At 64.8% G+C, this 57,464-nt stretch carries 51 protein-coding genes (1 of these 51 running past the window's edge); 30 read left to right on the top strand and 21 right to left on the bottom strand.

All coding sequences use genetic code 11. From position 1 onward, the window contains the following. A protein-coding gene (locus tag A3A9_RS0104775; RefSeq protein ID WP_027057751.1) for an AI-2E family transporter crosses the window boundary here: on the bottom strand, positions 1-1,206 show its 5' portion. It extends 756 nt beyond the left edge of the window; 1,206 of the gene's 1,962 nt are visible here — the first part of the coding sequence; the start codon lies at positions 1,204-1,206; the stop codon falls past the left edge of the window. 164 nt (positions 1,207-1,370) lie between these two features. On the opposite strand from A3A9_RS0104775, the gene A3A9_RS0104770 reads away from it, so the two are divergent. From A3A9_RS0104770 to A3A9_RS0104760, 3 genes are all read left to right on the top strand, one after another. After that, the gene (locus tag A3A9_RS0104770) at positions 1,371-1,940 is read left to right on the top strand and encodes a TetR/AcrR family transcriptional regulator (protein ID WP_027057750.1); all 570 of its coding nucleotides are present in this window, start codon (positions 1,371-1,373) and stop codon (positions 1,938-1,940) included. 122 nt (positions 1,941-2,062) lie between these two features. Further along, a complete protein-coding gene (locus A3A9_RS0104765; RefSeq protein WP_027057749.1) occupies positions 2,063-2,932 on the top strand; it encodes an SDR family NAD(P)-dependent oxidoreductase in 870 nt (289 codons plus the stop codon). Beyond that, positions 2,929-3,876 (top strand): oxidoreductase, encoded by a 948-nt coding sequence (locus A3A9_RS0104760; protein WP_027057748.1) that lies wholly within the window; start codon positions 2,929-2,931, stop codon positions 3,874-3,876. The genes A3A9_RS0104765 and A3A9_RS0104760 overlap by 4 nt, the downstream gene beginning before the upstream one ends. Positions 3,877-3,915: 39 nt before the next feature. On the opposite strand, the gene A3A9_RS38285 is transcribed toward A3A9_RS0104760, so the two are convergent. The 5 genes from A3A9_RS38285 to A3A9_RS0104735 form a co-directional block, all read right to left on the bottom strand. Continuing rightward, a complete protein-coding gene (locus tag A3A9_RS38285) occupies positions 3,916-5,268 on the bottom strand; it encodes a HipA domain-containing protein (protein ID WP_051370755.1) in 1,353 nt (450 codons plus the stop codon). Continuing rightward, positions 5,268-5,762 carry a helix-turn-helix transcriptional regulator gene (locus tag A3A9_RS42350; protein WP_082221879.1) on the bottom strand — a complete coding sequence of 165 codons (495 nt, stop codon included), beginning with the start codon at positions 5,760-5,762 and terminating at the stop codon, positions 5,268-5,270. Before A3A9_RS42350 ends, A3A9_RS38285 begins: the two co-directional genes overlap by 1 nt. A 189-nt stretch (positions 5,763-5,951) precedes the next feature. Next, entirely contained in the window at positions 5,952-7,025 is a 1,074-nt protein-coding gene (locus A3A9_RS0104745) for a D-alanine--D-alanine ligase family protein (protein WP_027057746.1), read from the bottom strand. Between the two features lie 35 nt (positions 7,026-7,060). Continuing rightward, positions 7,061-7,678, bottom strand: a complete 618-nt coding sequence (locus tag A3A9_RS0104740) for a C39 family peptidase (protein ID WP_027057745.1) — start codon at positions 7,676-7,678, stop codon at positions 7,061-7,063. A gap of 99 nt (positions 7,679-7,777) precedes the next feature. Next, complete coding sequence (locus A3A9_RS0104735) at positions 7,778-8,293, bottom strand: hypothetical protein (RefSeq protein WP_027057744.1); 516 nt, start codon at positions 8,291-8,293, stop codon at positions 7,778-7,780. A gap of 249 nt (positions 8,294-8,542) precedes the next feature. Here A3A9_RS0104735 and A3A9_RS0104730 point away from each other — a divergent pair, with 249 nt between their 5' ends. Together A3A9_RS0104730 and A3A9_RS0104725 are read left to right on the top strand one after the other, a co-directional pair. Continuing rightward, entirely contained in the window at positions 8,543-8,959 is a 417-nt protein-coding gene (locus tag A3A9_RS0104730) for a hypothetical protein (RefSeq protein ID WP_245278978.1), read from the top strand. A gap of 195 nt (positions 8,960-9,154) precedes the next feature. Next, positions 9,155-10,063 (top strand): protein-L-isoaspartate O-methyltransferase family protein, encoded by a 909-nt coding sequence (locus tag A3A9_RS0104725; protein ID WP_245278977.1) that lies wholly within the window; start codon positions 9,155-9,157, stop codon positions 10,061-10,063. Between the two features lie 15 nt (positions 10,064-10,078). Here the strand turns inward: A3A9_RS0104725 and A3A9_RS0104720 are convergent, their stop codons facing one another. After that, positions 10,079-11,248, bottom strand: a complete 1,170-nt coding sequence (locus tag A3A9_RS0104720; protein ID WP_202596353.1) for a PLP-dependent aminotransferase family protein — start codon at positions 11,246-11,248, stop codon at positions 10,079-10,081. Positions 11,249-11,410: 162 nt separating this feature from the next. Continuing rightward, positions 11,411-11,863 carry a GNAT family N-acetyltransferase gene (locus A3A9_RS0104715; protein WP_027057740.1) on the bottom strand — a complete coding sequence of 151 codons (453 nt, stop codon included), beginning with the start codon at positions 11,861-11,863 and terminating at the stop codon, positions 11,411-11,413. 339 nt (positions 11,864-12,202) lie between these two features. On the opposite strand from A3A9_RS0104715, the gene A3A9_RS0104710 reads away from it, so the two are divergent. Then, on the top strand, positions 12,203-13,147 hold the full coding sequence (locus A3A9_RS0104710; RefSeq protein ID WP_027057739.1) for an IS110 family transposase: 945 nt from the start codon (positions 12,203-12,205) through the stop codon (positions 13,145-13,147). A gap of 73 nt (positions 13,148-13,220) precedes the next feature. Here the strand turns inward: A3A9_RS0104710 and A3A9_RS0104705 are convergent, their stop codons facing one another. Continuing rightward, complete coding sequence (locus tag A3A9_RS0104705) at positions 13,221-13,967, bottom strand: pyridoxamine 5'-phosphate oxidase family protein (RefSeq protein ID WP_027057738.1); 747 nt, start codon at positions 13,965-13,967, stop codon at positions 13,221-13,223. Between the two features lie 35 nt (positions 13,968-14,002). Here A3A9_RS0104705 and A3A9_RS0104700 point away from each other — a divergent pair, with 35 nt between their 5' ends. The 4 genes from A3A9_RS0104700 (at position 14,003) to A3A9_RS0104685 (ending at position 19,586) form a co-directional block, all read left to right on the top strand. After that, positions 14,003-15,415 carry a PLP-dependent aminotransferase family protein gene (locus A3A9_RS0104700; protein ID WP_082221877.1) on the top strand — a complete coding sequence of 471 codons (1,413 nt, stop codon included), beginning with the start codon at positions 14,003-14,005 and terminating at the stop codon, positions 15,413-15,415. A 102-nt stretch (positions 15,416-15,517) separates the two neighbouring features. Further along, positions 15,518-15,970 carry a (2Fe-2S)-binding protein gene (locus A3A9_RS0104695; protein ID WP_027057736.1) on the top strand — a complete coding sequence of 151 codons (453 nt, stop codon included), beginning with the start codon at positions 15,518-15,520 and terminating at the stop codon, positions 15,968-15,970. A gap of 14 nt (positions 15,971-15,984) precedes the next feature. Then, entirely contained in the window at positions 15,985-18,279 is a 2,295-nt protein-coding gene (locus A3A9_RS38280; protein WP_063827764.1) for a xanthine dehydrogenase family protein molybdopterin-binding subunit, read from the top strand. A gap of 2 nt (positions 18,280-18,281) precedes the next feature. Continuing rightward, the gene (locus tag A3A9_RS0104685; protein WP_027057735.1) at positions 18,282-19,586 is read left to right on the top strand and encodes a c-type cytochrome; all 1,305 of its coding nucleotides are present in this window, start codon (positions 18,282-18,284) and stop codon (positions 19,584-19,586) included. A 44-nt stretch (positions 19,587-19,630) separates the two neighbouring features. Here A3A9_RS0104685 and A3A9_RS0104680 read toward each other — a convergent pair whose 3' ends face one another. Beyond that, the gene (locus A3A9_RS0104680) at positions 19,631-20,128 is read right to left on the bottom strand and encodes a hypothetical protein (protein ID WP_027057734.1); all 498 of its coding nucleotides are present in this window, start codon (positions 20,126-20,128) and stop codon (positions 19,631-19,633) included. A gap of 134 nt (positions 20,129-20,262) precedes the next feature. Here A3A9_RS0104680 and A3A9_RS0104675 point away from each other — a divergent pair, with 134 nt between their 5' ends. Together A3A9_RS0104675 and A3A9_RS43845 are read left to right on the top strand one after the other, a co-directional pair. Continuing rightward, a complete protein-coding gene (locus tag A3A9_RS0104675) occupies positions 20,263-20,859 on the top strand; it encodes a DUF922 domain-containing protein (RefSeq protein WP_027057733.1) in 597 nt (198 codons plus the stop codon). A gap of 141 nt (positions 20,860-21,000) precedes the next feature. Continuing rightward, complete coding sequence (locus tag A3A9_RS43845) at positions 21,001-21,834, top strand: hypothetical protein (RefSeq protein ID WP_152536065.1); 834 nt, start codon at positions 21,001-21,003, stop codon at positions 21,832-21,834. Between the two features lie 230 nt (positions 21,835-22,064). On the opposite strand, the gene A3A9_RS0104660 is transcribed toward A3A9_RS43845, so the two are convergent. Then, positions 22,065-23,597 (bottom strand): acid phosphatase, encoded by a 1,533-nt coding sequence (locus A3A9_RS0104660; RefSeq protein ID WP_027057731.1) that lies wholly within the window; start codon positions 23,595-23,597, stop codon positions 22,065-22,067. Between the two features lie 243 nt (positions 23,598-23,840). Between A3A9_RS0104660 and A3A9_RS0104655 the strand changes: the two genes are divergently transcribed. Continuing rightward, positions 23,841-25,064 carry a cytochrome-c peroxidase gene (locus tag A3A9_RS0104655; protein ID WP_245278986.1) on the top strand — a complete coding sequence of 408 codons (1,224 nt, stop codon included), beginning with the start codon at positions 23,841-23,843 and terminating at the stop codon, positions 25,062-25,064. A gap of 215 nt (positions 25,065-25,279) precedes the next feature. Then, positions 25,280-27,682 carry a putative bifunctional diguanylate cyclase/phosphodiesterase gene (locus tag A3A9_RS38270; protein ID WP_245278976.1) on the top strand — a complete coding sequence of 801 codons (2,403 nt, stop codon included), beginning with the start codon at positions 25,280-25,282 and terminating at the stop codon, positions 27,680-27,682. 108 nt (positions 27,683-27,790) lie between these two features. Here A3A9_RS38270 and A3A9_RS38265 read toward each other — a convergent pair whose 3' ends face one another. The 3 genes from A3A9_RS38265 to A3A9_RS0104635 form a co-directional block, all read right to left on the bottom strand. Next, entirely contained in the window at positions 27,791-28,450 is a 660-nt protein-coding gene (locus A3A9_RS38265; protein ID WP_152536064.1) for a hypothetical protein, read from the bottom strand. Between the two features lie 33 nt (positions 28,451-28,483). Beyond that, positions 28,484-28,933 carry a hypothetical protein gene (locus A3A9_RS0104640; RefSeq protein WP_027057729.1) on the bottom strand — a complete coding sequence of 150 codons (450 nt, stop codon included), beginning with the start codon at positions 28,931-28,933 and terminating at the stop codon, positions 28,484-28,486. Positions 28,934-29,056: 123 nt separating this feature from the next. Then, entirely contained in the window at positions 29,057-29,761 is a 705-nt protein-coding gene (locus tag A3A9_RS0104635) for an SDR family oxidoreductase (RefSeq protein ID WP_027057728.1), read from the bottom strand. A gap of 127 nt (positions 29,762-29,888) precedes the next feature. Here A3A9_RS0104635 and gcvA point away from each other — a divergent pair, with 127 nt between their 5' ends. The 3 genes from gcvA to A3A9_RS0104620 all read left to right on the top strand — a co-directional run bounded on the left by gcvA (position 29,889) and on the right by A3A9_RS0104620 (position 32,691). After that, positions 29,889-30,788, top strand: a complete 900-nt coding sequence (gene gcvA / locus A3A9_RS0104630; protein WP_027057727.1) for a transcriptional regulator GcvA — start codon at positions 29,889-29,891, stop codon at positions 30,786-30,788. A gap of 92 nt (positions 30,789-30,880) precedes the next feature. Beyond that, positions 30,881-32,011 carry an NAD(P)/FAD-dependent oxidoreductase gene (locus tag A3A9_RS0104625; RefSeq protein WP_027057726.1) on the top strand — a complete coding sequence of 377 codons (1,131 nt, stop codon included), beginning with the start codon at positions 30,881-30,883 and terminating at the stop codon, positions 32,009-32,011. Beyond that, positions 32,008-32,691, top strand: coding sequence for a YoaK family protein (locus A3A9_RS0104620; RefSeq protein WP_027057725.1), 684 nt, complete (start codon positions 32,008-32,010; stop codon positions 32,689-32,691). Before A3A9_RS0104625 ends, A3A9_RS0104620 begins: the two co-directional genes overlap by 4 nt. 10 nt (positions 32,692-32,701) lie before the next feature. Here the strand turns inward: A3A9_RS0104620 and A3A9_RS0104615 are convergent, their stop codons facing one another. After that, a complete protein-coding gene (locus A3A9_RS0104615; protein ID WP_027057724.1) occupies positions 32,702-33,175 on the bottom strand; it encodes a MarR family winged helix-turn-helix transcriptional regulator in 474 nt (157 codons plus the stop codon). Between the two features lie 126 nt (positions 33,176-33,301). On the opposite strand from A3A9_RS0104615, the gene A3A9_RS0104610 reads away from it, so the two are divergent. Next, positions 33,302-34,117 carry a p-hydroxycinnamoyl CoA hydratase/lyase gene (locus A3A9_RS0104610; RefSeq protein WP_027057723.1) on the top strand — a complete coding sequence of 272 codons (816 nt, stop codon included), beginning with the start codon at positions 33,302-33,304 and terminating at the stop codon, positions 34,115-34,117. Between the two features lie 29 nt (positions 34,118-34,146). Then, positions 34,147-35,667 carry an AMP-binding protein gene (locus A3A9_RS0104605; protein WP_082221875.1) on the top strand — a complete coding sequence of 507 codons (1,521 nt, stop codon included), beginning with the start codon at positions 34,147-34,149 and terminating at the stop codon, positions 35,665-35,667. Positions 35,668-35,671: 4 nt separating this feature from the next. Here the strand turns inward: A3A9_RS0104605 and A3A9_RS0104600 are convergent, their stop codons facing one another. Continuing rightward, entirely contained in the window at positions 35,672-36,391 is a 720-nt protein-coding gene (locus A3A9_RS0104600; RefSeq protein WP_027057721.1) for a 3-keto-5-aminohexanoate cleavage protein, read from the bottom strand. Positions 36,392-37,155: 764 nt separating this feature from the next. Here A3A9_RS0104600 and A3A9_RS0104595 point away from each other — a divergent pair. Together A3A9_RS0104595 and A3A9_RS0104590 are read left to right on the top strand one after the other, a co-directional pair. Next, positions 37,156-45,696, top strand: coding sequence for an autotransporter-associated beta strand repeat-containing protein (locus tag A3A9_RS0104595; RefSeq protein ID WP_161634477.1), 8,541 nt, complete (start codon positions 37,156-37,158; stop codon positions 45,694-45,696). A 252-nt stretch (positions 45,697-45,948) separates the two neighbouring features. Next, positions 45,949-46,137, top strand: coding sequence for a hypothetical protein (locus A3A9_RS0104590; RefSeq protein ID WP_027057719.1), 189 nt, complete (start codon positions 45,949-45,951; stop codon positions 46,135-46,137). 14 nt (positions 46,138-46,151) lie between these two features. Here the strand turns inward: A3A9_RS0104590 and A3A9_RS0104585 are convergent, their stop codons facing one another. Continuing rightward, entirely contained in the window at positions 46,152-48,245 is a 2,094-nt protein-coding gene (locus tag A3A9_RS0104585; RefSeq protein WP_027057718.1) for an EAL domain-containing protein, read from the bottom strand. A 273-nt stretch (positions 48,246-48,518) separates the two neighbouring features. On the opposite strand from A3A9_RS0104585, the gene A3A9_RS0104580 reads away from it, so the two are divergent. Continuing rightward, complete coding sequence (locus A3A9_RS0104580; protein WP_027057717.1) at positions 48,519-48,968, top strand: ester cyclase; 450 nt, start codon at positions 48,519-48,521, stop codon at positions 48,966-48,968. Positions 48,969-49,028: 60 nt separating this feature from the next. Here the strand turns inward: A3A9_RS0104580 and A3A9_RS0104575 are convergent, their stop codons facing one another. Then, positions 49,029-49,565: a hypothetical protein gene (locus A3A9_RS0104575; RefSeq protein WP_202596350.1), complete on the bottom strand. Its 537-nt coding sequence runs from the start codon at positions 49,563-49,565 to the stop codon at positions 49,029-49,031. Between the two features lie 115 nt (positions 49,566-49,680). Beyond that, a complete protein-coding gene (locus tag A3A9_RS0104570; RefSeq protein ID WP_027057715.1) occupies positions 49,681-50,007 on the bottom strand; it encodes a DUF1330 domain-containing protein in 327 nt (108 codons plus the stop codon). A gap of 177 nt (positions 50,008-50,184) precedes the next feature. Between A3A9_RS0104570 and A3A9_RS0104565 the strand changes: the two genes are divergently transcribed. The 5 genes from A3A9_RS0104565 to A3A9_RS0104545 all read left to right on the top strand — a co-directional run bounded on the left by A3A9_RS0104565 (position 50,185) and on the right by A3A9_RS0104545 (position 53,682). Beyond that, the gene (locus A3A9_RS0104565; protein ID WP_027057714.1) at positions 50,185-50,877 is read left to right on the top strand and encodes a winged helix-turn-helix transcriptional regulator; all 693 of its coding nucleotides are present in this window, start codon (positions 50,185-50,187) and stop codon (positions 50,875-50,877) included. 65 nt (positions 50,878-50,942) lie between these two features. Next, positions 50,943-52,049, top strand: coding sequence for a bifunctional DNA-binding transcriptional regulator/O6-methylguanine-DNA methyltransferase Ada (gene ada / locus A3A9_RS0104560; protein ID WP_033838367.1), 1,107 nt, complete (start codon positions 50,943-50,945; stop codon positions 52,047-52,049). 21 nt (positions 52,050-52,070) lie between these two features. Continuing rightward, the gene (locus tag A3A9_RS0104555) at positions 52,071-52,277 is read left to right on the top strand and encodes a hypothetical protein (RefSeq protein WP_245278975.1); all 207 of its coding nucleotides are present in this window, start codon (positions 52,071-52,073) and stop codon (positions 52,275-52,277) included. A gap of 119 nt (positions 52,278-52,396) precedes the next feature. Beyond that, positions 52,397-52,942, top strand: a complete 546-nt coding sequence (locus A3A9_RS0104550) for a methylated-DNA--[protein]-cysteine S-methyltransferase (protein ID WP_027057711.1) — start codon at positions 52,397-52,399, stop codon at positions 52,940-52,942. Then, complete coding sequence (locus tag A3A9_RS0104545) at positions 52,939-53,682, top strand: 2OG-Fe(II) oxygenase (protein WP_027057710.1); 744 nt, start codon at positions 52,939-52,941, stop codon at positions 53,680-53,682. Before A3A9_RS0104550 ends, A3A9_RS0104545 begins: the two co-directional genes overlap by 4 nt. A 9-nt stretch (positions 53,683-53,691) precedes the next feature. Here A3A9_RS0104545 and A3A9_RS0104540 read toward each other — a convergent pair whose 3' ends face one another. Next, positions 53,692-54,594 (bottom strand): LysR family transcriptional regulator, encoded by a 903-nt coding sequence (locus A3A9_RS0104540; RefSeq protein WP_027057709.1) that lies wholly within the window; start codon positions 54,592-54,594, stop codon positions 53,692-53,694. A 119-nt stretch (positions 54,595-54,713) separates the two neighbouring features. On the opposite strand from A3A9_RS0104540, the gene A3A9_RS0104535 reads away from it, so the two are divergent. Beyond that, on the top strand, positions 54,714-55,628 hold the full coding sequence (locus tag A3A9_RS0104535) for an alpha/beta fold hydrolase (protein WP_027057708.1): 915 nt from the start codon (positions 54,714-54,716) through the stop codon (positions 55,626-55,628). 202 nt (positions 55,629-55,830) lie between these two features. Next, entirely contained in the window at positions 55,831-56,163 is a 333-nt protein-coding gene (locus A3A9_RS0104530; protein ID WP_161634476.1) for an ankyrin repeat domain-containing protein, read from the top strand. Positions 56,164-56,174: 11 nt separating this feature from the next. On the opposite strand, the gene A3A9_RS0104525 is transcribed toward A3A9_RS0104530, so the two are convergent. Further along, complete coding sequence (locus A3A9_RS0104525) at positions 56,175-57,107, bottom strand: sigma-70 family RNA polymerase sigma factor (RefSeq protein ID WP_027057706.1); 933 nt, start codon at positions 57,105-57,107, stop codon at positions 56,175-56,177. A 164-nt stretch (positions 57,108-57,271) separates the two neighbouring features. Here A3A9_RS0104525 and A3A9_RS0104520 point away from each other — a divergent pair. Further along, positions 57,272-57,464 (top strand): helix-turn-helix domain-containing protein (locus A3A9_RS0104520; protein ID WP_027057705.1); only part of this gene is annotated, 193 nt, incomplete at its 3' end.

Genomic DNA, 57,464 nt, shown 5'->3' with positions numbered 1-57,464 from the left:
GGCCAGCAGCCGCTGATAGAGCCGCGCATGCGGTTCGAGCACCGGCTCGTTGCCGAACAGCACGTCGAGGAATTCAAACTGCGGCACGTGCCTGCCCAGCACCACGAGGCAAACGGTGAGCGGCGTCGACAGCACCAGTCCGAGCGGGCCCCACAGCCAGGTCCAAAAGATCGCCGCGACGATGATCGCCAGCGGCGACAGCCCGGTTCGCGAACCGTAAAGCCAGGGTTCGATGACGTTGCCGGTGACCAGTTCCATCACCACGAACAAGGCGGCTGTCCACAGCACAAGCGACCAGCCGGGCGCCACGGCGAGCGCCAGGAACAGCGGCAAGAGCATGCCGATGGCCGGCCCGATATAGGGAACGAAACGCAGCGCCAGCGCCAGCAGCCCCCACAGCAAGGCATTGGGAATGCCGAGGATCCACAGCCCGATCGCAATCGGTATGGCGTAGACGATGTTGACCACCAATTGCATGAGGAGATAGCGGCCTACCCTTTTTCCCGCATCGCGAAGCGCCTCGGTGGTGCGGTGAAGGTCGCCATAGCCGACAAGCCTGATGAAGCGGTCGCGCAAATCCTCTCGCTCGAGCAGCATGAAGATGACGACGATGATGATCAGACCGGCCGATCCGAGCGGGCTGATCAGCGGTCCGACGATGTTTTGCAGGACTTCGAGCGGCTTCTCGCGCGACACGATCTCGACCGGCACCGGCTCGCGCGGCGGCTTGTCCGGCGTGGCGGCCGGCAGCGTAGCGTCCTGCTTGTCGATCTCCTGGCCGACACGCTCGACCACGCTGCTCAATCTGGCAATGAACCCGCCCCCGACCCCGGTTTCCTTGAGCGAACGGATCTTCTCCAGGATGTTGGTCTGGTAGACCGGGATGTTCTGCGCCAGTTCGCTGACCTGCGAGGCGACGATGAAGGAGAACAGGGCAAGGGCCGCGAAAGCGGCCAGCACACTGGCGATGACGGCGGCAATCCGGGGAATGCCGATCCGTTTGAGCGCCGAAACAAGCGGCGCGAGCGCGAAAGTCAAAAGCAGCGCGATGGCGATCGGTAGAAACACCTCGCGCCCGAAATACAGCGCCGCCACCGTGGTGACGATGGTTGCCACATTCGGCAATGACGTGCGCGGATGGGAGGAGGCGGAAAGAATGGCCTCCAGCCCGGAAGACGCCGTGCCGCTTCGACGATTGACCGCCACTTGATATCTCCCCCTGCCAACGGCCATGGTCTGATATATTGAGCCGGCGCGCAACCTTCGCCGAAGACGAGACGCTGATCGCCCAAGGGGAAAAATCCGGTTCACCCTTGACATCTTGAGTGCGCATCAATAAATGAGTGATCACTCACTCAAATGGTTTTGAAATGGCCCGCCCCCTCAGCGAAGAAAAGCGCGACGCAATCCTGGCATCGGCCACCGCCCTGGTGGCGACGCTCGGCACGGGTGCTGCCACGGCGAAGATCGCCAGGGATGCCGGCCTCTCCGAAGGCACGCTGTTCAACTATTTCGCCAGCAAGGATGAGCTGCTCAACCAGCTCTATCTCGAGATCAAGACCGATCTCGGCAAGGCCCTGCTGACGTCATATCCGTCGCAAGCCAGCGTGCGCGAGCGCAACCGCCATGTCTGGGACAATTTCATCGACTGGGGCGCGAAATTCCCGATGAAGCACAAGGCCATGCGCCAGCTTAGCGTCTCCGAGCGGATTACCGAGCAAAGCAAGCAGCAGGGCAACGCCGCGTTCGCCGACATCAGCGGGATGATCGAGGAAAGCCTTGCCGACGGCGCGCTGAAGGGTTGCTCGATGACTTTCGCCGGCGGCATTTTCGAGGCGCTGGCGGAGACGACGCTCGAATTCATCGCCCGCGATCCGCAACGACGCGAGCACTACAAGCAGGCCGGCTTCGGCTTCTTCTGGAACGGTATCTCGAAGTAGCATCCGGCCCTCCCGATAACGGCAAGGCAAACCATCACCACCGCAATTCAAGGCCAAACCAAAGCTCATAAATGAGTGCCTAATCACTCTTTTATCTATCAACCCTCTGAAAGGAAAACACAATGTCGAAAGTCTGGTTGATCACCGGCAGCGCCCGCGGGCTCGGGCGCGATATCACCGAGGCGGCCCTTGCCGCCGGCAACAGCGTCGTGGCGACGGCTCGCGATATCGGTCGCCTGGCCGATCTCGAAAGCCGCTACCCCGGGCAGCTGCGCGGCTTTGCGCTCGATGTCACCGACCCCGCCGCCGCGCAGGCCTCCGTCGACTTCGCGATCAAGACGTTCGGCCGCCTCGACGTGCTCGTCAACAATGCCGGCTTCGGCCATATCAGCCCCTTCGAACAGACTGAGGAAGCGGATTTCCGGGCGCAGGTCGACACCAACCTTTACGGCGTCGTCAACCTCACCCGCGCCGCGGTTCCTGCCATGCGCGCCCAGCGCTCGGGCCATATCATCAACATCTCCTCGGTCGGCGGGCGCGTCGGCACGGCGGGACTGAGCGCCTATCAGGCGGCCAAATGGGCGGTGGGCGGTCTCACCGAAGTCCTGGCGCTGGAACTCGCCCCCTTCGGCGTCAAGATCATCTCGGTCGAACCCGGCGGCATGCGCACCGACTGGGGCGCCACCGCCTTGGCCAACGCGCCGGCCTTGCTGCCCGATTATGAGCCGAGCGTCGGCGCGGTGCTCGGCATGCTCAAGGCCTATGTCGGCAATGCCATCGGCGACCCCCGCAAGGTTGCCGAAATCATCGTCGATCTCACCAAGCATGACACCTTGCCCGTTCACCTGATCCTCGGCAGCGACGCCTTGCATGTGTTTGGCCAGGCGGAAGCCGCACGCCAGCAAGCGGCGAAGGAATGGGCGCTGGTCAGCACCTCCATTGATATCGACGGCGTCGACCTGTCATTCCTGTCGCGGGAGAGCCAGTCATGAGCACCTGGACCACACATGACATTCCGCCCCAGCAGGGACACAAAACGCTCATCACTGGCGCGACCGGCGGTCTGGGCTACGAGACCGCGCTGGCGCTGGCAAAGTCCGGCGCCGACGTGCTGATGACCGGACGCAACGAAGCCAAGGGCAAGGATGCGCTGGCCCGCGTCAAGGCAGCCGTCCCCGGTGCAACCGTTCGCTACGCCCATCTCGACCTTGCCGATCTCGCCTCGGTCGAAGCCTTCGCCGGCCAGCTCGCCGGCGAATGGGACGCCATCGACCTGCTGGTCAACAATGCCGGCGTGATGACCCCGCCGGCCCGCCATGAAACCGCCGACGGTTTCGAGTTGCAGTTCGGCACCAACTATCTCGGCCACTTCGCCCTGACCGGACGCCTGCTGCCGATGCTGCGCAAGGGGCGGCAGACACGCGTCGTCAATCTCAGCAGCGGCGCCCACCGCATCCAGGCGGCGATCCATTTCGACGATCTGCAATGGCATAAGCGCTACAGGCCCTGGGCGGCCTATGCGCAGTCCAAGCTCGCCATGATCCTGTTCGCCTTCGAACTGCAGCGCCGCAGCGATGCCAAGGACTGGGGCCTGCTGAGCAACGCCGCCCATCCCGGCTACGCCCTCACCGACCTGCAGACCATCGGCCCCCGCATGGGCCGCGACGGCGGGTCCTCACCGTTCGACTGGCTCGGCGTGCTGCTGGCGCCGGTTCTGTCGCAATCGGCATCGGAAGGCGCTTTGCCGACGCTGTTCGCCGCGACGGCACCCGAGGCGAAACCGGGCGGCTATTACGGACCGCAAGGCCTGTTCGAAATGAAGGGCAAGGTCGGCGAGGCCAAGATCGGCAGGCACGCGCAAGACACCGCTGTTGCTGCAAGACTGTGGGATGTGTCGCAGGAGTTGACGGGGGTCGCCTGGCCGGGCGCGGCTTGACGCAGGCACCCGCTTGAGGCGCGCGGCACCAAGCGCGGCTCAGCTCATCAGCCAGCCCCCGGCCCGGTCGAGAAACGCGTCGCGCTGCTCGACCGCCGCCGGTGTGCCAAGCCCAAACGCCGTCGTCAGCGTCGCGATGTTCGATGCGATGAGATCGGCGAAGCGCTTCATGTTTCGCTTGTCGAGGCCGGCGAGTTGCCGCGCCAACGACCCTGCTATATCGGCCGTATAGCCCGCCCGCATACGCTTGCGCGCAGCGGCACTATCAATGCCGAGCGCCTGCAGGAAGGCTGAGAAATCGTCGACGGAAATTGCTTTCAGCCGATCCGCCGACCCTATCCTGAAGGCAAGCTCATCGGTCAGGTTGGCGTCGAGCCGCGTCGGCAGAAGGTCGTAGCGTGGCGCCATGCGGATGCGCCCTCGTGCCTCGTGAAGCAGCGCGAAATTCTTGGCGTGGCCATCGGTATTGCCGATCATCAGGTCAAACAGGGTGGCTCTGACGAAGATCTCCTTGGCGTCCGATGGGTCCGCCGTCGCCTCCAGCACACGGAGGATGGCCGGCGCGTCGAAGCGCCGACCAGGCGTTCCACGCCGTTCGTATTTCAGTGCCGCCGGCAAGCCGAGTGCCTGGGCGAAGTCCTCCTGATGGATACGCACGATCAGGCCGTCGCGTGTACGCGCGCGGTCGAAGCGAGTGATCAGTAGAGCTGCGACCGCGTCGAACGGCACGACCACGGCGTCAGTCGTCTCGAAGCCAAGCGTTCGCGACAGCGAGAGCGCCTCGGCCTCGTCGCGCGCATCGTGGACATGGCCCTGATCGGGAACCTTCAATATGTGCGTGGTCGGCGCGCCCGAACGCGGCCGCGGCTCGCCAAAGGAGCCGTCGGGCAGCATGGTCAGCGCGATCTTGCTCTGAACTCCGGCCAGCGGCGACGGGTCGGCGGTACCGTCCGGCAGACGACGGCGACGATGCAGCGCATCGACGATCTGCTCCATCCGTTCCGCGCCGACCGGTATGTAGTCCCGGCTATAGTCACCGGGCAGCTTGACCGGAGGTGCCCCCGCCGGCAGCACCGACAGGGCGCCGGCGCAGTCCTTGCCGAGATGGAACAACAGGCCGGCAATGTCGTCACGGGCGAGCCCCTCGCGGGCCATGATGTCGGCCAGTGCCGTGTCACGCTCCTGCAGCAGATTGTCGAAGAACGGCCGGGCCGCAACATCGCCATAAGGCTCGTCGGTCAACGGTAGCGACAGCGACAAGGCAACGGCATCGGGATTGGCGACATAGTCCGGCCGGTAAGCATAGGCGACCGCGCCATTGCCGTCGCACGCCAGAATGCCGATCGGCTCGGCGAACCCGTCGAGCCGGACATCGAGTGTCAGCGCGTCCATCATCGCTCCCTGGCGAGGAGCGCGATGCCGGCAGCATTGACAACCTTCAGCACCTTGCCCAGTTCCAGCGTCAGCTTGCCGTTTTCAAGCTCGGACAGGAAACGCCGGCCGACGCCGGCGAGATCGGCGAATTCCTGCTGCGAAAGCCCTCGCCCCTCACGCACCTTGCGCACCAGCCTGCCGAGATCCGCCGAGGATGCGATGGTGGTGAGTTCGGCCGCTTTGGCTGTGCTTTGCGTCGCTGCCTGCTCCTTTACATCGGATTCGAGGATGCGCGGCAACGTTACCCGGACGTTCGGCGAAAAGGCCCTGATCTCCACCCCAGCCACAAGGACGTCATTTCGCCCGCCCGGAGTCGGCGCCAGCGGCACGCCACCTTCGGCAAAGCCACCGGGCATGCCGATATCGGCGTTTTCGGACCGAGCGGCGCGGCGCGCGATTTCTATCGCACTCAGTGGCGCGGTCGTCGGTACGGGTGTGGTGGTTTTCGGCATATTTTTTGATCCCGAACGGGAACATAGCAAGTAAGAGAGTGAAATTCAAGCAGGATTGCTCCCGATCGGGATCAGACACAAATCAGATACCGTACGGTAGCATTCCGTAAAAAAACGCACTGCACAGAGCGCTTTGTTCCCGGACGGGAGCAGACTTCTGTTGCGCGCGATTGAGACTGGCTTGTCGGATCACCGCGCCCCATACCTCGCCAGTGCATGTTCGATCAGCACGTCGATCACCTGGCTGTAGCCGATACCGATCGCCGCCAGCGCCTTGGCGTACATGGAAATGTCGGTGAAGCCGGGCAGTGTGTTGACCTCGTTGACCAGCAGCGAACCGTCGGCGCGCAGGAAGAAGTCGACGCGCGCCATGGCCTCGCAGCCGAGCGCCCGGAAGGCCTGTTCGGCCATCTCCTTCGTCTTGGCAACGATTTCAGCCGGGACATCGGCGGGCACCTTGACCACAGCACCTTCGGCATCGAGATATTTGGCCTCATAGGTGTAGAAGCCATGCTTGCCGGCCGGGATGATCTCGCCGGGCGGCGAAACCGCCAATGAGCCATCGGCCCGCTCCAGCACCGAGCACTCGATCTCGCGGCCGGCGACGAACTCCTCCACCAGGAGCTTGCTGTCGTGCCGGAACGCCGCCTCGATGGCCGCAGTGAAACCGGCGCTGTCGGCCGCCTTGCTCACCCCGAACGATGAGCCCTGGCGCGCCGGCTTGACGAACACCGGCAGGCCGAGCCGTGCCGCGATATCCTCGAACGCTGCGGGCTCGCCGCGCCGCACGGTGACCGAGCTGGCAACGGCAAGGCCGGCCTCGCGCATCAGCCGCTTGGCGGCATCCTTGTCCATGGCGGCGGCCGAGGCCAGGATGCCGCAGCCGACATAGGCGACATCGGCGACTTCGGCATAACCCTGCACCGAACCATCCTCGCCGAACGGCCCGTGCAGCACGGGAAAGACGACATCGACGGGGTCAGGCTGTTGGCCACCCCTGGTGACAACCACCAGCCGGCCCTTGCCGCCGGGCAGCAGGGCGACCTCGATGCCATCCTCGGACACCAAAGCCCCTGCCCCCTCAACACCAGCCTCGGACGACTGCTGCAGCAGCCATTTGCCATCCCTGGAAATGGCGATCGGCACCACTTCATAGCGCGTCCGGTCGATCGCCTTCAGCACATTGGCGGCCGACAGTCTCGACACGTCATGCTCGGCCGAGCGCCCGCCATAGAGGATGGCTACCCTAATCCTTTTCTTCATTGAAAAGCCTTCTCAGTCATTGAAATCCCTCGAAATCAAATGGTGACGGCAATACCGCGATTGGCAAAGAAACGGTCGAAATCGGCTGGCGCCAACACTGCGTTTTCTTGTGTGGCCCTGTTGTGGCCGGACGGGTTGTGAAAGCGAAAACCGTCATCCGACGCCGCCGTCACCAGCACCAGATGACCGCCCTTCGACGGCGGCTCGCGCTCGGGCCAGCGGATCGAACTGCTGACCGAAGCGATGAAGAACCGCGATCGGTCAAGAATCGCCGGAATATCCGCTGTCGCGACATTGGTCATCACCTGCGCCTCCAGGCCGAATTCCGCCGTCACGAAGGTGACGAAGGGCGCGTAGATCAGGCCCTTGATCGAGCCTTCATGGACGACATAGCCGCCATGGCCAGTGCAGCGCCTGGCCAGCTCGATCGTCGGCACGATCTCGCCACGGCTCGCCAGGATCATTTTCAGGCACGCCATGCCGCAGATGTTGGCGGCCCAGACCGCGTATTCGTCGAGCGTTTCCGCGCCCGACCCTCGCCACAACGGATCGCGCCGCAGCGCGACTTCGGCGCCATCGGCCAGCACGGCCAGCGTCATGTCAGGCGTTTCCCACTGGCTGAAAAACGGCACGGTTTCAGGCAACGGGTTCATGTATCTCTCGGGCTGCTCGCATCAATCTCGTATACGAGAATACCAGATTGATGAAAAACCGTTTAAGCCTGTCGGAATTTGATGGTGCCGTCGCCCCGCCTACTCGGCCTTCGTCCAGCCGAAGACCTGCCAGGCGTATTTCGATTTTTCGTCGGGTTCGACCGTGTAGGTCATCTGCATATCGCCGTCCTTGGCGTAGATGTCGAGCCTCGGTGCCGTATCGAGCTCCAGCCATAGTGAGCTCTTTTTGAAGGACCAGGTTCCGCACCAGACGCAAGGCCCCGATGTCGGGTCGCCCGGCTGATGGAAATTGTAGCGGCCGTCCGCGGTGATCTCAAGATAGTCGAACGCGCCGTAAAACGCCGTCAGCGTCTGCTGGAACTCGGTGGCCGCCGCCTCCTGTTCCGGCGTCGGCGCATCCGTCATGTCGCGCGGCGGCCGGATGGCTGAGCCGCTGAGTGTCCATTTGCCGACGAAATCCTTCTCGGTCGGGAGGTATTCCTCTTGAGCTTGCACTGGGCGGACATAAGAAACTGATAATATATTAGCCAGATCAATGGTCCCGATCGCAAGGAACAGCGTGGTGGCGCAGATCGCCCTGGTAGATCTCTGCATAAAGTGTATTTCTCCGCGATGGGGTAAAGATATTCTGTTTGGGAGTTACATTGAAAAACCGTGGCACGCTTTGCCTCAATGCCGATTCCCGCCCGCCACATGCACGGTTAACATTGAGGCGACCAATCTGGCAACGCAGGGCAACAGGCATTGAGACAAACGAAAGCCCGCCAGGAGGGGGATCCGACGGGCTTTGGGAAAGCTTGGAGCTTTCAGATGTCTGAGGGGGGATCAGACGTGGGAAAACCCTTGCGGCCCGAGAAGGTTCCGGCGCAACGAAAAAAATCTAGCGGCAGAGCCGCGAAGTTGCGCGATTCGACAGTGGAGCGATTTGTTTGCGTTGGCGACTGGCTTGAAGTGGAACCTTCCGCGCCCAACGAGGTTTTGTGGCGCGGCCGGGAGGAATGGCGATTGGACCTTTTTCAAAAGCTCGAGGCGCTCATCGACAGCGCCGGTATCGACGATGTCGAGCAAGCAACTGCGTTGCTGCGCCGCTTCAAGGGCAAGTCGCAGCCTCTCACTACGGCCATTGACGAATTCATGCTCGACTTCATGACATTGGTCTTCGTCGTTGAAACCGGCGAGGACGAGTTCGAGAAGCCAATGCGCAAGCTGGCGTGCACCAGGCTTTCGAACATCAGGCAATTGGTCAACGTGCCGGCGTAGCAGGTTTTAAGCCCGGTCACCCATCCGCGAACGCGGTTCCCAGGAGCCTCCATATCGCTGCAATCGCGGCCTTCTGCTCCAAGCGGCGCTGGATAGACGGAGGCCGCATTACCAAATTGTATGGACCGCCCGATTGTCAAACCGTCGGATCGGGACGAAGCTTGGCGGAGCCTGTCAGCCGCAGGATACGCTGCCATGAAGGATCGACCCATACGCATCGAAGTCAGGCGCAAACGCTTGCGCATGGACCGCCGGCATGTCCTGCTCGGCATCGCCGGCACGCTGCTGACCAGGCCCGCCACGGCCAATGTGCCGACAGCCTATGATCCCAACGCGATGCCGGCGATGGACAGTCGAGCCGGCTTCATCGACTGGATGAAGAAGAACCGGGGCGAGGATGCCGGCTTCCTTGGCCAGCGCTGGGACCGCTTCCAGGACCTGCTCGCCCACAAGGATGTCTGGGACCAGCGTGACAAGCGCGCCTATCTGATGACGCCGCGCGAGGAGTTCGTCACCAAGGCCAATCTCGACCGCGCCTATGAATGGCACTATCTCGATATCGGCTATGGCGTGACGATCACCGGTCCCCACAGCGTCGCGCGCATGACCAATTCACTGGAGATAAAGCCCGGCGACAAGGTGCTCGAGATCGGCACCGGCTCGGGCTACCAGTCGGCCTATCTGTCGAACCTCACCGACAAGGTGTTCTCGATCGAGATCATCAAGCCGCTGGCGGCAAGGACGCGCGCGCTTTACGACGCGCTGATCGCCAAGGGCTATTCCGAATACAAGGCGATCCACACCCGCAACGCCGACGGCTATTATGGCTGGCAAGAAGAAGCGCCGTTCGACAAGATCATCGTCACCTGCGGCATCGACCACATCCCACCGCCGCTGCTGCAGCAGTTGAAGCCGAACGGCATGATGGTCATCCCGGTCGGCCCGCCTGGCGCCCAGCATGTGCTGAAAGTCACCAAGCATCAGGAAGCGGATGGGACGTTCCAGGTTACGCGCGCCGACATCTACAATGGCGGCACGCTGTCCTTCGTGCCGTTCACCAAGCTTGAAGGCGACGCCATCAAGGGCACGCATAACGGCCCTTGAGCTCATGGACGGGATTTATCCCTTCAGCAGCGCCGCCAACCTTGGAATGCCTTCGGTCACCGCGCGACGGTCGGCCAGCGTGAAGGACAGCCGCAGCGTGTTGCGCCCGGTGCCGTCGGCGTAAAAGGCGTTGCCGGGCACGAAGGCGACGCGCGCCTCCTTCACCGAACGCGCCAGGAGCGCGCTGGCATCAACACCTTCCGGCAGCGTCGCCCAGACGAACATGCCGCCTTCCGGTCGGCTCCAGGTCACACCATCAGGCATGTTGGCTTCCAGCGCACCAAGCAGGCCGTCGCGGCGTTGGCGATAGGCGCCGATGAGTTTTTCGACCTGGCCGTCGAACACGGCTTCGGCGACGCGGTGCATGACCAACTGGTTGATCGACGGGCTGTGCAGGTCGGAAGCCTGCTTCATCAGCACCAGCTTTTCCACCACGTGGCGCGGCGCGCAGACCCAGCCGACACGCATGCCCGGTGACACGATTTTCGAGAACGAGCCGCAATAAAGCGTGCGTGCGTTGTCGATGCCGCCGGACCGCGCACAATCGAGCGCCAGGATCGGCGGCACGCCCTCGCCGTCATAGCGCAGCGCGCGATAGGCGGCATCCTCGATAACGGCGATGTCGAGTTCGCCGGCGAGGTCGAGCACGGCTTCGCGCTGTTTTTTGTCCAGCGTGTTGCCGGTCGGGTTGGCGAAGTCAGGCACCAGGTAGGCGAACTTGACCTTGCCGCCATTTGCGGCGGCGGCCGCGTGATAGGCCGCAGGCGTCATGTTGCCGCCTTCGGGCCGCAGCCGGTCGTAACGCGGCTCGTAGGCATTGAAGGCCTGCAGCGCGCCGAGATAGGTCGGCCATGTGACCAGCGCGGTATCGCCCGGCGACAGGAACAGCTTTCCCAGATAATCCAGCGCCTGCTGCGAGCCGGAGGTGATGAAGATATTGCCCTCGTCGCAAGCGACGCCAAGCTTGCCCATCTGCGCGGCGAGCCAGCGCCGCAGGGGCAGATAGCCTTCCGAGACCTGGTATTGCAGTGCTGCTCCCGCCTCGGCGCCGCCCAGCACCTCGGCATAGGCATCGCGGATCGCCTCGGCCGGAAACAGCGCCGGATCGGGAATACCACCGGCAAACGAGATGATGTCGGGCTGGTCGAGCAGCTTCAGCAGTTCGCGGATTTCGGAGGCTTTCATGCGCGACGAGCGCGAAGCCAAGAGGTTCAAAAGGGTCAAGTCACGCCTCCCCAGACGATTTCATATAGGTCAACCTGGCTGACCTATATCCGCTTTGTCAGGCGATTTGAATAGTGCCTGAACGCCTTCCGCTATACGCCAGTAGCCGCCGGGGCGGAACGCCTACAAGGTTTTCTTGTAGCCAAGATGGCTGCCGGTGAAGCCAAGGTTCTCATAGAAACGGTGCGCATCCGCCCGTCCCTTGTCGGTGGTGAGCTGGACGAGACGACACCCGCGCGTCCGGCATTGATCGATCGCCCATTCGAACATCAGCCGGCCAACGCCGCCCGAGCGCCGATGGCCGGCGACCCGAACCGCCTCGATCTGCCCGCGCCAGGCGCCCTTGCGCGACAGCCCGGCAAGGAAGCTGATCTGCAAGGTGCCGATCACCTCGCCGCTATCGACCGCCACCGCCAGCAACTGGTTGGGATCAGCGTCGATGGCGTTGAAGGCATCGAGATAGCCCCGCGCCAGCGGCAACGAGGCGTCCTCGCGGCCAGCGCCAAGCGGATCGTCGGCCAGCATGGCGACGATGGCAGGCAGGTCGGAGGCCACAGCTTTGCGGAAGATGATCATGGCGCCGGGATAGCGCGAGGCTTGGGGGGCGGCAAGTGTGCGCTCTTCCCTTCTCCCCTTGTGGGAGAAGGTGGATCGGCGCGCAGCGCCGAGACGGTTGAGGGGTGTTCCAGCGGAGTGAGACGATGGCGTCCCCTGGAACACCCCTTGTGTATTTGGAATCGTGCATTGTTGAGGGTGCCACGGACCAGGTGCTTGCCTGATCCGTGGCGGCGGCCGAGAGCCCGTCACCCCTCAGGTGGCTTAAACCGTGGATGAGCTGGGGCCCGACCGCCTTCTTTTGTGAACCCGAACAGTTGCAAGGGGCAAGCCCCCGCACACAAGGAAGGGACCGAGGAAATGGTTGCGCAAACGGTTCAGGACATCGGCATCGATGTTGCCAAGCGCTGGCTCGACGTGGCCGTGTTTCAAACGCAGGAACAAGCGCATTTCGATAACGACAAGGACGGATGGGCCAAGCTGATAAGATGGTTGCGGGGCCGCACCGTACGCGCCATCGGCATGGAGCCGAGCGGCGGCTATGAGCGGGGCGTGGCCAAGGCGCTGCGCAGCGCCGACCTGCCGGCCAGGAACGTCAATCCGCACAAGCTGCGCCACTATGCCCGCGCCCTTGGCCGATTGGCCAAGAACGATCGCATCGATGCCCTGCTGATTGCGCGCTACACCGCCGAGCTGCCGACCCGGCCGGTACGTTGCGACCCAATCGCCGAGCAACTCGCCGATCTCGTCGTTGCCCGCAGGCAGCTCAGCGACGACAAGGTCAGCCTCGCCAATCAGCTCCAGCAGCTACGCGAGCCGACAGTCAAGCGCATCTTCACCCAGCGGCTGCGCCGCATCGAGCTCGACATCGCACTGCTCGCCAAGCGTATGGCCGAACTCGTCGCCAGCCAGCCGCCACTCGCAGCCAAGGATCGACTGATCCAATCCTTCCACGGTGCGGGTCCGGTCCTCAGCCATACCCTACTGGCGTTGGCGCCGGAGATCGGGCAGGCCTCGCGACGAGAGATCGCCGCACTTGCCGGTCTGGCGCCCTATGACTTCGACACCGGCACATTCAAAGGCCGCCGCATCATCTGGGGCGGCCGACACGCCCTGCGCAGGGTGGTCTATATGGCTGCGCTCACCGCCAGCCGCTCCAATCCCCCACTCAGGGACTTCCACCAGCGTCTCATTGCCAACGGCAAGCAACCAAAGGTCGCTCTCATCGCCGTTGCGCGAAAGATCCTCACCATCCTCAGTGCAATGATCCGAAACAACGAACCTTGGAACCCAAACAGGTCCTGAAAACACAGTTGCTCATCCGACCTCGCTTCGCGAGGCCACCTTCTCCCACAGGGGGAGAAGGAAGAGGCGCTACTTACCCCTCATATACCGCCTGCGCCTCCATCAGCGCCCGGTCCAGCCTTTCACCCTCGGCATATCCAGCCAGGTTCTGCGGCCGCTCGATGCCGGGCAGCAGCCTCGGGCACGGTTCGGCGGCGCCGATCACCATCCGCACCGGGATGACACCGGCCCACACCGGATGCCCATAATCCTCCTCATCGTCGCCGACGCCCTTGGCGCGCACCTTGGCCGATGCCTCCTCGATGCGCATGCCGATCACCGTCGTCGCCTTGGCCTCCTGCGCCGAGATCGGCCGCAAGGTCTCGGATCGGCCGGGATAGAAGCGGTCGACCACGCCGGCCAGCGCCTTCATTTTCTCTTCCGGCTCGTCGACGATCCGCGCCGTCCCAAAACACATCGCCGAGCGGTAGTTGGCGGAATGGTTGAAGCCGGTGCGCGCCAGCACCAGCCCGTCGAGATGCGACACGGTCAGACAGGCCGGCGTGCCACCGCGCAACTGGCGCAGCATGCGACTGGCGGACGAGCCGTGCCAGTAAAGCATGTCGCCCTCGCGCCAGTGGATGGTCGGCGTGCAATAGGGCTGGCCGTCGAACGTATAGGCGACATGGCAGAGCAGCCCGGCATCCAGCACCGCGAAGACGGCCGCGTGGTCGTAGCTGCCGCGCTCATGCAGGCGCTTGACCCGGTTGCGGCTGGTGGTCGGAAAGCTGGCGGCGACGTCGTTCACGGCTTGCATCCTCGGTTGTTGTCCGCCAACCATGCGCTGTGATATTGGTCGATAAAAGAACCAATCCCATGGATAAAATTCAGACCAATTCTCCGGACTGGTCGGCGCTGATCCCGGTCCTGCCAGGTGATGGCCCGCGCAGCCGCGAACTTTATGCGGCCCTGCGGCGGCTGATCGAGACCGGCACGCTGGCCGCCGGCGCCAAACTGCCGACCACCCGCGACCTGGCAGGGCGCTTCGGCCTGTCACGCTCGGCCGCGGTCGCCTGTTTCGAAATGCTGATCGCGGAAGGCTTTGCCATCGCCAGGGTCGGCGCCGGCACCTTCGTCGCGCCCGATGTGCCCTATCTGCCGGCGACACTCGTCAAGCCGCGACCGCCGGAGATCGATGCCGCTGCCTCGCTGCCTTGCGGCCTTGGCGTGGCGGTGTCGGACCCGCGCACGCTTGATATGTTCCGCATCCTGTTGTCGCGCCACCTCGCTCGTCCCGGGCCGGAGCATTTCCGCTATGGCGATCCACGCGGCGGCATCGGCTTGCGCACCGCGATTGCCACGTATCTGCGAACCGCACGCGGCGTGCGCTGCGACGCCGGCCAGATCGTGCTGACCTCGGGCACGCAACAAGGGCTGGACTTGCTTGCGCGCGCCGCCCTTCGCCCCGGCGATGCCGTATGGATCGAGAATCCCTGCTATCTAATGGCGCATGCGGCACTTGCCGGCAGCGGCGCCAGGATTATCGCCGTACCGGTCGACGCCGAAGGGCTCGATCCCGAGATCGGCGAGCGTCTCTGTCCAAGGGCACGCGCCGCCTATGTCACGCCCTCCCATCAATATCCACTCGGCGTGACCATGACCATGCGCCGGCGGCTCGCTCTGCTCGACTGGGCGCGGCGCAATGATGCCTGGATCATCGAGGACGATTATGACAGCGAGTTCCGCTATGCCGGCCCGCCGCTGACCGCGCTGCAAGGCATTGATGGCGCGAACCGCGTCGCCTATCTCGGCACCTTCTCCAAAGTGCTCTTCCCCGGCCTGCGCATCGGCTATGTCGTGGTGCCCGAAGCGCTGCTCGACGCCGTCATGGCGGTCAGGGCACGCGCCGACCGCTACCCCTCGACGCTGGCCGAAGGCGCGCTGACCGACCTTCTCAACGAAGGCCATTTCGCCGCGCATCTGAGACGCGTGCGCCGCCACGTGCAAGCCGCGCGCGATGTGCTGGTGGCGGGTCTCGAGGCGCATTGTGGCGATGCGCTTGATGTGACGGTGCCCAAACAAGGGCTGCATCTGATGGCGATGCTGAGGGGTGGCGGGCCGGATACGGCGATTGTCGAAGCGGCGAAGGCTGCGGGCGTCGGCGCTCGGGCCCTGTCCTCGATGTTCATCGACGGCCCGCCTCGCCATGGTTTGGTGCTGGGTTTCTCCGGGTTCTCGGATGAGGAGTTGATGGCCGCAACGGTGCGGCTGGGTGGGGTGATGCGATAGCCTCCCTTGCCGCCGCTGAAACACATTCCATTTGATTGGACACGTCGCGCGAACCGGTGCCTATTGTACACGCGGGGGATGCGAACGACCGAGGAGCAGGCCATGATTGCGCTGAACGTGAATGGACAGGATCGCAGCGTCGATGTTCCCGATGACATGCCCCTGCTCTGGGTGTTGCGCGATGTCATCGGCCTGACCGGCACCAAGTTCGGCTGCGGCATCGCCCAGTGCGGCGCCTGCACGGTGCAGCTCGACGGCCAGCCGGTGCGGTCGTGCGTCCTGCCTGTCGCTTCTGTCGGCACGCGGCATGTCACCACCGTCGAGGCGATCGGCGCGACGCCCTCGGGCAAGAAGGTGCAGCAGGCCTGGCTCGACCTCGAGGTCATCCAGTGCGGCTATTGCCAGTCCGGCCAGATCATGTCGGCCTCGGCGCTGCTGGAACGAAACCCCAACCCGAGCGACAGCGATATCGATGCGGCGATGTCTGGCAACATCTGCCGATGCGGCACCTACACGCGCATACGGGCGGCGATAAAACAGGCCGCCAAGGCTTGAAGGAGACAGCCAGCATGAGCAAGCCATTCTCCTCCCCGAACCCGAAAACAAATGCCTCGCGCCGGGCCTTCCTGCAAGGCGGCGGCCTTCTGCTGGGCTTCGCCATGCTTGGCGCCGGCATCAGGCCGGTGGTTGCCGCGACCGATCCTGTCGAGGGTGATGTTTCCGCCGCCTTCGCGCCCGATGCCTTCATCCGCATCGGCACCGACGGCAAGATCACCTTCATCCTGCCCAACATCGAAATGGGACAAGGCACGCATACCGGCGAAGCGACGCTGATCGCCGAGGAGCTGGAAGTCGGTCTCGACCAGGTGAGCGTCGTCGACGCGCCGCCCAACGACAAGCTCTACGCCACAGCCGCCCTTGGCGGCCAGGCGACGGGCGGTTCCACCTCGATGCGCGCCACCTGGGAGTCGCTGCGCAAGGCGGGCGCCACGGCGCGCATGATGCTGGTTTCGGCGGCGGCCGCGCAATGGTCGGTTCCGGTATCCGAATGTGCCGCCAAACTGGGTGTGGTCACCCACCAGCCGACCGGCAGGCAGCTTGCCTATGGCGCGCTCGCCGATGCGGCGGGCAAGCAGCCCGTGCCAACCGACATAAAACTCAAGGACCCCAGGGATTTCGAACTGATCGGCAAATCGCTGCGCCGGGTCGACACATCAGGCAAGGTGAACGGCGCGGTGGTCTACGGCATCGATGTGCGTGTGCCCGGCATGAAGGTGGCGACCGTGGCCGCCTGCCCGGTCTTCGGCGGCACACTGGCGGATGTCGACGACAAGGCGGCGCGCGCCATACCGGGCGTGCGCGACATCGTGCGCCTGCCCAATGCGGTCGCCGTCATCGGCGATCATTTCTGGGCCGCCAAGAAGGGACTGGCGGCACTCGACATCACCTGGAACGACGGCGCCAATGCCAGGCTCGGCAGCGCCGATATCATGGCCGCCCTGAAGACAGCATCCGAGCACAAGACGCCGATCATGGCGCGCAAGGAAGGCGACGTCGAAGGCAAGCTGAAGGCAGCATCGAAGACGGTCGAGGCGGCCTATGAATTGCCATTCCTCGCCCATGCGCCGATGGAGCCGATCAACTGCGTCGTGCATGTGCGTGCTGACGAATGCGAGATCTGGGTCGGCACGCAGGTGCCGACCCAGGCGCAAGGCTGGGCCGCGCAGGTCACCGGCTTTCCGCTCGACAAGATCATCGTCCACAATCACCTGATCGGCGGTGGTTTCGGCCGCCGCCTTGTCGCCGAATCCGTCGGCCAGGCCGTGGCGATCGCCAAACAGGTCAGTTATCCGGTCAAGGTGATCTGGACCCGCGAGGAGGACATCCAGCACGACCTTTACCGTCCCGCTTATTATGATCGCATCTCCGCCGGCCTCGGCCCGGACGGGTTGCCGACGGTGTGGATCGACCATGTCGCCGGCGGTTCGGTGCTGGGCAACTACATTCCCGGCGGCTGGCCGGAAGACAAGCTTGACGACGACGCCGTCGAGAGCGCCGTCAAGCCGCCCTACGACCTGCCGGTCATCCAGGTCGACTGGGTGCGCCAGGATCCGCCGGTGCCGATCACATGGTGGCGCGGCGTTGGCCCCACGCACAATGTCTTCGTCGTCGAAAGCTTCATGGACGAACTCGCCCATGCGGCGGGCAAGGACCCTGTCGAGTATCGCCGGGCGCTGACGAAGAACCAGCCGCGCGCGGCCGGCGTGCTGGAGCTGGTGGCCGAAAAGTCCGGCTGGGGCTCGCCCATGCCGGCCGGCTCGGGACGCGGCATTGCCCTGCACGATGCCTTCGGCAGCTTCATGGCGGCGGTGCTGGAAATCTCGGTTTCGCCAGCCGGCGAGATCACGCTGCACCGGGCGGTGGTGGCTGTCGATTGCGGCATTGCCATCAATCCCAACACCGTCGAGGCGCAGATCGAAGGCGGGCTGATCTTCGGTCTGTCGGCCGCGCTCTACAGCGGCATAACCTTCACCAATGGCCGCGTCGACCAGAGCAATTTTCACGACTACCGCATCCTGCGCAACAACGAGGCGCCGAAGATAGAAGTCTATCACGTCAAGAGCCTGGAATCGCCCGGCGGTATCGGCGAGACGGCGACGGTGTCGGCCGCGCCTGCCCTTGCCAATGCGATCTTCGCCGCGACGGGAAAGCGCCTGCGCAGCCTGCCCTTCGACCGCAACCAGCTGAGGAGCGACAGCGCCGACAAGACCAGCGTGTCGATGATGCCGCCGCTCAGCGTGCCCGTGCTGGCGGCGTTGGCGATAACCGGGGAAGCCGATGAATCCGAAGCCGAGGCGGCGTGACCATGAAACGGCTGGGCCTCATCATTCTCGCCGCCGTGGTGGTCATTGCCGCTGCCGTCGCGGTGTTCCTGTTCAAGCCGGCGTCGCTGCCTGATGTCTCCGTGGCGCAGGCCGCACTGCCGACCGGCCAGGCGCTGATCGATCGTGGCGAGTATCTGGCGCGCGCCGCCGACTGCGTCGCCTGCCACACCACGTCAGGCGGCAAGCCCTATGCGGGCGGCCTCGCCTTCAAGCTGCCGTTCGGCACGCTCTATTCGCCCAACATCACCGCCGACAAGGAAACCGGCATCGGCAACTGGAGCGATGCCGAGTTCGTGCGGGCCCTGCATCAGGGCATCGACGACCAGGGCAAAAATCTCTACCCGGCCTTCCCCTATGCCGCCTATGCGCGGATGACGACGGAAGACGCGCTGGCGATCAAGGCCTATCTGTTCAGCCTGCCCCCGGTGCGCGCGGACGCGCCAGGGAACGAACTCGTCTTCCCCTTCAACCAGCGCTACGTCATGCGCTTCTGGAACCTGCTGTTCGTGCCGAGCGGCCCGCTGCAGCCCGACCCGCAGCAGACGGCGGACTGGAACCGTGGCGCCTATCTGGTCGAGGCGATGGCGCATTGCGGCGAATGCCACACGCCGCGCAATCTGTTCTACGCCCTCGACAGCGGCAAGACCTTCGCCGGCGCCGAACTGCAGGGCTGGAAGGCCTACAATATCAGCTCGGACAAACGCACCGGCATCGGCAGCTGGAGCGACGAGCAGCTGACCGACTATCTCTCCAAGGGCCATGCGGAAGGGCGCGGCTCGCCGACCGGCAGCATGGGCGAAGCGGTGGACTACAGCTTGCGCCATTTGACGCCCGAAGACATCAAGTCAATCGTCGCCTATGTCAGAACCGTGCCGCCGCAGGTCAGCAGCGACCAGGCGATCGTAGAGGCCGATCCACCCACGCTCAAGGCGTCGACCGCCTATGCTCCGGCTACCGACGCAGCCGCGCAAGGCGGGCTTGGCCTGAAACTGTTCCAGGGCGCCTGCGCCAGCTGCCACGGCTGGAACGGCGAAGGGCTGCAGACGCCCTATGCCGCGCTGCGCGGCAGCCGCACGGTCAACGACCCCGACGGGACCAATCTGATCCAGGTCATCCTCAAGGGCGCGCATATGACGACGCCGACAGGCGCGCAAACCATGCCAGCCTTCGCCAACGCCTATTCGGACGTCGAGATCGCTGCGCTCGGCAACTATGTCCTGGCGCATTTCGGCGGCAAGCAATCAGCCATCACGCCGGCGGATGTGGCCAAGGCGAGGACGCAATGAGGCCTTGACGGCAAGGCGGCGCGACGCCAGGGCGCCGGCGGGTCTCAATCCCCGTCAGCCGCGGGCTTCGCCTTGCCACACTGCGCCAGCACCTTGCCGATGGCCCCGCTCGAGCCCTTCAGCGGAAAACTGATCGCGCCATATTTGGCTGAACTGACCGAGACATCGCCCTTCGAACGCAACAGGTCGAGCAGCGGATCGGCCTTCGCCAGATTGACCACGAAATATCCGTACATTTCCTCGAGCTGCAGCGTCTCGGTCAACGTCTTGCCGTCGGCCTTGAAGTCGAAAGCGCCGCTGGCTCCGGGCTCCGTCTGCTGGCCGCTGGAGCCGAGATCGTAGCTCAGTATCGGCGTGTCGAAACAGGTCAGCATCAGATACGCGTCACCTTTCGGCCCGCCACAGACCGAGGCGGTCAGCACCTTGCCGCCTTCGTCGTCCTCCATCTTCGCGCTCCAGCCGCTGCACGACGCGGCAAAAGCCGGCTGCGCGGCCTGCAACGCGGCCACGGCACCGGCGACGACGAGATATCCCGCTTTCATGATTTCCCCCGATTGACTGCCTCTAAGGCATTTGCAGCACTGGCTGGCACCATATAGGAAAAGCGGTGCGGTGGCATTGCCTGTTCGGCACGGGCGCTCGGCCCCGGTTTGGAGAGCCCGGTTTGGTGAACATCGTGTCGCGAGTTCGTCTGTGTCTTTTGCTGGCCGCCCTGGTGGCCTTGCCGGTGACCGCTCATGCCGCGTGGAAGCCGGTCGAGAAGGTCGAGACCTACGCCATTTCAGGCCAGTCCGGGCTGGAGCTCTACCGGTCGATCGGCGAGAACGGGCCGAATGTCGGTATTACCCGCGCCATCGCCTACACCAACTTCAAGCTGACCTGGGGGGTCAGGGACTACAAGCCCAGGGGCAAGGACTGCGTGCTGACGGCGAGGAATCCGAAACTGGTCATCACCTACACCTTGCCAAGCCCTTCCGCGCCGCTGCCGCCGGCCGTGCAGAAGAAATGGGAAGTGTTCATCGCCGGCGTCAGCGCCCATGAGAAGGTGCATGGCGCCAGCATGATACAGATGGTCCATGACATCGAAGCCGTGACAGACGGACTGACCGTCACTGACGATCCCAAATGCAGCAAGACCAGGGCCGAGGTGGTCCGTCGGCTCGACGCGATCTCGAAAGCGAGGATACAGGGCAGCCGCGATTTCGACCGTGTCGAACTCGGCCAGGGCGGCAATTTGCAGAAGCTTGTCCTCGCTTTGGTGAATGGCGGGTGAGCGCCCTACCGGCTCAGACCAAACGCTCCACTCAGTCGCCCATCGGCGGCGCGCCACTGGCGACTGCACCGCTGGCACGCGAATAAATAACCGTGTAAATCAGGGATTATAGTTCCGAACATCTTTTTCGCGCGGGTCGTCATGGCAAAAATTCTTACCTATGCCGGAGCAATTGCGCTCGCGATTGTTATTTCCAACTCGTGGGCGCAGGCCAGTGGAAGACCAAAGCCAGATCCATCCTGTTCTGAGGTCGATAAGGCATACGATCAGGAAAAGAGACCCGAACAATATTCAATAACGACGCATGAGGTGCAGGCCGACGGTTCACTGAAACCTTATCAGGTCCTGCAGGTTACCAAACGTGCTTCCTTTAAAAAATACGCCGCCTCCGACAAATGGCTGCCGAACGGCGAAGCATACTTTCCTTTGATGGATCGGATGGGGCCGACATTCACGTCTTGCAAAGTACTAGACAGGAAGGGAAGCTTTCTTCACTACGCAGCGACCTGGCACGGCTTTCCCTACGTGACCAAGGCGGAACTGTGGATCACTAGCGACGACCACCGGCTGGCGAAAATGCTTCGGCGCTATCCGAAAGGCCGCCCCTTGCAACTTCCCTTTGCGGTTGCTCTGGACGTCTACGCCTACGACACAACTGCCAGCAGTTCGGTTACAGGAGCCAGCACTCCGGGACCCGATCCCTCATGCCTTGATGTTAACAATGCCTATCGGCAAGGCAATCGGCCGCCGCGATACACGATCACGACATACCAGGTGAAGGACGATGGCTCGCTCAAGCCTTACCAGGCCATGCGTGTAGCCGACGACAATTCCTACACAAAATATGCCTTCGCCGACAAATGGCTGCCACACGGCAAAGCCTATTTTTCCATCATGGATCGCATGGGGCCAAAATTCACATCCTGCAAATTGGTGGGCGAGGAATCTTCGGCCTCGGGCAAGCTCCTTCACTAAGCGGCGACGTGGCAAAACTTTCCCTACACCGCAGCGGCGGAACTGTGGGTCACGCAGGGCAACCATAGGCTCATGAAGGTGGTTCGCCGCTACCCCGACACACGCTGGCAGTTTCCGTTTGCGGTCGCGCTCGAACTTTACGACTACAATCCGGCGCAGGCCACACTTCCGGCACCGCAATAGCCGGTGCCGGAAGTTGACGCAGACAAGTCTGTTTCCCGGTCGCCGCCCTACCGGCTCAAATCGAGCGCAGCACTCAGATCCCCCATCGGCGGCTCGCCATTGCCGGCCAGCGCCTTGTCGCGGGCGACGATGCCCGGAAGCACCGGCAGGTCGTAGCGCGCGGTGATGAAGCGCAGGATCGAGGTCGTGTCGTATTGCGTGTGGTCGACCGTGCCCATCTTCGCATAGGGCGAGATGATGAAGGCCGGGATGCGGTTGCCCGGGCCCCAGCGGTCGGCCTTGGGCGGCGCGACATGATCCCAGAAGCCGCCATTCTCGTCATAGGTGACGACCACCAGCATGTGGCTCCATTGCGGGCTCTTCTCCAGATGCGAAACGAGGTCGGCCAGATGCTGGTCGCCAGAGGTCACATCGGCATAACCGCTGTGCTCGTTGAGATTGCCTTGCGGCTTGTAGAAGCTGACAGACGGCAGCTTGCCGTCGTCGATCGCCTTGATGAACTCGGTGCCATCCAGGCCACCGTCCCTGAGATGCTCGGTCCGCGCGGCTGTACCCGGCGCATAGGCCGCGAAATAGTTGAACGGCTGGTGGTGGAACTGGAAGTTCGGCACCGGCGTCGCGTTCTTGCCGTCGAGCGTGGCCTGCCAGGCGCCGGCATACCAGGCCCAGTCGATCCCCTTCAGCGACAGCAAGTCGCCGATGGTGATGTCATGCTGCGGCGGCAGCGTGCTTGCCACGGACGGATCGGCCAGCGCCTTGTCGCCGCCCTCGGCCGGCTTGTTGTTGCTAGGCTGATAGGGCGGCTGCATGGTGTTGACGGCATAGAAATCGGGAGTGATGGCGCCGTCATTGACGAATTTCGGCGCGCCGCCAAGTGCCGAGGCCGGCGAGTTGTCGGCAACTTTCAGCGTCTTGCCATCGGCCTCGACGACGGCGATCTGCCCTTTCACCGGGCTGGTGTCGGCATGCGGATAAACCGGCGCGCAGGCGCAGGCGAGCATGATATGGTTGAGGAACGAGCCGCCGAAGGCGCCCTGGAAGAAATTGTCGGCCAAAACGTATTTCTTCGCCACCGCCCACATCGGCAGGCCGGAGCCGTCATAATGGCCCATGACGAGACCGCCGGAATCGGCCCAGGCGACGAACTTGTCGTTCTTGCCCGCATCGATCTGCATCTGCTCCTGGTAGAAGCGGTGCCAGAGGTCGCGGGTGACGACCGATGTCTTCTCGTTGAAGCCGCTGGCGTCGTCGATGGCGAAGCTGGCATTGGCGAGATGCGCCGACTGCGCCTCGGTCACCGGTGGCGTCACCCCCTTGGCGGTCAGCCCGCCCCAGGCCGGCGGCAATTCGGAAAGCGGCGTGCCGTCACGGTCGAGCTGGCGCGCCTGGTCGGCCGAGACATTCGCCAGCCCATTGGCGCCGGGGAAGCCGCCATAGAGATTATCGAAGCTGCGGTTCTCGGCATAGATGACGACGACGGTGTCGATCCTGTCGTAGCCGGGAGGAGCGGCGTGGGCCACGCCGGCGAACGACGCCAGCGCCGTCGAGGCGAGGCAAAGCGAGAGAAAAGACCTGATCATGGAAAGATGCCTCGTGGCTGGCTGGAGGACGGCACGCATGGGCAACGAAAATACAGGAATGGAGCTACTTCCATGCCTTGTCACCTTTGTGACATTTGCCGAGCCCTCGAACACGGTTTCGTGAACGTCAGGCTGGGTCATGAATCCGTTGCACAGGATACTTAGTTGCGGGATCGAAAACGGACTGCAGCTATGGCAATGGGACGATGGAAAAGCCGGGCGGCAGTGGTCGCCGCGGTATCGATGGTAAGCTTCGTCGCGCCCGCAAACACGGCGGAACCCGATGGCGTCCACCCCGGCCCGATGTCACGCGTGCAGGCCTATGCACGCGCCGAGGCGCTGACCGCGCTTGGCAAAAAAATGTTCTTCGACCCGGCGCTGTCGGCCTCGGGCAAGCAGGCCTGCTCGTCCTGCCATGATCCGCATCATGCCTTCGGCCCTGCCTCGGCCTCACCCGTCGAAATGGGCGGTCCGAACCTCGACCAGCCCGGCGTGCGCGCCGTCCCCTCGCTGCGCTACCTCCAGGCGGCACCCGCCTTCACCGAGCATTTCTACGATTCCGACGACGAGGGTGACGAGAGCGTCGACAATGGCCCGACCGGCGGCCTGACCTGGGACGGCCGCGCCGACCATGGCAAGGACCAGGCAAAGATCCCCCTGCTCTCGCCCTTCGAAATGGCCAACAAGGACGGGGCCGCCGTCACATCAGCCTTGCGCAAATCAGCCTATGCCGGTGAATTCAAGGCCTCCTTCGGCGACGACGTGTTCGACCACCCCGGCGATGCCTTCGACGCCGCCGCCGAAGCGCTCGGCACCTTCGAGCAGAGCGCTGCCGACTTCTACCCCTATTCCAGCCGCTACGACGCCTTCCTCGCCGGCAAGGCTCAGTTGTCAGCGCAGGAAATGCGCGGCCGCGCGCTGTTCGAGGATGAGAGCAAGGGCAATTGCGCCAGCTGTCATCTCAGCGAACCCACCAATGACGGCGAGCCGCCGCAATTCACCGATTTCGGCCTGATCGCCATCGCCGTGCCACGCAATGCTTCCATACCGGCCAATGCCGACCCCGCCTATATCGATCTCGGCCTGTGCGGCCCACTGCGCACCGATTTTCGTGGCCGGACCGAATATTGCGGCCTGTTCAAGACGCCGACGCTGCGCAATGTCGCGCTGCGCAAGAGCTTCTTCCACAACGGCACCTTCCACACGCTGCGCGACGCGGTCGCCTTCTACGCCAGCCGCGACACGGATCCAGGCCACTGGTATTCCAGAAATGCCGATGGCACGGTCAGAAAATATGACGATCTGCCAAAGGCTTACTGGCCGAACTTGAATCAGGACCCGCCCTTCAACGGCAAAAAGCCCGGCGACAAGCCGGCGCTGAACGATGCCGAGATCGACGACATCGTCACCTTCCTCGGCACGCTGACCGATGCGGACCAGCAGTCAGGGGCGGCACCGGTGAATTGAACCCTGGGTCTTGGGCAGGCCTCGGTCTCGGCTCGCCCGCACCCGCGAACGCAGGTTTCTGGATCACGCCAGACGTGCTCGGCAGCATCGGGGCAGCAAAGAAGACGTTCTCATTCGTGCTTCCTCATTAGCGCTTCCTAAACCGCTCTGGAGTATCCCTCACCAATTGATGGTGGGAGCCGATGAACGCATTCAGGCGAGCAGTCGGATTTGCTGTGATCCTTGTGACCGGCGCGGTGATGCTGGTGGCGCTGCGCATCGACAGCCAGCGCGACTACGCGCTGGCCAGGCAACGCTATATCGAAAACTCCCAGGCGGCGGCCAGGACGACAGCCAAAACGGTGGAAGACGCCTTGCGGGCCGTCTACGAGAATGTGCGCACGCTGAGCTACCTGCCAAGCGTCCGCAACCTCGACCGGCATGGCACGAACCTTGGCGACGAAGGCCGCGCGACGATCCAGCAGATCTACAACAACCTCGCCAACAACGTCTCGATTTCCGAGGTCTACTTCCTGCCGCTGGATTTCGATCCGGATCGCTTCGATGCCGCGACCGGCAAACTCGAGGAGCCGATCCTTCAGTTCGACCAGCTGATCGTGAATGCCAAGGCGCGATCCGATGCCGCCGGCGGCGCCAAGCACGCGAAGCTCGACGACAATGCGCTGACCCGGCCCCCGGAAGAGGTCGAAACCTATGAATACCATGAGCTGGCCAAGCAGCTTGCCTGGCTGAAGGCGAACTATCCGAATTCAAGCGCCATCGACGGGCTCAACGTGCCGATCATCGGCACCAAGGAGCTCATCACCTGCGACAACACCGATTTCATCCATACCGGCAATGATGCCGATCGCTCCGGCTTCATCCTTTCGGTCCCAGTGTTCGGCGCGGATGGCAGTCTGCGCGGCTCCGTCTCGGCGATCATGCTCACCTCGGCGCTGCGCAAACTCTTGCCGAGCACCGACTATGTCATCGCCAATTCGGGCTACGGCTTCGAATCCGACCAGCACAAGATGTCGACGGCGCTCGCCGCCGATTCCCGTGCCTTCACGGCGGCCGACCCCAATCTGATCTATTCCGAAGTCATCCCGCTCTCGCTCAACGATCCCAGAAGCGCATGGCGTCTTTGGGCCGGTTTTCCCAACAGCCGGTTCGACGCCAACATGGACGCCCAGTCCGTGCGGGAATTCGAGTTGGCCGGCTATGCGGCGGTCGCCGTGGTCACGCTGCTGGCGCTGGCCTGCTGGTATGCGATCGGGCGCGCAATGATGATGCAGGCGAATGCCGCCGAGACGTTGGAACTGCGGGTCGAGGAACGCACCGCCGAGATCCAGCACCTCGCCACGCATGACATTCTCACCGGCCTGCCTAACCGGGGCCTCCTGGCCGACACCATGGACGAGGCGCTGAGAAGCCTAAGGGATGGCGAGAAGCTGGCGGTCCATTGCGTCGACCTCGACCGTTTCAAGCCGGTCAATGACACGCTTGGCCACCCGGTTGGCGACGAGCTTCTCGGGGCAGTGGCGAAGCGGTTGAAACAGCATGCCGGCGAAACCGCCATGGTGGCGCGAATAGGCGGCGACGAGTTTGTCATCCTTCAGCTCCTGCTCGACGGCAACGACGAGGCCGGCGTGCTGGCAAGCCGCGTCATTCATGCCCTGTCCGACGAATTCTCCATCCAGGGCCACAAGATCAACATCGGCGGCAGCATCGGCATCGCCGTCTTCCCCGACGACGGGCAACGTTCGGAAACCCTCATCCGCAATGCCGACCTTGCTCTGTACAAGGCCAAGATGGAGGGTCGTGGCACCTGCAGGTCGTTCGAGCCGGGAATGGATGCAAGACTGCAGGAGCGGCGCCTGCTGGAATCCGAACTGGCTCTCGGCGTGACCAGAGAGCAGTTCGTTCTGCACTATCAACCGCTGCACGACGCAAAGACCTCCAAGCTCACCGGCTTCGAAGCGCTGGTGCGATGGAACCATCCGCGCCTCGGTCTGCTGCCGCCGTCGGAGTTCATCCAGTTGGCCGAGGAAACGGCTGTCATCGATGCGCTTGGCGAGTGGATCCTGCGGCGTGCTTGCGCCGACGCCGCGAAATGGCCCCTGCACGTCAAGGTCGCGGTCAATCTCTCGCCGGCCCAGTTCAAGCAGCAGGGACTATCGCTTCAGGTTGCCTCGGCGCTCGCGGCTTCGGGCCTGCTGCCGTCGCGGCTCGAACTGGAGATCACCGAGTCGGTGCTGCTGGCGAACAACGAAAACACGGTGAGAACGCTGCACAGCCTGCGCGACCTCGGTATCTCCATAGCCATGGACGATTTCGGCACCGGCTACTCCTCGCTGAGCTATCTCAGGTCGTTCCCGTTCAACCGCATCAAGATCGACCGCAGCTTCGTCAGCCTGATGTGCGAGAGCAGCGAAAGCCGCGCGATCGTCAAGGCCGTCGCAGAACTCGGCACCACGCTCGGCATGACGACGACCGCCGAAGGCGTCGAGACCGAAGACCAGTATCGCCTGGTCCGGGAGAATGGCTGCACGGATGTCCAGGGCTGGTTGTTTGGCCGCCCAATGCCGGTCTCCGAGCTTCATGCGCTTTTTGACCAGCCAGAGGCCTTGACGGCTTAGGCAGCGTGGAGCGCTAGCCGGCTATTACTGCGCGTCCGCGTTCGCCCTCAACTCCGCCGGCTTCTCGGCGACCTGTCGACTTGAGCACAGGAGCTTCAGCCAGCACGATCATCCGGCTGCCTTTCGAGCCCATTGCCAGAACGGATCGTCCGAAAAGGCTGCATCCATATCCGCCACGCACGCGACGATCTCGGAAGCAGTCCTTGGCACAGTCACATGAAAAGTGGATTCGACCCAATGCCTGAACTCGACGGGCGCGCGGTAAGGAATAGCGTGCTCATCCCCGCGATGCTCATTTGTGTAGGCGTCCTCAGGCGTCAGTGTGAAGACTTCTGGCCAGCAGATTTCTTCGTAGCCGATGGCTAGCAAGCGCAAGAAATCGACGGCATTGTCCGCCAGCACACAGGACAAGGTCGATCCTGATCCGGATCCCAGATGCACGAAGCGCTGCACGCCGTTGTCGTCCATCCAGATTCCGGCCTGCGACCCCTCGCCACCTGTAACGATGAAGGGCGCAACTCGTCCCGTCGCGGAAGCATCGTCATTGCCAAGCCAAGCTCTCATCAGGTCAGGATCGACGACGGTGAAATGGGTACGACTTATTCCCTGTTTTTGCTCCACCGTCGCCGGGTACAGCGAAGCAAAGCGAATGGAGTGGTTTCGAACAAAGCCGTTTTCCTCCATCCACTGAAGTGCCATCTGCAATTCTTCCGGCATTCGCAGAAGTGAGGGAAACGTACCCTCGACCTCACTCAGAAAGCTCGTCACGCCATGCCTCCGATGCCTGATATCAACTGAGTCTCACAAATGCTGCCAGATCACCTTTAGCGGCGAGCCCATGGCTTGCTCGATCGTCCGCAATTGCTCGCTGGCCAGGGTGGCCACACCGGGATTCACCACGGTCAGCGCGCAGACCCCGAACGCCGCCGGCCGGACATAGCGCAAATCGTTCAGCGATGTGGTCTTGTGACAACACGGCGTAGTGACCGAAAGGTCTTCGAAGCGTGACGCGGCGGCCTGATCCATTGTGTCGCCCCACCAATCCTCCAGATCGCTGCCGCAGAATGGGCAATAGATGCTGTCCGTGTTGGCTCCGGCGTCGAAGAACGTCACGCCTTCCTCGTATTCGACGGCGACATGCTCGGTCAGCGGGAACAATCCGCGCGCAATCTTCACGGCTGCCGTGGCAGCCGCTTCGTCGGGATGCCAGTGTGGGTCAGTCGGAACCAGGCGCAGAAAAGTGTCAGACATGGTCCCTCCTCTTTATGGGCCAAGGATGACCGTTCGAAGCATATCGCGCAATGGTCGAACGCCGCAGCCGGGTCCGACCACCGCTTGATATCAGTGCCCGCCGAGATGCGGCACCTGCCTCCCTCACAGCGCCCGTATAACGCCCCCATCCACGCGGATGTTCTGCCCGGTGATGTACCCCGCCCCTTCCGACGCCAGGAACGCAATCGTCGCGGCGATCTCCTCACTCGTCCCATAGCGCTGCATCGGCACGTTGTCGCGGCGCTCTTCGGTGGCCGGCAGGCTGTCGATCCAGCCGGGCAGCACGTTGTTCATGCGCACATTGTCGGCGGCATAAGTATTGGCGAAGATCTTGGTGTAGGCGGCGAGGCCGGCGCGGAACACGGCTGACGTCGGGAACATCGGGCTCGGCTCGGCCACCCAGGCCGTCGAGATGTTGATGATGGCGCCGCCCTTCTGCTTGACCATCTGCGGCGCGACGATGCGCACCGGCCTGACGACGTTGAGCAGATAGACATCCATGCCGGTGTGCCACTGCTCGTCCGTGATCTCGAGGATCGGCGCGCGCGGGCCATGGCCGCCGCTGTTGACCAGCACGTCAATGCGGCCCCACTTTTCGAGCGTCAGGTCGACGAGCCGCTGCAGATCGTCGTTCGACTGGTTGGAGCCGGTCACGCCGAGCCCACCCAACTCCTTGGCCAGCGCCTCGCCCTTGCCCGACGAGGACAGGATGGCGACCTTGAACCCGTCAGCCGCCAGGCGCTTCGCCGCCGCCGCGCCCATGCCGCTGCCACCAGCCACCACAACGGCCACTTTTTCTACACTCATCGGATTTTCCTCTCAGGGTTGGCGGGCACCGCAAGCGGTGTTTTCGGGATCTGAGCATTGATATAGCTGGTTTTCCCAACCTGTTCGAACCAGAATGCCTGAAATCAACCAGTAGAAAAACTCCTGCATGCCCGAAGCCTTCCTCAGCCTGCCGCCGTTGAATGCGCTGCGCGCCTTCGAGGCCTCGGCGCGCCATCTCAACTTCCGCATCGCCGCCGAGGAGCTGAACGTCACGCAAGGGGCGGTTGCCCAGCACATTCGCGGGCTGGAGGCCGATCTCGGCACGAAGCTGTTCGAGCGGTTGCCGCGCGGCCTGGCGCTGACCGACGAGGGCCGCGCCTATGTACCCAACATCCGCCGCGCCTTCGACCTGATCTCGGAGGCGACCCTGCTGTTGCGCCCCGAACCGGCGCGGCTGACCATCAGCGTGACGCCGAGCTTCGCCACCAAATGGCTGATCCCCAGGCTGCAGGATTTCGTGGCGCACAATCCGCTGGTCGACCTGCGCGTGCTGGCCAGCGAGAGCCTGTCGAGTTTTCAGGCAGATGGCGTCGACATCGCCGTGCGCCAGGGTCGCCCGCCCTTTGGCGCCGGCCTGATCGTCGACCTGCTGTTTCCCCAGCAGATCATCGCCATCTGCAGCCCGGCCCTGCTGCCGGCCGGCACAACCGAAATCGCCGCGGCCGAAATCCAGCATCATGTGTTGCTGCACGATGCGCACAATCTGTGGCCGGAGTTCATGGAGAAGGCTGTCGGCCTGAAGATGACGACCGAACTGAAACGCATGCGCTTCAACCAGACCAGCCTCGCAATCGACGCGGCCATCGCCGGCCAGGGCATCGCACTGGCCAGCCGCTTCCTCGTCGCCGCCGATCTCGCCGCCGGGCGGCTGGTCCAGCCGGTCAAAGGCGAAATGCGCGGCACGCAGGATTTTTATGTCGTGATGCCGAGAAAGCAGCGCCATCCCGAACCGACGCAAGCCGTGCGGCAATGGCTGCTCGATGCGGGGGAGAGCCAGCCGGTCTAGACCGGCGGCAACGCGTCCGGCTTCACAGACAATCACCAAGGTTCGGTCGCTACGACATTGTCAGCTCCATGGCGCGGCGATACGACAGATGGATGCAGTCGAATCCCTCCAAAAGAATCATCGTCATCGGCGGCGGCATTGCCGGGCTTTCCCTGGCCGCGGCCTTGCGCGACTGGGCTGATGTCACCGTCATCGAGCGCGAGCCGCATCTCGGCTATCATGCCAGCGGCCGCTCCGCCGCCTTGTTCACCGAGACCTATGGCAACCGGGTGGTGCGCGGGCTGACGCTGGCCAGCCGGCAGCAAATAGTCGAGGGCGGTTTCGTCGCCCATCGGCGCGGCGCGCTGCATGTCGGCTGGCGCGGCGACGACGCGGCAATAGACCGGCTGGCCGGCGAATTGCAGGCGCTGGTGCCCAGCGTGCGCCGCCTGTCGGCGGCCGAGCTGCACGCGCTGGTTCCGGTCATTGCCGTCGAGGCCACCTGCGGCGGCGTCTATGAACCGGACGCGGTGGATATCGACACGGGCAAGATGCTGGCCGACAGCGCCTCGGCGCTGAAGGCCAGCGGCGGCATCATCCGCACCTGCGAGGAGGTCCGCGAGATCGCACGTGCCGGAAGCAGCTTCCGCGTCACCACCAATGCCGGCACCCATCAGGCCGACATCGTCGTCAACGCCGCCGGCGCCTGGGTCGATGTCGTCGCTGGCATGGCGGGGCTCTCCGGCCTTGGCTTCCAGCCGAAACGGCGCACCGCCTTCCTGTTCGACCCGCCTGTCGGCACCGACATAGCCGGCTGGCCGCTGGTGGTCGATCTGTATGAACAATTCTACTTCAAGCCCGATGCCGGCAGGCTGATCGGCTCGCTCGCCGACGAGACCGATTCCGAGCCTTGCGACGCCTGGCCCGAAGACATCGACGTCGCCATAGCCGTCGACCGCATCGAGCAGGCGACGTCGATGCGCATCGGCCGTCCCTCGACCCCGTGGGCGGGCCTGCGAACCTTCGCGCCCGACCGCACGCCGGTTGCCGGCTTCGACCCGCGCCTGCCCGGCTTCTTCTGGCTCGGCGGCCAGGGCGGCTACGGTTTTCAGGTATCGCTGACACTGGCACGTCTCAGCGCGGCGCTGATGCGCGGCGAGCCCCTGCCCGGCGATGTCACGGCACTCGGCGTCACCGCCGCGGCACTGGCGCCCGACCGCTTCCTGGGCCAGGCGACGCCATGAGGCCTGCTCTGCCGCTGTTGTTGAGCCTGAATGGCGGCTATGTCGACACCGCCGGCTTCCTGGCGCTCCAGGGCCTGTTCACCGCCCATGTGACGGGGAATTTCGTCACGCTCGGCGCCTCGCTCGTGCTCGGCATTTCAGGCGTCGCGGCAAAGCTGCTGGCGCTGCCGGTGTTCTGCATCGTCGTCATCCGGACCCGGCTGGCCGGCGAGCACTTGCGCCGGCGGGGACATCAGGCGCTCGGGCCCCTGCTCGGAACCAAACTGGCGCTGCTTGTCATCGGTGGCGCGCTCGCCATCCACTTTGGCCCCTTTGCCAGCGGCGACGGCGCGGCCGCGATCGTCACCGGCATGGTGCTGGTCGCCGCGATGGCGATCCAGAACGCCGTGCACCGGGTCCATCTGGCGGCAGCCCCGCCCTCGACGCTGATGACCGGCAGCACCACCCAGATCATGATAGACATCGCCGACCTCATCGGCGGCACAGCGCCGGAGGCCCGCCCGGCGCTCATTGCCCGCCTCCGGCGCATGGCGGCGGCGGTCGCCGTGTTCGCCGCCGGCTGCGCGGCGGCCGCTCTCGGCTTTGCCTTCGCCAATGTCTGGTGCTTCGTCGTCCCGCCGGTGATCGCGCTCGCCGCGCTGGTGCTGCGGCTTTCCACCCCCAACGAAGAAGCCAAGTAGCCGCCGGCCCTCAGTCTTCGTCCGTCCAGATCAGGCGCAGCATGCGCAGCAACGTTGCCCTCTCCTTTTTCGTCAGCCGGTGCAGGAACCGGTCCTCGTGCCGGCGGACGTGTTGGCGCCATGTCGGCATGGCCTGTCTGGCTGCCTGCGTCAGCGTCAGCACCCGCACACGCTTGTCCTCGGCATGGTCGTCGCGCTCGACAAGCCCGCGCTCCTCGAGTTCGGCCAAGAGCGGCGCCATGTTGGCGCTCTTCATGCCGAGCAGGCGGCAGAGTTCGGCGGCGCGAATGCCGGGCCTCTCGTCGATCAGCGCCAGCATGCCGTAGGTCACCGGGCGCAGCGGCGCATCCGCCAGCTCGACCGCGAAATCATTCAAGGCAAAGGCTGAGGCGCGCCTCAGATTGTAGCCGATCTGCGCGTCGAGCGCGTCCTCAGTCATCGCGCCTGGCGCGGCAGTACTGGCGTGAACCTTTGTATCATCCATGTTGCAACCGATCGCCGCGATCACCCCTCTTGTCAAGCGAAAAAGACTATGCAACATAGCAATCATGATAGCTATTAAACATAGCAATTTCCACCAACACCAATACGAAACGGGAGGACGCCGACCATGACCGAAGAAACCGTTGCCTTCGATGTCGAGAACGGCATCGCCTGGGTGCGCTTCAACCGGCCCGACAAGCGCAATTGCATGAACCCGGCGCTCAACCGGCGCATGATGGAGGTTCTCGACGAGCTCGAGTTCCGCGACGATGTCGGCGTGCTGGTGCTGTCGGGCGAAGGCAGCGCCTGGTCGGCGGGCATGGACCTCAAGGAGTATTTTCGTGAGACCGAAGCCAAGGGGCTCGGCGCCATCCGCAAGGCGCAGTCGGAGGCCTATGGCTGGTGGCGGCGCCTGCGCTGGTACGGCAAGCCGACCATCGCCATGGTCAATGGCTGGTGCTTTGGCGGCGGTTATGGTCCGCTCTTCGCTTGCGACCTCGCCTTCGCCGCCGACGAGGCACAGTTCGCTTTGTCCGAAATCAACTGGGGCATCCTGCCCGGCGGCGGCGCCACCAAGGTGGTGGTCGACCTCCTGTCGATGCGCGACGCCATGTACCACGCGCTGACCGGCGAACTCATCGACGGCAGGAAGGCCGCCGCCTGGAAACTGGTCAATGAAAGCCTGCCGCTGGCGGAGTTGAAGGCGCGCGTCACCGAGGTCGCCAACATCCTTTTGAAGAAGAACCCGATTGCGCTGAAAGCCACGAAGGACGCCATCCGGCGCGTCGCCGAGATGACCTACGACAATGCCGAGGACTATCTGGTGCGGGCGCAGGAGGCGGCGAACTTCCACGACAATTCGGGCCGCAAGGAAGGCATCCGCCAGTTCATCGACGAAAAGAGCTACAAGCCCGGTCTCGGCGCTTACGACAAGGCAAGGTGACGCGAGCCACCGACGCAATCTGGGAGGAGATGCGAATGCCGGACTGGACAACACCTGACCCCGTGGCCCTGCATGCCGGCGCGCAGCCGGATCGCCTCGCCTGTGTCGACCTGGCATCCGGCCGGCGCTGGACCTATCGCGCCTTCGACGAGGCCATCCTGCGCGCCGTGGGCGCTCTCGAAACCGGCTACGGCGTCAAGCCCCGGCAACGGATCGCCACGCTTGCCCGCAACAGCGTCGATCTCTTGATCCTGCAGCAGGCCGCCATGCGGCTCGGCGCCATCTTCGTGCCGCTCAACTGGCGGCTCGCCGCCGCCGAACAGCAGGCGATCCTGGAGGACTGCGACCCGGTGCTGCTGCTGCATGACGCCGCCATCGACCTGGCGCTGACCAAGCGCTGTATCCCTGTCGAAGTCGCCACCTTGGCGAAAGCGGTTGAGGCGCAGGCACCGGCACCGCGTCGTCCCCTGCCCGCCGGCGATGCGCCGTCGATCATCCTCTACACGTCTGGCACTTCGGGCCGGCCGAAAGGCGTCATCGTCACCGAGCGCAATGCCTTCGCCACCGCGGTCAATTTCGGCGTTCTGGGGCGCGTCGGCAATGCCAGCATTTTCCTTTGCGACGCGCCGATGTTCCATGTCATCGGCCTCATCACCAATCTGCGTCCGCCGCTGCTGCAGGGCGGCACGGTGCTGATCTCACCCGGCTTTGACGCCGGCGCCACCAATCGCCGCCTCGCCGATCCTGCGCTCGGCGTCACCCACTATTTCTGCGTGCCGCAGATGGCCAGGATGCTGCGCGACCACCCGGATTTTGCGCCGGGACGCTGGAGCTCGCTCACCGCCATCTTCACCGGTGGCGCGCCAAATCCGGCCGCCGATATCAACTGGTGGCTCGCGCAGGGCGTCCGCATGGTCGATGGCTTCGGCATGACGGAGGCCGGCACCGTGCTTGGCATGCCGGTCGAGGCCGACCGGATCGCGGGCAAGGCCGGCTCGGCCGGCCTGCCGGCACCGATGATCGGTCTGCGCATTGTCGATGAGGACGGCCACGACGTCGCGGCCGGCGTGCCAGGCGAGATATGGCTGTCCGGTCCCTCGGTCACATCAGGCTACTGGAACCGGCCGGAAGAGACGGAGCGTGCCTTCACCGCCGATGGCTGGTTCCGCACTGGCGATATCGCACGGCAGGACGACGAAGGCTTCGTTACCCTCGTCGACCGCCGCAAGGACATGTTCATCTCCGGCGGCGAGAATGTCTATCCGGCCGAAATCGAGACAGCGCTGCTCGATCATCCCGACATCACCGAGGCAGCCGTGATCGGCATTGCCGACGAGCGCTGGGGCGAAGTCGGGCGCGCCTTCGTCGTGGTGAAACCCGGTTGCGTTGTCGATCCGGCCGATCTGGCAAACCATTGCTGCGCCCGCATCGCCCGCTACAAGGTGCCGAAGGAGTTTCTGCTCATCGACACATTGCCGCGCACCGCCTCCGGCAAGATCCAGAAACACATCCTTCGCACATGGACAGAACCAGCCGGCGGGCAGGACTGAGCGTTCAGCCGGCCGACCGGAAGATAGCGACGGCCGCCGCGACGATTGCCGCATTGTCCTTCGCCACTGTTCCATCAGCCAGCGTCTTGCCGTCTTCCAGCCCGACGCGCGTCGACCAGCGCTTGTCGTAGGCAAGCTCCACGAACGGCCAGACGGTGGCGTCGACGCCATGCAGAAGGATCGGCCGCCGCACTCCGGCACGTTCGAGGACAGCTTCGATGCCGTGCGCCTCGTCCAACGCGGCGGACAAATCCTGGATGTCGATTTCGATCAGGATGCGCAGCACCCGGTCGTGGTCGGCAAGCGCCACGAAGTGCTCGGCGTCGGCGATCGTGGCAAGCCCGGCCTCGATGCCGACGCCACGGTGGCGCAGCAGCGCCATCACGGCGGGCGCGTCGGCCTCCGACAGATTGACCGAGGCATAGTCGGGCAGCTCGCGCCAACCGGAGATCGCCGCACGGGTCCGCGCGACATTGTTCTCGATCCAGGCGCCGGTCGAGACACCGACGAACGTGCCCGGGCAGGCCTGGCGCACGGCAAGCACGGTTCCGTCGACAGCAGCCAGGCTTTCGCGTCCGTCCGCGCCGCGCGGATGCATGTGCAGTTCGGCCGCACCAGCCGCCACGCAGGCGGCCGCATCGCTGGCCATTGCCTGGGCCGTGAGCGGCAGCCTTGGATGGAAATCGCGCTGACGCGCGCCGTTGATGCAGGCCTGGACTATCATGATCCCTCCTTCGACAGTTGGCTGAATCTATCTGCCTCAAGCGCCGTGGCAAAGGTTAAAGCAACACACTGCTGACAAGTCGGTGGCGATGGAGCTCAGCTTATCGCGGTCGCCGAGCGGCATCCCGCGACCGCATATCTGGGATGGTTCAACAAGCATTGATGGCGCGACTCCGAATCAGTACCGCGAATGGCACTGATTCGCCGTTGACGCGCCCTGACAACGCTTTTGCCGATTACGCTACTTTATATAGTTTACGTTCATAAAGTATAAAAAATCGATATTCTGGGAAAGGCTTAAGCTAAATTAGCGTAAGATGAGGTTCGAAAACACATATGTACACTCTTTTAGAATCAAGGATTAAGAATATGCAAAAGCCCTAAAGTACATATCAGAGATAATTATGCTTGTAGCTCATTTATCCACATGTTATTTTTTCAATACAGGTAAAGATGGTAAGAGTAATCATGCGTTGATCCTGCAACAGGAAGGGGCAACGCATGCCTTGGCGGATTCGTTCGTGCCATTCCAATCGGGTTGCTCTTCTCCTGGGTGTCTCAAGTCTCGCAATAGCCATCGCATCAGCCGCAGGGCCGGCATTGGCAGCCGATTCGACTTGGACGGGCGCAGGTCTCGGCAGCTGGAACAATCCCTTGAGCTGGACGGCCGGCATTCCCACCGCCGCGGACACCGCAACATTCGACACAGTTGGGGTACCCGCCGTTGGGTTCGGACCTGGGGCCAGCTCCGTCGGGGCCATATCGTTGACCGCAGGGGCGGTGCCCTATACTTTTAGTGTCGGTGGTTTGGGCCTGGCCAGTTCCCTGACGTTGGGCGGCGCCGGCATCCAGAACAATTCCACGCTGACAACGCCGACCTTCGCCGTGGGCGGCACGCTGGGCGGTAGCGGGGCGTTGACCTTCAACGGCACCGGCACCAGCGCCGGCAATGCCCTGATCAATGCCACCGCCAACGGTACCGTCAATTTCGCCGGCACCAGCACGGCTGCCACCTCAGTCATCACCGCCACGGCCGGCGGTGACATCAACTTCGCCGGCAACAGTCTCGCCGGAGCCGCGCAGATCGCCGTTGGCGGGGCTGGCAGCACCCTCAATTTCAACGGATCGAGCAGCGCGGACAACGCCGCCATTGCAGTCAATCTCGGCGGCGTCGCGAATTTCACGGGGACCAGCACTGGCGGCAACGCCGCCATTTCCGTCGCTCTGGGGGGTGCTGCGAACTTCACGGGAACCAGCACCGGCGGCAACGCCGCCATCACCCTTACCGGCGGCAGCCTCGGCCTTTCCGGCCTGACATCGGGCGGAATGAGCATCGGCTCGCTGTCCGGCACGGGCTCGGTCGATCTCGGCGCCAAGGCGCTGACGCTTGGCGGCATCGGCGGCAACACGACTTTCAGCGGCACCATTGGTGGCACCGGCGGTTCGCTGATCAAGACCGGCACCGGGTCCTTGACACTCACCGGCGCCAACACTTTCACCGGCGGCGTCAGCATCGGCGCTGGAACGCTGGTCGCTGGCTCCAACACGGCGCTTGGCACTGGCGTTGCCAGCCTCTCCGGCGGCGCCACGCTCGGCCTCGGCGCCGGTGTCACGCTCGGCAACGCCGTCAGCCTGACCGGCACCGGCAGCGCCACGCTCGATGTCGGGCTCGGCACCGGAACATTGAACGGCGCGATAAGCGGCACGATCGGCCTGACCAAGACGGGCGCCGGACAGCTGACGCTGGGCGGCGTCAACACCGGCCTCACCGGCGGGCTCACCATCGCCACCGGCTCGGTGCTGGCAACCAATGTCGACGCGCTGGGCAGCGGCGCCGGCGGCATCGGCCAGGTGACGCTCGGCGGTGGCGCCGCCCTCACGCTCGGTGCGGCAGGCACCTTCAACAACGCGCTCAATCTCGGCGCCGGGCTCGGCGGCACGCTGTCGGCCGGCACCGGCCTCAACGTGACGCTGGGCGGCGGTTTGAACATTGGCGCCGGCGCCACGCTCGGCCTGGGCACGGCGGCTTCGCTGGGCAGCCTGACGCTGGCCGGCACCTCGACCATCGGCGCTGGGGCAACCTTGTCCGCCGACTTCGGCTCGGTGAAGTTTGGCGATGCCTTGATCGGCGCACAGCTGGCCGGCGCGACGCTCAACATCGGTGCGGCCGGCACCGTCGACATCAATGGCTTCGGCGCCACGATCGGCAATCTGACCGGCGCCATCGGCGGCAGCCTCACCAATACGGGAGGGGCTGCCACCCTCAACATCGACGCCGGAAATTTCGCCGGCGTGATCTCCGGCAATCTCGGGCTGAACAAGATCGGCGCCGGCACGCTGACGCTGTCGGGCGTCAACACATTCACCGGCGGCGTGTCGATCAGCGGCGGCGGCTCGCTGGTGGTGGCCAACAATCTGGCGCTGGGGCTTGGTGGCATAAGCCTTGGCGCCGGCTCGTCTTTCGGCATCGGCGCCGGTACGACGCTGACCAACGATCTCGACATCACCGGCGCTGCCTCGCTCGATGTCTCCGGCGGCATCGGCACCCTCAACGGCAACATCACCGGCACCGCCGGCCTGACCAAGACAGGTGCTGGGCAACTCACGCTCGGCGGCATCAACACCGGCTTCACCGGTGGGCTGACCATCGGCGCCGGCTCGGTGCTGGCGACCAACGTCAACGCGCTGGGCAGCGGCGTCGGCGGCATCGGCCAGGTCACGCTCGGCGGCGGCACCGAGCTGACGCTGGGCGCCAACGGCACCTTCAGCAACCAGCTCAATCTTGGCGCGGGCCTTGGCGGCACGCTGTCGGCGGGCACCGGTCTTACCGCCACGCTCGGCGGCGGCATCAATCTCGGCGCCGGCGCGACGCTCGGCATCGGCACCGCCATAAACAACGGCACCGTGGCGCTGCTCGGCGGCGGCACGACGATCGGCGCGGGCGCGACGCTGTCGGCCAATTTCGGCACGCTGCAATTGGGTGACGCCGCGATCGGCGCCGCGCTCGGCAATGCAACGCTCAATGTCGGCGCGGCCGGCGCCGTCGACCTCAACGGCTTCGGCGCGACAGTCGGCACCCTCACCGGCCTTGCCGGCGGCACCATCGGTAATTTGGGCGCTGCGGCTACCCTGGGCATTGGTGCCGGTAATTTCGGCGGCTCCATCACCGGCAACATCTCGCTCGACAAGACCGGCGCGGGCACGCTGACGCTGACCGGCAGCAACAGTTTTGCCGGCGGCATCACCATTGGTGGCGGCACGCTGATTGCCGGCAGCAACACGGCGCTTGGTCTCGCCGCCAACGCCGTCTCCCTGGCCGGCGGCGCCGCGCTTGGGCTCAGCGCCGGCGTCACGCTCGGCAACGGGATCGGCCTGACCGGAAGCGGCAACGCCTCGCTCGATGTCGCGGCCGGCATCGGCACGCTGAACGGCGTCATCTCCGGCGCCAATGGCCTTATCAAGACCGGCACCGGCACGCTGGCGCTCAACGGCGCCAACACCTTTGCCGGCGGTCTCACCATCGGCGCCGGCACCGTCATCGCCGGCAATAACCTCGCGCTCGGCAGCAGCGCGGCTTCGCTCGCCGGTGGCGCCACGCTCGGGCTGGGCGCCGGCATCACGCTCGGCAACGACATCGGCCTGACCGGCACCGGCGCCGCCACGCTCGACGTGGCGCTCGGCACTGGCACGCTGAACGGCATCATCTCCGGCGGCGCCGCCAATGGCCTGATCAAGACCGGCCTCGGCACGCTGGCGCTCAACGGCGCCAACACTTTTGCCGGCGGTCTCACCATCGGCGCCGGCACCGTCATCGCCGGCAACAATCTCGCGCTCGGCAGCGGCGCCGCTTCGCTCGCCGGCGGCGCGACGCTTGGGCTGGGCGCCGGCATCACGCTCGGCAACAACATCGGCCTGACCGGTGCCGGCAATGCCTCGCTCGACGTCTCCGCCGGCATCGGCACATTGACCGGAATCATCTCCGGCGCCAACGGCCTCATCAAGACCGGCACCGGCACGCTGGCGCTGAACGGTGCCAACACGTTCTCCGGTGGCCTGACCATCGGCGCTGGCACCGTCATCGCCGGCAATAACCTCGCGCTCGGCAGCGGCGCGGCTTCGCTCGCCGGCGGTGCCACGCTCGGCCTCGGCGCCGGCATCACGCTCGGCAACAACATCAGCCTGACCGGCGCCGGCAATGCCTCGCTCGACGTCTCGCTCGGCGTTGGAACGCTGACCGGCATCATCTCCGGCGGCGCCGCCAATGGCCTGATCAAGACCGGCCTCGGCACGCTGGCGCTCAACGGCGCCAACACTTTTGCCGGCGGTCTCACCATCGGCGCCGGCACCGTCATTGCCGGCAACAACCTTGCGCTTGGCACTGGTGCGGCTTCGCTGGCCGGCGGCGCCACGCTCGGCCTCGGCGCCGGCATTTCGCTTGGCAACAATATCGGCCTGACCGGCGCCGGCAATGCATCGCTCGACGTTTCGGCCGGCATCGGCACATTGAACGGCATCATCTCCGGCGCCAACGGCCTCATCAAGACCGGCGCGGGCACGCTGGCGCTCAACGGCGCCAACACGTTTGCCGGCGGCCTCACCATCGGCGCCGGCACCGTCATCGCCGGCAACAACCTCGCGCTCGGCAGCGGCGCGGCTTCGCTCGCCGGTGGCGCCACGCTCGGCCTCGGCGCCGGCATCACGCTTAGCAACGATATCGGCCTGACCGGCGCCGGCAATGCCACGCTCGATGTCTCGCTCGGCGTTGGAACGCTGACCGGCGCGATCAGCGGTGGCAATGCGCTGATCAAGACCGGTGCCGGGCAACTGACGCTTGGCGGCAACAATATCGGCCTCACCGGCGGGCTGACCATCGGCGCCGGCTCGGTGCTGGCGACCAATCTCAATGCGCTGGGCAGCGGCCCTGGCGGCATCGGCCAGGTCACGCTCGGCGCCGGCACCGAATTGACGCTCGGCGCCACCGGCACCTTCAACAATACGCTCAATCTTGGTGCCGGTCTCGGCGGTACGCTGTCGGCGGGCGCCGGCCTCATCGCCACGCTTGGCGGCGGGCTCAATCTCGGCGCCGGCGCCACGCTCGCCATCGGCACGGCAACCAACAACGGCATCGTCGGCATCGCGGGCGCCGGCACGATCGGCGCCGGCGCCACGCTGTCGGCCAATTTCGGCACGTTGCAGCTGGGCGACGCGGCGATCGGCGCGACACTGGCCAATGCGACGCTCAATGTCGCGGCCACCGGCGCGGTCGACCTCAACGGTTTCGGCGCGACGATCGGCAATCTGACTGGCGTTGCCGGCGGCACTATCGGCAATGCTGGGGCCGCGGCAACCCTGGGCATCGCCGCCGGCAATTTCGGCGGCACGATCACCGGCAACATCTCGCTCGACAAGACCGGCGCGGGCACGCTGACGCTGACCGGCAACAACAGTTTTACCGGCGCCGTCACCATTGGCGGCGGCACGCTGGTCGCCGGCAGCAACACGGCCCTCGGCCTCGCCGCCAATCCGGTGTCACTGGCCGGCGGCGCCACGCTTGGCCTTGGCGCCGGCGTCACGCTCGGCAACAATATCGGCCTGACCGGCGCCGGCGGCGCCTCGCTCGACGTGGCGCTCGGCACCGGGACCTTGACCGGGATCATTTCCGGCGGCGGAGCTGGCAACGGCCTGATCAAGACCGGCACCGGAACGCTGGTGCTCAACGGCGCCAACACATTTGCCGGCGGCATCGACATCGGCGCCGGTACCGTCATCGCCGGCAACGATACGGCTCTCGGCACCGGTGCGGCTTCACTCGCCGGCGGCGCCACGCTCGGGCTTGGCGCCGGCATCACGCTCGGCAACGCCATCGGCCTGACCGGCACCGGCGATGCCACACTCGATGTGGCGCTCGGCACCGGCACGCTCACCGGCGTCATCTCCGGTGGCGCGGCCAACGGCCTGATCAAGACCGGCGCCGGAACGCTGGCGCTCAACGGCGCCAACACTTTCGCCGGCGGCATCGACATCAATGCCGGCACCGTCATCGTCGGCAACAACACGGCACTCGGCACCGGTGCGGCCAGCCTTGCCGGGGGCGCTACGCTCGGCCTTGGCGCCGGCATCACGCTCGGCAACAATATCGGCCTGACCGGCGCCGGCAATGCCTCACTCGATGTCGCGCTCGGCACCGGCACCTTGACCGGCGTCATCTCCGGCGGCGCGGCCAACGGCCTGATCAAGACCGGCGCCGGCACGCTGGCGCTGACCGGCGCCAACACATTCGCCGGCGGTCTCGACATCACGGCCGGCACCGTCCTTGCCGGCAACAACCTGGCTCTCGGCTCTACCGCGGCCACCCTGTCAGGGGGTGCTGCGCTCGGCCTTGGCGCCGGCATCACGCTTGGCAACAATATCGGCCTGACCGGCGCCGGCGACGCCTCGCTCGACGTGGCGCTCGGCACCGGCACCTTGACCGGCGTCATCTCCGGCGGCGCGGCCAACGGTCTCATCAAGACCGGCGCCGGCACGCTCACGCTCGACGGCGCCAACACGTTCGCCGGCGGCCTCACCATCAGTGCCGGCACCGTCATTGCCGGCAACAACACAGCACTGGGCAGCGGAGCGGCCACCTTGGCCGGCGGCACCACGCTCGGTCTCGGCGCCGGCATCGCACTTGCCAACAATATCGCCTTGACAGGCGATGCCTCGCTCGACGTGACGCTCGGCACTGGAACCCTTGCCGGCATCATCTCGGGGGCAGCGGGAGACAGCCTGACCAAGACTGGAACCGGCACGCTGGTGCTGAACGGCGCCAACACCTTTGCCGGCGGTCTCATCATCGGCGCCGGCACCGTCATCGCCGGCAACAATCTCGCGCTCGGCAGCGGTGATGCTTCGCTTGCCGGAGGCGCCACGCTCGGCCTTGGCGCCGGCATCACGCTTGCTAACAACATCGCCCTCACCGGCAGCGGCGATGCCTCGCTCGACGTCGCCGCCGGGACCGGCACGCTGGGCGGCATCATCTCCGGTGGCGCCGCCAACGGCCTGGTCAAGACCGGTGCCGGCACGCTGGCGCTCAACGGCGCCAACACCTTCGGCGGCGGCCTCGACATCACTGCCGGCACCGTCATCGCCGGCAACACAGGCGCGCTCGGTACTGGTGACGCGACGCTCGGCGCTGGAACGCAGCTGATCCTCGGCGCCAACGGCACCTTCAACAACGGGCTCGACCTGGCGGCGGGCACTGCAGCGACGCTGTCGGCCCAGGCCGGCATCGATGCGCTGCTCACCGGACCGCTGGCGCTTGGCGCCGGCGCGGATCTGCATATCGGCTCGACCGGCAACACCGGCACGGTGGCGCTCGACGGGACAGGCGCTTCGGTTGGAGCCGGAACAACGCTGTCCGTGGACTTCGGCACCTTGCAGCTTGGCGACGCAGCCGCCGGTACGCTGACGGCGGGAACCGGCGCAACGCTCAATATCGGCGCGCAAGGCACGCTCGACCTCAACGGCTTTGGCGCGACGGCCACCAACCTGACCGGATCGGCCGGTGCCACCATCACCAATGACGGCGGCGCCGCGGCCGTGCTCAGCGCCGGCGCCGGCAGCTTCGCCGGCACCATCGAGGATGGCACTGGCGGCCTTGGCCTCGACAAGATCGGCACCGGCCTGCTGACGCTGTCGGGCACCAGCACCTATACCGGCCCGACCAATGTGCTCGACGGCACGCTCAACATCACCGGCTCGATCGCCGGCTCGAGCGTCGTCGTCGACACTGGCGGAACGCTCGCCGGCACCGGCACCGTCGGCGGCATCACTGCCGGCGCCGGCGCGACCGTCGCGCCAGGCAGCGCGACCGGCGGCAATCCAGTCGGTACGCTGAACGTTGCCGGCAATGTCGCCTTCGGACCGAATTCCACACTGGCGGTCGATGTCGGCGCGGGCGGCACCAGCGACCTCATCGCCGCGACCGGCACCACCACGCTTACCGGCGGCACGGTCAATGTCGGCGGCATGATGATCGCCGGCACCACCTATACGATCATCACCTCGGGCGCCGGCGTCGGCGGAACCTTCACCACGGTTGCGGCGGCCGGTGGCTCGGCCTTCCTGACGCCGACGCTGATCTACCAGCCGGACGCGGTCGAGGTTGAGGTCAACCGCAACGGCACCTCCATCGGCGATGTCGGCCAGACGCCCAACCAGCAAAGCGTCGGCAACGCGGTCGAGACGCTCGATCCGTCCAACCCGATCGTGACCGCCATCCTGAACGGCTCGGAAGCCCAGGCGCAAGCGGCATTGGACCAGCTTTCGGGCGAGATCCACCCGAGCGTGACCAGTGCCCTGATCGACGAAACGCGCTTCATGCGCAAGACCATGGCCGACCGTATCATATCGGGGCTTGCGGTCGAGGCGTCCGATCCCGGCTCCTATGTCGACCTCAAGGATCCGCTGATGACCCGCTCGGCGGCCACGCCCGAGCGCGAGCGTTTCAGTGTCTGGTCGCAGGCCATCGGCAGCTGGGGAAAGTTCAGCGGCGACGGCAATGCGGCCGAGCTCACGCACTCGCTTGGCGGTCTTCTGATCGGCGTCGACGGGCCGGTTGGCGACAACTGGCTGGTGGGCGCGGCGGCCGGCTATTCGCATTCGTCGTTCGACGTCGATGCGCGCCAGTCGTCGGGATCCAGCAACAATTATCACATCATGGCCTATGCCGGCACGCAGCTCGACCATATCGGCCTGCGCTTCGGCGTCGGTCATGACTGGTATCAGGTCAAGACCGACCGCACTGTCGCATTCCCGGGCTTCGCCGACAGGCTGAGCGCCGACTACGACGCCTCGGCGACCTACCTGTTCGGCGAGATGGGCTACGCCATGACCGCCAGCGGGATCGACTTCGAGCCCTTCGTCAACGCCGCCTATGTCCATCTGAATGCCGACGGCTTCACCGAGACCGGCGGGCCGGCGGCGCTGACCAGCGACGGCATCACCCGCGATGTCCCCTACACCACGCTCGGCCTGAGGGCCGCGACCGACATCACGGCTGGAGACAGCCTGCTGCGCGTGCACGGCCTGGTGGGCTGGCAGCACGCCTATTCGGACGTGGTGCCGACGGAAACCTTTACCTTCACCGGCAGCGATGCGTTTGCGGTGAGCGGCGTGCCGATCGCCCGCGACGCGCTGGTGCTGGAAGCGGGTGCGAACTGGCGCCTGACGGAAAAAACCAGCCTCGACCTCACCTATAGCGGCCAGCTTGGATCCGGCACGCAGGAGCACACCCTCAAGGGCACGCTCAGCGTCAAGTTCTGACGACACGAACCGGCGCCGATCGACAGGCTCGATCGGCCGCCCGTTGTGCCAGCCGGACAGCGCCCGCAGCCACCGCCCTCGCAATCAAGTATGCCTCGCCCGCTCCTGCGTGCATGTCCTGGTCTATGTTCTGGTCCCGGTCCATATTCTGGCAAACTTCAGCGGCATTTGAATAAAACCCGACTGTGGATATTTACCCGGCGTTCCGCCAGGCAGGCCAAGATACATTAGGGCGGGATCATGGAGGGACCATTGACCAGCGATTTTTCAGCTGCCCGAATCCATCTTGAGCGCGCCTATCACTATCTGCGCGGCAATGACGAGGCCAGCCGCTCTGCATGCGAGGTCCTCGATCAATTGATCGAAACCGTGGTGGAGGCCCAGCACAGACGGCCCGAGACCGGGGTGCTGGAGTTTCCGCGCTCGGCAGCGCGGCAATGATTGCGATGCCTTGATTACGATGCCTTGCGGACCGCGCTCGCCGCAGCGGTGGCGCGGGTGACAACCTGCTCCAGCGGTTCCGGCCGATGCAGCAGGAACCCCTGGCCGAAGGCGACGCCCATGTCGCTGAGCATGCCAAGCGTATCCTGACGCTCGATCTTCTCGCCGACCACGTCGCAGCCGAGGCTGCGGCCGATGCTCGTGATGGCCAGCACGATCTCGCGGTCGAAGCGGCTTTCGGTGATGTGCTCGATGAAGGAACCGTCGATCTTGATGGCATCGACCGGAAAGCGCCTGAGATATTCGAACGAGCTCATGCCGGCGCCGAAATCGTCGAGGCTGACCCGGCAGCGCCGCTCACGCGCCTTGCGCACGAACGTCTCGGCTGCGTCGAAATTGGTGACCGCGGCGGTTTCGGTGATCTCGAAGCCAATGCCGGAATGCGGCGCCCCGGTCTGCTCGATGATGCTGTCGACGAAGTCCCACAGCCCCGGATCGCTCAGCGTCTGCGCCGACAGGTTGAAGCCGAGCGTGATCGCGCCGGACTTCATCGCCGAGCCGTGCAGCGAGAGCGCGGTGCGGATGATCCAGCGATCGAGCCTGGCGGCAATGCCGAAGCGCTCCGCCGCCGGGATGAATTCGCCCGGCGGGATCAGCCTGCCGCCGCGCCCGACAAGCCGCGCCAGCACCTCGACATGGCGGCTCTCGTCCCAGGGCCGCCCCAGCCGGTGGATCTCCTGGCCGAACAGTTTCAGCCTTCCGTCCTCCATGGCGTCGACCGTGTCGGCGGCGAGCCGCGCCGCATTGAGCCCGCCGGAATTGGCCTCGGCCGAAAACACCGCGAAACGGTCGCGTCCGGCGGCCTTGGCCGCGTAGCAGGCGTCGTCGGCGCAGGCCAGCGCGTCGGCGACCGTGGTGGTGTGGTCATGGACCATGGCGATGCCGATGCTTGCCGCGAGCCGCCGCGAGGTCGCGGCAAGGCCGAGATCCGCGCCGCGCACGGCCGCCAGGATGGCGCCGGCCAGCTGCTCTGCCTGCGCGGCGTCGCAATGCGGCACCAGCAGCGCGAATTCGTCGCCGCCCAGACGCGCCGCATGCGCCGATGGCGGCAGACAGCGGCCAATGCCCGCCGCCACGCTCTTCAGCGCCAGATCGCCGGCGGCATGGCCGGCGAAATCGTTGAGCGCCTTGAAGTAGTCGAGATCGACATAGAACACGGCCAAAGGCACGCCCGTGGCGATATGCTCGGCAAGCAGCCTGTCAAAGGCGGAGCGGTTCCACAGGCCGGTCAGCGCGTCGTGGCGGGCGGCGAAGGCAAGCTCCTGTTCGCGCAGCTTGTCCTCGGTGATGTCGCGCACCGTGCCGAGGACCTGGCCCGCGGTGCCGGCGGCGGCAACGAAGCGCACCAGCGATTCGACATGACGGATCTCGCCGTCGCGCTTGATGATGCGGTATTGCGAGGCGGTCACCGCGTCCGAGCCGGGTGCCGGCTGGTGCGCGCGCTCGGTGGCTTCCTTGTCATCGGGGTGCAGAAAACTGTGCCAGAGGTCGGCCGTCACCTCGTCGGTGTCGGCAACGAGGCCGAATATGTCCCTGGTACGGGCGTCCCAATAGCTCTTGTTGGTGGCGATGTCATAGTGCCAGATGCCGGTGCCGCTGGCGGCGAGCGCCAGGCCGAAGCGCACATTGACCTGTTCAAGCGCGGCTTCGGCCGCCTTCTGCTTCGAAATGTCCGTCTGCACGCCCATCAGCCTGACCGGCTTTCCGGACGCGTCGCGCTCGACAATGCCGCCGCGGTCGAGCACCCAGACCCAATGGCCCTGCTTGTGCTTCAGCCGCAGTTCGGTCTCGATCGACGGGGTCAAGCCGGCAATGTGGGCGTCGCCGCTGGCCAGCGCCCGCTCGCGGTCGTCGGGATGCGTCAGTTGCAGCCAGAGATCGGCCGTGTCGGCAAGCTCGCCCTCCTCATAGCCGAGCATGCGCCACCATGTCGGCGAATAGAAGCAGCTGCCGTTTGCAATATCCCAGTCCCAGACGCCAAGATGAGCGCGTTCGAGCGCCAGCGCCCAAAACTCTCCATTGCGACTTTTCTTGCCCTGACGCGCCATCTTCTGTTTCGCTCATCCCCGCCAGGGGGCAATCTGCAGCAAAACCAGAGAAGAAACAGTTACCGGACGCGGCATGGGCAGCGTCCCTGCCTTCTCGTCCGCAACCCCGTCTTTCGATTGGAAGGCAAGAACCGGAGTTTTGCGGCCGCCGGTTCATCCTACTGCTGCTCCAGGTCATCGGCAGCTCCGATGCTCCAGGTCATCGGCAGTTCCGATGATCCCGGGTCATCGGCAGCGTCGATGATCCCTAGCAAAAAGGAAGAGGACCTCCCAATGACCAAGCAAGAAGACAACAAGGCCGCCGTCGTCAGATGGTTCACCGACTTCTGGGGTGAAACCTGCGATCTCTCCGTCGTCGACGACATTGCCGCGCCCGACATGCTGCTTAGATATTCCTTGCATGAGCCGCGCAACGGCCGCGACGACATCAAGGCCTTCATGACCGATTTCCGCGCCGCCTTTCCGGATCTCAACTTCTGGGCGACCGCCGACCTCATCGCCGAAGGCGACTATGTCGTAGGCCAGTGGGAAGGCGGCGGCACCCACACCGGCCCGGCCTTCAGCGATTTCCTGGTCGGTTCGCTGCCCGCCGCCACCGGCCGCACGATGCGCTTCACCGGCACCACGGTGCTGAAAGTGATCGGCGGCCGGATCGTCGAGGAGATCGGCCTCGACGACGGCGTCACCGCCCTTACCCAGCTCGGCCTGATCAAGGCCGCGTGAGGCAGTCGCACAGACCGGTTGTTTCGGGCCAGGCCGCATGAGCGCCGCCTGGCCCACTGCTTACTGGCTCGGCGCCATCGCGTGTTCGCATGACACTTTCGGGTTCATGTCGGCGAAAGTGCCCGTCGGGTTGCCCTTCCAGGCCCAGACATGCAGTTCGTAGAATTCACCCAGGCCGTAGCGATTGGGGGCGCTGTTGAAGTTGAACAGTTGCCCGTCGAGCGAGGCCGGGCCCTTCGAGGTGATGTACTCGACCGCCACCAGCTTAAGCCGGCCGTCGGCCATCGGCTCGTACATCACGGCTTCAGGCCGGGCGATGTCGATCTTGTCGTCCTTCAGATACTGGCCGTTGACGTAGTGGATGCCCATGGCGCCACCGGTGATGCCGCTGGCGCAGGGAATGGGCGCATAGCCCTCGGCGGTCGCCGCCTTGACGTCAAGGAACCGGCTGTTCGCGGCTCGTACCTTGTCGGCCAGCGGGTTGGGGCCCGATGCGGCTTCAGCCGCTTCCTGATGCGCCCATGCGAAGCTGGTGCAGACGGCCAGCATGGCCCCCGCCATGACGAGCCTGTTGCGAAGATTTGATTTCATATCCATTCCATTCTTCTTGAAAAAGCACGGCTGGCCGGCCGCCGAAAATACGGAGGCTCGGCAGGCAAGCGCCGTGACTGTTGTTGCTTGGTGATACCGAATTCGATGTATCAGGGAAGGATCATCCCTTCGGCAGATATGGGATCGTTCCCGCCAGATCGGTGTCGTCGATCAGCTGGAAACGGCTGTCGCTGCCACTTTGGCGTGCCGAAACGAAAGGCGCGTAGGCCGGATCGTTGGCGAAGGCGCGCGCCGCCGCTTCCGACGGGAACGCCATCAAGGCGATCAGCGTGGTATCGAGCGGCTTGCCTTCAAGCGTCTTCACATTGCCGCTGCGCGACAGATATTTGCCGCCATGCTTGTGGACGATGTCGTGCACCGAGGCGGCGTAGGCCGGCACCCATTTCGGGTCGTTCATCTTGATGTCCGCGATTACGTAAGCAGTCATGGGTAGTCTCCTGGTTGCGGCGCACAGGGGTATCCCGTGCACCGGCCAAAGGGCTCGCATGGCAGCGCCCTCGCCAACCAGTCCGCGATCTGTACTGGGCCGGTACAGTTTCTGTACTCGTCGCTTCAATCATGAAGGGCTAATGTTCATCCCAGCTTCGAGGGAGGAACACCATTCATGACCCAGCACGGATACAAGCAGTTCTGCCCGCTATCGATGGCCGCCGAGGTGCTGTGCACCCGCTGGACGATGGTGCTGCTGCGCGAATTGGTGGCGGGCTCGACCCGCTTTAACGACCTGCGCCGCGGCGTGCCAAAGATGTCGCCAACCCTTCTGTCGCAACGGCTGAAGGAGCTCGAGCTGGCGGGGATCGTCGAGCGCAAGGAGATCGAGGGCGAGAAGGGAATTTTCGACTATCGGCTGACCGAAGCCGGCCGCGATTTGCGCCCGGTAGTCGAGGCGATGGGTTTTTGGGGGCAGAAATGGGTCGAGTCCCGGCTGTCGCTCAAAAACCTCGATCCGTCGTTGCTGATGTGGGACATGCGGCGCAATTTGAACCCCTCGCCGCTGCCCGAGGGACGCACGGTGATACAATTTCTGTATCAGGATCTCCCGGCATCCAAACGGTCCTGGTGGCTGATCGTCGAGAAGCATGGCGAGGTCGATCTGTGCTGGTACGATCCGGGCTTCGACGTCGATCTCTACGTCTCGACCGACCTGCACACGATGACGGCGATCTGGATGGGATTGCTCACGGTCGAGAAGGCCGGCACGAAGGTTGCCCTGACCGGCGACCAGGCCATCGGAAAAAAGATGCAGACCTGGCTTGGGCTCAGCCCGTTTGCGGTAGAGCCTAAGCGCGCGGCTTAGGGGCTCTCCTGACAGTTGGCAGGAAACGGGTGGCGACGCCGGCTCTTGGCGGCTTCAATGCGGCCATGTTCATCACGCTTCAAAGAGATCTGAAATCGACGCCGCTGCCGGTGACTGACGATCCGCGCTGGACGCGCATCGTTGCCCGCGACAAATCGGCGGACGGGCAATTTTGGTATTCGGTGGCGACGACCGGCGTCTATTGCCGGCCCTCCTGCCCGTCGCGGCGCGCCAACCCCGGGAATGTGCAACTGCACGACACGCTGGCTCAGGCCAAGGCGACCGGCTTTCGCGCCTGCCTGCGCTGCAACCCGGATGGCCCCTCGCCCGAGGCCGGCAATGCGGCAATGGTCGCCAAGGCCTGCCGGTTCATCGAGCAGAGCGAGGAAGAGCCCTCGCTCGCCGAATTGGCCGCCGCCGCCAGCCGCAGCGCCGGCTATTTCCACCGCGTCTTCAAGGCGATCACCGGGCTGACGCCGAAGGACTATGCCGCCGCACACCGCGCCGCCCGGGTCCGCCAGGGCCTGGAGGACGGCGCCAGCGTGACCGTGGCGATCTACGATGCCGGCTTCAATTCGAGCGGACGCTTCTACGAGAAATCCACCGGCATGCTCGGCATGACGCCGACGCGCTACCGCGCCGGTGGCGCGCATGAAGACATCCGCTTCGCCGTCGGCGAGACCTCGCTCGGCGCCATCCTGGTCGCGTCGAGCCGCAAGGGCGTCGCCTCGATCCTGCTCGGCGACGATCCGGACGCGCTGGTGCGCGACCTGCAGGACCGTTTCCCCAAGGCGCGGCTGATCGGCGGCGACCGCGACTACGAGGCGCAGGTCGCCCGCGTCGTCGGCTTTGTCGAGGCCCCAAGGCTCGGTCTCGACCTGCCGCTCGACGTGCGCGGCACCGCCTTCCAGCAGCGCGTCTGGCAGGCCCTGCGCGACATCCCGGCCGGCAGCACGGTTTCCTACGCCGAGATCGCCGGGCGCATCGGCGCGCCCAGGGCAACCCGCGCCATCGCCGCCGCCTGCGCCGCCAACGCTCATGCCGTCGCCATTCCCTGCCACCGCGTGATCCGCAAGGACGGCGCCCTGTCGGGCTATGCCTGGGGAGCCGAGCGCAAGCGCGCGCTGCTCGACCGCGAGGCGGTATCCGGCGACCGGTCTTCGCGGGTCTGACGGGAACCGGCGATGCGCACCATGGCAAGGTCCTCCACCGCCGGTGCGAATGTCCAGAACGCCGTCAGTTGGGAAGATGCGAAGTCGCTGGTAGTGGCTGCCATTGGCGAGTTGGTCGATGATGGCAGGGCGGAGTGGAGCCGCACGGCGACGGGTGAGGTTGAGTTGCGGCTGGTGAGCGGCGAGGTTTTTTTGCTCGGTGCGGTGTCCGTCACGCGTGTCGCATAGAGCACTTACCTCCGCACCATTCAGGCCAAATCCCGAGATTTGAATTTGAAAGCAAGCACCGGAGTGAGCGCCAACTGGCACGCGGCTAGGGTTCAGTCACAACACAAGGAGTGAAGGCAATGAACCTCATGCAAACTCAAATGACCGCGCCGGCGGCGCACATCGACACGATCGCCTACGCCATCGGCCAATCCGCGATCGGCAAAATCCTGGCCGCCCGCAGCCCCATCGGCGTCTGCGCCATCCTGATCGGCTCCGACACTGATGCGCTGGAGCAGGACCTCGCCGAGCGCTTCCCCGGCAAGGTGCTGGTTGAAGACGAACCCGCCTTGCGCGACGATCTCGCGGCCATAGCGCGCTTCATCGAAACGCCTGGCATCGGCCTCGACCTGGCGCTCGACATGCGCCACGGCACACCGTTCCAGCAGCGTGTGTGGGACGTGCTGCGCACAATCCCGTGCGGCGCCACCATCAGCTACACCGCGCTTGCCCGCCGCCTCGGCGAACCGAACGGCGCCCGCGCGGTGGCGACCGCCTGTGCCGCCAACGCCATCGCGCTCGGCATTCCCTGCCATCGTGTCGTGCGCGCCGACGGCACGCTGTCGGGCTACCGCTGGGGCATCGAACGCAAGCGCGCGCTGCTGGATCGGGAGGCCGCGATATGAACGCCCACGCCAAGGTAGCCACGGCGGCGGTGGAAGCCGCCGAGACACGCGTCACCGCTTACGACTGGTCGGCCCTTGCCGCCGAGCTCGACGGCTTCGGCTGCGCGGTCATGCAAAAGCTGCTCTCGCCTGAAGAATGCCGGCAGATCGCCGGCCTCTACCCCGAGGAAAAACATTTCCGCAGCCACATCCACATGGCCAGGCACGGTTTCGGCAAGGGCGAATACCGCTATTTCCGCTATCCCTTGCCCGACCTGCTTGGCGGGTTGCGCAGCGCGCTCTATCCGAGGCTTGCCGAGGTTGCCAACCGATGGAACGAGCGCATGGGGATCGCCATGCGCTACCCCGCGGCACATGCGGAGTTTCTCGACCAGTGCCATGGCGCCAGCCAGGTCAGGCCGACGCCGCTTCTGCTGCAATATGTGCCGGGCGATTTCAATTGCCTGCACCAGGATCTCTATGGCGACCTCGCCTTTCCCCTGCAGGTGGCGATCCTGCTCTCCGAGCCGGGCAAGGATTTCACCGGCGGCGAATTCGCGCTGACCGAGCAGCGGCCGCGCATGCAGAGCCGGGTCGAAGTGGTGCCGCTGCGCCAGGGTGACGCCGTCGCCTTCGCCGTCCACAACCGGCCGGTGCAGGGAACCAAGGGCAACTACCGCGTCAATCTGCGCCACGGCGTCAGCCGCCTGCGCTCAGGCATGCGCCACACGGTCGGCATCATTTTTCACGACGCGAAGTGAGGCGCCGGCTCAACCCTGCCAATAGGGCGGATCGCCAAAGGCATCGCGCAGCCATGCGGTGAGCGCGCGCAGTTTGGCGGATCCGCGCCTGTCCTCGGGAGAGGCGATATAGATGGTGGCCCCTTCAGGCTCGGCACCGACATCGACGACCATCAATCGCTTGTCGGCGATCTCGGTCCGGATGAAGTAGGCGGGGAGCAGCGCCAAGCCGAGCCCTGCAAGTGCTGCGTCGCGCATCAAAATCCCGTTGTTGACGCGCAGCGCGGCTTGCGGACGGATCGTCACCAGCCGCCGCGAAATCCTGAACCGCCAGTCGGCGGCACCCCGGATGGAATAGATGATGCCCTTGTGGCGTGTCAGGTCGTCGGTGGTCGCGGGCCGCCCGGAACGCTCGATATAGTCCGGCGAGGCCACCAGGAAGCGACGGCTGGAAGCCAGCTTCTTGACGATGACATGTCCATCATCGACGACCGGCCCGTGACGCACGATGGCATCGTAGCCATCGGCCACCATGCTGACGAAACGATCGTCGAGTTCAAGCGTCAGTTCGATCCCCGGGTGCCTGGCCAGGAAGCCATACAGTGCCGGACCGAGATGGAGGATGCCGAAACTGGTCGGCGCCGATATCCTGAGCGGTCCAGCGAGTGCGCCGCGATGCTCAGTGATTTCGGCGCTGGCATCGGCCACCTCCTGCATGATGCGCTTGGCGCGCTCGTAAAAACCTCGCCCCGCTGCGGTGATGGAGAGTTTGCGGGTGGTGCGGTCCAGCAGCTTTGCGCCGAGGCTGCGCTCAAGCTCCGACAGCCGCTCGCTGATGACGGATTTGGACAGGTTCATGCGCCTGGCCGCTTCGGTGATCGAACCGGATTCCGCGACGGCGACAAACGCGGCGGCGGATTCAAGCTTTAGCATTGTTCGGTTTTCCCGAAGTCACAATCAGGCGGCTGACGCCTAACGAAATCAAGGACATGGTGCCATAGTCGGAAAGATCGCGATACGGCGAGACAAAATAAAAGCTCGGGGGATGCATCATGTTTCGTCGTTTGGCTATCGTGCTTGGTCTGCTGTCACTCGCCGCTCCGGCCTCCGCGCGCGTGATCCCGTTTCCGACTGGCTTCAAGACGCAGTCGATCGAGACCAACGGCACCAAACTGTATGTGCGCGTCGGCGGACAAGGGCCGGCGGTGGTGCTGCTGCACGGCTTCGGCGATACCGGCGACATGTGGGCGCCGGCCGCGATAAAACTGATGAAGGATCACACGGTGATCGTGCCGGACCTGCGCGGCATGGGCCTGTCGGCTCATCCCGACAGCGGCTACACCAAGAAGAACCAGGCGGTCGACATCGCCGGCGTGATGGATGCGCTGAAGATCGACAAGGCCGACCTGGTGACCCACGACATCGGCAACATGGTCGGCTATGCGCTGGCCGCGCAGTATCCTAAGCGCATCCGGAAATGGGTTGTCATCGACGCCCCGCTGCCGGGCATAGGCGACTGGGACAAGATCAAGCAAAGCCCGCTGCTCTGGCACTTCAATTTCCGCGGCCCTGATATGGAACGGCTGGTCGCGGGCCGCGAGCGCATCTATCTCGACCGCTTCTACAACGAACTGTCGGCCGACCCGAAGAAGATCGACGAGGCGACGCGCGTCCACTACGCAAAACTCTATGCGCGGCCGCATGCCATGCATGATGCCTTCGAGCAGTTCAAGGCATTCGACCAGGACGCCATCGACAACCAGGCGATGCTGTCCACCGGCGGCAAACTGGCCATGCCGGTGCTGGCCGCCGGCGCGGAGAAATCGGCGGGCACGGGACAGGCCGACATCCTGCGGTTTGTCGCGTCGGACGTGACGGGCGCCATCGTGCCCGCATCCGGCCATTGGATCATGGAAGAAAACCCGGATGCCACGGTCAAGCTCATCACCGATTTCCTCTCCAGGTAACAACCGCCCGACGCGACCACTTCGGGCCTGTTGAAACCGATCTTGTGAACCAAGCCGATGGGTTTTGCCCTGGCAAGGCGTATATTCCCCAGCGCTCGGCTACTACCCCAATTGCGGACGCTCCCAGAGCTGGTATCTCTTACGAATGGATAGGGATAGAGCGGGACGCACCGCCCTCATTAACGCGACAATTGATCGCGAGATGGCACTTGCTCAGCGCTTGCTGGACAGTGGCGTTGATCCGAACGCAATCGACAAGGCAGGCTGGTCCGCCTTGCACTTTGCTGCCCAGAACTGTGACGCGGATTTAGTTCAGATGCTCATTCGAGCGGGAGTGGCGCTGGAGCCGCGAGATAGCAACGGCAACAGCCCTTTGTGGAGAGCAGTAATGTCCTATCGGGGTGGTGCTGAAGCTATCACCCCGCTCTTGAATGCGGGGGCGGACCCTGACGCGGCGAACGTTCATGGCGTAAGTCCACGTTCATTGGCCATGACCATCTCAAACTACGACACAGCGAAGTTCTTCGACACGTAAGGAGAGGCGCTTCATTCCACGTCCGCAGCCACCATCTCCAGGATCCACGGACACGCGTAATAGTCGGCGATGCGGTCGATGACGCTGCCATCGGCGTGGACCCGCACCAGATAGGCCGGCCGCCAGTCCCCGTTTCTCCGCCTGTCGACGACCAGCACGGCCTCCCCTTCGACCACGTCCGGCCGTATGCGCCAGGGTTCGCCGCCCTCATATTCGACGAAGTAGGGCGAGGCTGACAGCAGGCCGTTGTAGCAGTCCGAAACCCGCAGCCGCGCATCGGCGCTGGTCAGCGCCCGCACCCCGTCCCAGTCCCTTGCATTGAAGAGTTCGACATAGCGGCCGAGCAGCCGCGCCAGCTCGGGGTCGTGCGCGGGCGCCGCGACCGGCCGCAAAGGCAAAGCGGCGAGCTTGGCACGGCCGCGATTGAGCGCTGACTTGACGCCGCCTGATGTCGAGCCGACCAGCTCGGCGATCTCGTCCAGCGAATGGTCGAAGACATCCTTGAGCAGCACACAGGCGCGCTCCTTCGGCGGCAGGTGCACCACCAGCCGCTCGATGGCGCGGCCGGCGCCTGGGCCGGCGGGCTCGACGGGCAGCACGATCTCGTCGCTGGCATAGCCTGCTTCGGCCTTAAGCCGCGTGCGGCGGTTGCGGATCAAGTCGATACACCTGTTATGGGCGATGCGGAACAACCAAGGCCGCAGCGCCTGCGCATCGTCGAGCAGCCCGATCTTGCGATAGGCCTCGAACAGCGCCTCCTGCATGATATCCTCGCCGTCGAGAGCCGAGCCGGTCATGCGCGCGCAATAGCGGTGCAGACGGACGCGCAGATGCGAGACCGTCTCCAGGAACGCCCTGTAGCGGAAGTCGAACAGGCCCTCGGGATCGAGGCGCGGCTCAACGCCTTGCCTCGTTTCACGGAATTTGCGGATCTGCTGGTTCATCGCGGCACGTCGCTTAGAGCAATTCCAGGAAAAGTGTGTAGCGGTTTTCCGTTCGGAATTGCGTCAAAACAAAGAGCTAGATGTGAGCTTTCGGGAGGTTGTCCATTCGGACCGGATCGAGGAGACTGGAGTTACCAGGCTTCAGCATCCACCGGAGGGTCCGAATGAACATCCACAAGAATGCCCGTCTCACGCCGCTGCGTCGAGAGGAGATGGCGCTGTCGGTGATAGAAGGCGCTCTTTCCCAAGCCCATGCGGCGCGCGTCTACGGCGTGACGGCCAAGATCGTGGCGCGCTGGGTCGAGCGTTATAAGGTCGAAGGGCGGGCCGGCATGGTCGACCGTTCGTCGCGACCCT

This window comes from Mesorhizobium loti CJ3sym (assembly GCF_000472785.1).
GTDB lineage: Bacteria > Pseudomonadota > Alphaproteobacteria > Rhizobiales > Rhizobiaceae > Mesorhizobium > Mesorhizobium loti_E.
The sequence above is the reverse complement of the archived record's forward strand: the minus strand, read 5'-3'. Positions and strand labels throughout refer to the sequence as shown.

Coding starts and splice junctions, on each gene's coding strand:
- A3A9_RS0104770 (WP_027057750.1), top strand. CDS start 1,371: ATGGCCCGCCCCCTCAGCGAAGAAAAGCGCGACGCAATCCTGGCATCG.
- A3A9_RS0104765 (WP_027057749.1), top strand. CDS start 2,063: ATGTCGAAAGTCTGGTTGATCACCGGCAGCGCCCGCGGGCTCGGGCGC.
- A3A9_RS0104760 (WP_027057748.1), top strand. CDS start 2,929: ATGAGCACCTGGACCACACATGACATTCCGCCCCAGCAGGGACACAAA.
- A3A9_RS38285 (WP_051370755.1), bottom strand. CDS start 5,268: ATGGACGCGCTGACACTCGATGTCCGGCTCGACGGGTTCGCCGAGCCG.
- A3A9_RS42350 (WP_082221879.1), bottom strand. CDS start 5,762: ATGCCGAAAACCACCACACCCGTACCGACGACCGCGCCACTGAGTGCG.
- A3A9_RS0104745 (WP_027057746.1), bottom strand. CDS start 7,025: ATGAAGAAAAGGATTAGGGTAGCCATCCTCTATGGCGGGCGCTCGGCC.
- A3A9_RS0104740 (WP_027057745.1), bottom strand. CDS start 7,678: ATGAACCCGTTGCCTGAAACCGTGCCGTTTTTCAGCCAGTGGGAAACG.
- A3A9_RS0104735 (WP_027057744.1), bottom strand. CDS start 8,293: ATGCAGAGATCTACCAGGGCGATCTGCGCCACCACGCTGTTCCTTGCG.
- A3A9_RS0104725 (WP_245278977.1), top strand. CDS start 9,155: ATGAAGGATCGACCCATACGCATCGAAGTCAGGCGCAAACGCTTGCGC.
- A3A9_RS0104720 (WP_202596353.1), bottom strand. CDS start 11,248: ATGAAAGCCTCCGAAATCCGCGAACTGCTGAAGCTGCTCGACCAGCCC.
- A3A9_RS0104715 (WP_027057740.1), bottom strand. CDS start 11,863: ATGATCATCTTCCGCAAAGCTGTGGCCTCCGACCTGCCTGCCATCGTC.
- A3A9_RS0104710 (WP_027057739.1), top strand. CDS start 12,203: ATGGTTGCGCAAACGGTTCAGGACATCGGCATCGATGTTGCCAAGCGC.
- A3A9_RS0104705 (WP_027057738.1), bottom strand. CDS start 13,967: ATGGTTGGCGGACAACAACCGAGGATGCAAGCCGTGAACGACGTCGCC.
- A3A9_RS0104700 (WP_082221877.1), top strand. CDS start 14,003: ATGGATAAAATTCAGACCAATTCTCCGGACTGGTCGGCGCTGATCCCG.
- A3A9_RS0104695 (WP_027057736.1), top strand. CDS start 15,518: ATGATTGCGCTGAACGTGAATGGACAGGATCGCAGCGTCGATGTTCCC.
- A3A9_RS38280 (WP_063827764.1), top strand. CDS start 15,985: ATGAGCAAGCCATTCTCCTCCCCGAACCCGAAAACAAATGCCTCGCGC.
- A3A9_RS0104685 (WP_027057735.1), top strand. CDS start 18,282: ATGAAACGGCTGGGCCTCATCATTCTCGCCGCCGTGGTGGTCATTGCC.
- A3A9_RS0104680 (WP_027057734.1), bottom strand. CDS start 20,128: ATGAAAGCGGGATATCTCGTCGTCGCCGGTGCCGTGGCCGCGTTGCAG.
- A3A9_RS43845 (WP_152536065.1), top strand. CDS start 21,001: ATGGCAAAAATTCTTACCTATGCCGGAGCAATTGCGCTCGCGATTGTT.
- A3A9_RS0104660 (WP_027057731.1), bottom strand. CDS start 23,597: ATGATCAGGTCTTTTCTCTCGCTTTGCCTCGCCTCGACGGCGCTGGCG.
- A3A9_RS0104655 (WP_245278986.1), top strand. CDS start 23,841: ATGGTAAGCTTCGTCGCGCCCGCAAACACGGCGGAACCCGATGGCGTC.
- A3A9_RS0104640 (WP_027057729.1), bottom strand. CDS start 28,933: ATGTCTGACACTTTTCTGCGCCTGGTTCCGACTGACCCACACTGGCAT.
- A3A9_RS0104635 (WP_027057728.1), bottom strand. CDS start 29,761: ATGAGTGTAGAAAAAGTGGCCGTTGTGGTGGCTGGTGGCAGCGGCATG.
- gcvA (WP_027057727.1), top strand. CDS start 29,889: ATGCCCGAAGCCTTCCTCAGCCTGCCGCCGTTGAATGCGCTGCGCGCC.
- A3A9_RS0104625 (WP_027057726.1), top strand. CDS start 30,881: ATGCAGTCGAATCCCTCCAAAAGAATCATCGTCATCGGCGGCGGCATT.
- A3A9_RS0104620 (WP_027057725.1), top strand. CDS start 32,008: ATGAGGCCTGCTCTGCCGCTGTTGTTGAGCCTGAATGGCGGCTATGTC.
- A3A9_RS0104615 (WP_027057724.1), bottom strand. CDS start 33,175: ATGGATGATACAAAGGTTCACGCCAGTACTGCCGCGCCAGGCGCGATG.
- A3A9_RS0104610 (WP_027057723.1), top strand. CDS start 33,302: ATGACCGAAGAAACCGTTGCCTTCGATGTCGAGAACGGCATCGCCTGG.
- A3A9_RS0104605 (WP_082221875.1), top strand. CDS start 34,147: ATGCGAATGCCGGACTGGACAACACCTGACCCCGTGGCCCTGCATGCC.
- A3A9_RS0104600 (WP_027057721.1), bottom strand. CDS start 36,391: ATGATAGTCCAGGCCTGCATCAACGGCGCGCGTCAGCGCGATTTCCAT.
- A3A9_RS0104585 (WP_027057718.1), bottom strand. CDS start 48,245: ATGGCGCGTCAGGGCAAGAAAAGTCGCAATGGAGAGTTTTGGGCGCTG.
- A3A9_RS0104580 (WP_027057717.1), top strand. CDS start 48,519: ATGACCAAGCAAGAAGACAACAAGGCCGCCGTCGTCAGATGGTTCACC.
- A3A9_RS0104575 (WP_202596350.1), bottom strand. CDS start 49,565: ATGGATATGAAATCAAATCTTCGCAACAGGCTCGTCATGGCGGGGGCC.
- A3A9_RS0104570 (WP_027057715.1), bottom strand. CDS start 50,007: ATGACTGCTTACGTAATCGCGGACATCAAGATGAACGACCCGAAATGG.
- A3A9_RS0104565 (WP_027057714.1), top strand. CDS start 50,185: ATGACCCAGCACGGATACAAGCAGTTCTGCCCGCTATCGATGGCCGCC.
- ada (WP_033838367.1), top strand. CDS start 50,943: ATGTTCATCACGCTTCAAAGAGATCTGAAATCGACGCCGCTGCCGGTG.
- A3A9_RS0104555 (WP_245278975.1), top strand. CDS start 52,071: ATGGCAAGGTCCTCCACCGCCGGTGCGAATGTCCAGAACGCCGTCAGT.
- A3A9_RS0104550 (WP_027057711.1), top strand. CDS start 52,397: ATGAACCTCATGCAAACTCAAATGACCGCGCCGGCGGCGCACATCGAC.
- A3A9_RS0104545 (WP_027057710.1), top strand. CDS start 52,939: ATGAACGCCCACGCCAAGGTAGCCACGGCGGCGGTGGAAGCCGCCGAG.
- A3A9_RS0104540 (WP_027057709.1), bottom strand. CDS start 54,594: ATGCTAAAGCTTGAATCCGCCGCCGCGTTTGTCGCCGTCGCGGAATCC.
- A3A9_RS0104535 (WP_027057708.1), top strand. CDS start 54,714: ATGTTTCGTCGTTTGGCTATCGTGCTTGGTCTGCTGTCACTCGCCGCT.
- A3A9_RS0104530 (WP_161634476.1), top strand. CDS start 55,831: ATGGCACTTGCTCAGCGCTTGCTGGACAGTGGCGTTGATCCGAACGCA.
- A3A9_RS0104525 (WP_027057706.1), bottom strand. CDS start 57,107: ATGAACCAGCAGATCCGCAAATTCCGTGAAACGAGGCAAGGCGTTGAG.